The organism is Hyphococcus luteus (assembly GCF_002943565.1).
Lineage (GTDB): Bacteria > Pseudomonadota > Alphaproteobacteria > Caulobacterales > Parvularculaceae > Hyphococcus > Hyphococcus luteus.
The window spans coordinates 115,344-173,014 of sequence record NZ_PJCH01000001.1; the positions used below are offsets into that span (position 1 = coordinate 115,344).

Here is a 57,671-nt window from a genome sequence, read left to right on the forward strand (position 1 = left end):
GAGGCGATAGCGCCTGAAGATCTGAACGCTGCACACGCCGGCAAAAGCAAAAAGTCCGATCCCCGCAGCCCAGAAAAGCGGCGCATGCGCGGCTGCGGCCGATGGGTCAGGCGACGCGTAAGGCGCCGCCGTCAGTTCAAAGGCGATCAGCGGCGCGAGGCCGAACAGGACGCCGGCGTACAGAAAATCGGCCTGCGTCCAGAGCCGGGAAGCGCCCGCGCCCTGCGCGCGCCGCACAAGCGCGACGGCCGCCCCATAAAGCGCAGCCGCCGCCGCGAAGGAGATAATGAAGACGGTCAACAAGATTTTAAACGTCCGCTTTCGAAATTTTCATTTGCAATCGCGCTTTTATGATTCTACGGAACGTATGTATAAAGACTAAAGCCATTTCAATCGCTCTTATCCTGAGCAAAATCTTAACAAAATCCGGAAAATTGCATTAATCCTTACCCTCATCTGGGGGTTCAGAATTTAAATATAAATGTCGATGCTTCTCGGCCAATCAGCATTACGACCTTCCTTAGACGGAAGTTTTGCTGAGGTGCGAAGAGGAGCGTGACATGCCTTCCATTGGTGATGCCAAAGGCGTTCCGGCCGATTTTTTTTCCGCCGAAGATGCGGCTCTCGAAGAAGCGTCCGCGTCTTCGCGCCTGAGGGCCGAGGAATTTCGCGCAGAGGACCTGGACGGCATTCTTGAAGGCGTGTCCGGATCGGGAAATCTCAACTTCGCCGTTCTTCAGGCCGGGCTGACCGGCGGCGGCGCGCCCGCCGGCGAGGGAACCCATATAGGCTTTGACGGCGTCAGCGTCGACTCGGCCAATGCTGACGCGCTCGGCCGCGGACCGATTGGCGATACGGCGCAGAGTTACGGCGCCGCCCTGCCTGAAGCGCCGTCTTTCAACACGGTCAACGCGCTCGACGGCGCCCAGGCCGGACCGCTTTATATCGACGACGCCGGGCCGAAATCGTTTCAAGGCGGGGCCGGGGCCGCCAGCGGCTCCTCTTTCAGCGCGCAGTTTTCCATTGCCCCGCTTGGCGCCGCAATTAACGAGATTGACGCGCCCGCCGCGCCGCCAATCGCAAAAGGTCCGGCCGTAACGCCGGGCGGCGATGACGGTGGCGGCCTCGCGGACACGCCGCCGGCGACGCAACCCCCGCCCGCGTCCGACGGCGGCGATCCGCCCCCTCCCGGCGGCGATGACGGGGACGGCGGCGGCGACCCTGGCGGGCCGCCCGACAGTCCCGGAGACGACGGACCCGGCATTGACGACGTGATTGACGTCGCCACCGACGTCGTCGTCCCCGTCGTTGAACCAGTGCTGGACCTTGTAGACGGCGTCGCCGGAACCGTGGACGGCGTTGTGGGCGCGCTTCCCCTTGATCCCGTTACCGACATCGTCGGCGATGTGGTAGACGGCGCGGCGCAAGCTCTCGATCCGGTTACGGATATTGTCGACGGCGTGCAGGATGCGCTCCTCGGAAACGCCGAAGAAATCCTCAACGGCGTTCTCACCGAAGTCGACAATCTCGGCGACGCGCTCTTGGGGGACACGCCGCTCGGCGGCCTTGTCGGACTGACGGACTTGACCGACTCTCTGTCGGGCGCAACCGACCTTCTGACTGTTCCTTCCGCAGGCGAGCTTGTCGATGACGCCGTTTCGGGCGTCGGCGATCTTTTCAACACGATTGCGACCGGCGGATTTGGCGAGACTGTCGACGGCGTCACCGATGTCGTCGGCGATCTTGTCGACGGCGGCGGCGCCGACCTGATCGCCGGGGTTTTCACCGATCCGGGCGGAACGCTCGATGCGGTCGGCAATTTGGCGGACACCATCGCAGCGCCAGTCGGCGGGCTTCCCGGCGGCGGCGGCGTCGACGACATTCTCGGCGGCGTCGGCGGCCTTGTCGACGGCGCGGCCGGCGGCCTCATCGACACAATCGGCGAAGACGTCACCAGCCCTCTCGACGGGTTCGGCGGCGAGACCGGCATGGACCTTGTGGACGACGGCCCCATCGGCGATCTCGTCGACGGCCTTGACGGCGGCGGCGAGGATGCAGGCGGCGTTGTCGGCAATATCGCCGATACGGTGAATGACGGCCTCGACCATGCGGCGGGCGACGTCACCGATTCCGTCAGCGATATTCTTGACGGTGGTGACGGCGGCCTTGGCGACATCATCGACGAAGTCACCGACCCCGTCGACGACATTCTCGGCGGCGACAGCGGCGATGGCGGCGTTGTCGATGACATTCTCGGCGGCGTCGACGATGCCCTGGGCGGCGGCGACAGCGGAGACGATGACGGCGGCGGCCTTGGCGGCGTCGTTGACGATGTTTTATCAGGCGGCGGCGAAGGTGGAGACGGCGGCGATCCGCTGATCGAAATCGACTCCGCCCTCTCGCTTAACGGCGACGGCGCGACCGGCGACACCGCCGACGACGGCGAGGGCTCGCTCCTCGATCTCAATCTTGTCGGCCCCCTCGACACGGACGCCACAGCGGACGCTACACAGGACGGCGGCGCCGGCGACCTTCTCGACGACGGCGACGCAGAAGTCTCCGTTCTCGGCGGCGACCCGGTCGATCCTGTGGACGCCGTAGACGAGGTCCTTGACGGCGCGGACGAGACTCTCGACGGCGGCGGCCTGATCGACGATCTCGACGTCGATTCCCTGCTTTCGCCGCTGGATGAGACGGTCGACGGGGCCCAGGAGCTTCTCGGCGCCCAGGAAGGCGACGCCGACCTGTCGCTCGACGTCACGGACACAGGCGATGTGGACGGCGACCTGATCGGCGACCTCGTGATCGGCGACGGCGACGGCGGCGATCTCGCCGGTTTCGACGGCGGGCTTGATCTCCCCGACCCGGACTCGGTCGTTTCCGAAGGACTGACGCTGGTTGACGACGGCCTTTCCGGCCTCGGCGACGGCGGCGGGGGACTGTTTGGCTGATGTCCGGGGCGGCGGGGGCGGATAAAAAGTACGATTGGTTCTGGCGCTCCCGCACGCCCGAGCTGATCGTCGGCACGATCTTCATCAACATTCTCGCAATCGCCCTGCCGATCTTCTCCATGCAGGTTTACGACCGAGTCATGCCGTCGCGCGCCAGCCAGACGCTGATCATGCTGGTCATCGGCGTCATCGTTGCGATCGGGCTTGAAATCGCCCTGCGCATCGAGCGCGGGAAGATCATTTCCAAAAACGGCGCAACATTTGAGCGCAATCTCTCCAGAGCCGCCATCAGGCGCGTTCTGAATTCGAGCCTTGATGACCTCTCGGCGCAAACCGCCTCCCAGCGCCTGCAACAGCTTCAGGCCATCCGCGCTTTCCGCGATTTTCATTCCGGCTATGCGCTCACCGTGCTGATCGATTTTTCCTTCGTCTTTCTTTATCTGGCGCTGATTTTCCAGATCGGCGGGCTTCTGGTTCTGGCCCCTCTCGCCATCGTGGTTTTCATTCTCGCCAACGGCCTCGCCGGCAGCCTTTATCTGCGCGATGCGATCGCCGAACGCCGGGCGGCGGATGAAGCGCGTTACGGTTTCCTGGTCTCGACGCTGCAAAGCATGAACGCGCTCAAATGTTTTTCCCTCGAAAAACTGTTCGAGCGCCGCTACGAACCGCTGCAATACGCCACCAGCGCCGCCAATTTCCGGGTTTCGAAAGCCTCCGCCAACATGCTGAACACCTCCATGGTGCTCGGCAATCTGATGACCGCCTCGGTGGTCTCCATCGGGGTTTTCATCGCAACCTCGGGCTCTTTCACCATCGGCGCGATCATCGCCTGCATCATGCTTTCGGGCCGGCTCATTTCCCCCCTGCAACGCGGCATGATCTTGTGGATGAAATACCAGGAATATGACGCAAGCCGCGAACAATTCTTCTCGCTGATCGGCGGCGGACAGGACGCCGCGCGCGTCATCGACGAAGCAAAGAACGAAAACGCCAGACGCGTTCTCACCCTGCGGCGTTTCAATGCGCCGATCGGCGACAGCGCGCCGCTCCATTTCCGCGAAGGCGATATCGTGCGCATCAGGGCCGAAGCGCCGCAAAAAGCTTCGCGTCTCTTGAAAATCATCGCCGGCCTCGCCCCGCAGGCGGGCGCGGAGATCATCATCGACGGGCGGCCGCTTTCCTCGATCCCGCTTGCGAAACGCGCCGCTTATGTCGGCTATCTCGCGCCCGGCGCCGAGCTTTTCAACGGCGCCATTCTCGACAACCTCACGAGCTTCGGCCTGCGCGAGCGCCATGACGCCCTGAAGGTCGCCCGCAGCCTCGGCATCGACAAGGAAGTCGCGCGCATGCCCAATGGTTGGAACACGGTGATCAGCGGCAAGCAGGGCGACGAAGCGCCCACCGGCCTCAAGCAAAGGATCGCCATCGCCCGCGCGCTTGCGGCCCGGCCGCGGGTCATTCTCGTGGACGAGGCCTGCGAGCTTCTCGACAACCGCAGCTACGACCTCACGGTGACGACGCTTCTGGAGATGAGCGCGCACAGCGTCATCCTCCTGAACACGGCGGATGAAAATTTTATCCGCTTCTGCAACCGCGACCTGCAGGCGGAAGGCGCGGGCGCCGCTCTCACCCGGCGTCGCTCCCCGCTGGGATTCGGGGAGGCGCAGGCGTTATGACCCGAATCGGCGATCAAACACCGGACGCATCGCGCGCGCCTGAAGACGGCGCCGTCGCGAAGGAAACCCATGCGCTTTACGAACGTTTGCACGACTTGCGCTGGGGCGACGGATTTTCCGGCCCTTATGCGGAAGCCTTCTGCGCCATTCTTTCCGTTCTCGGGCGCAACCGCTCGGTGCGCGAAGTGGTCGAGATCATGCCGCATTTCGGGCATGGCTTTCATCTGATCGATCTGATGAACGCCATGGTCAATCTCGGCCTTGACGTTGCGCGCGTGAAAACGCGCGACCAGGACAAGCTCGAAGCGCCGGCGCTTGTTCTTTCGCCGCGCGGGGTGCTGAAAGAACCGGTTCCCTACGTCATTCTGGATATTGACATTCAGGACGGCGACCGGATCGCCCGCGTTTTCGACAGCGAAACGCGCGAAACCCGGACGGTCAACCTCGATGATGACAAGACGCTGCGCGGCGCGAGCATTTACGCCTTTTCAAAATCGTCATCCGACAAAAAAGAAGCCGCCGCCGTCTTGCGCGCAGGCGCCGGGTTTGGCTGGTTCCGCGCCCTCGCCATTCGCTTTTACGGGCTCTTGGCGCAGATCCTGTGCCTCAGTTTTCTGATCAACATTCTGGGCCTGGCAACCCCGCTCTTCATCATGATCGTCTATAACCGCGTGATTTCGGCCCGCGTCAGCGAAGCCTTCCCCTATCTCGTGGCCGGCGTCACCATCGCCATCGCCTGCGACTGGTTCCTCAGGGGGCTGCGCTCGCGCCGCCTCGCCTGGATCGCCGCGCGCATCGACAACATCATCGGCAATCTTTCTTTCTCGAAACTGATGCGCCTGTCCTCGCAGACCAGCGACAGCGTCTCGGTGACGGCGCAGCTTTTGCGGTTGCGTTCTTTTGAATCGCTTCGCGATTTTTTCAATTCCGTCGCCTTCCTGTCGGTGATGGAGCTTCCTTTCGCGGCGATTTATCTCGTCGCCATTTTCCTTATTGGCGGGGTGCTTGTCGCCGTTCCCCTCACCTGTGTCGGCCTTTACATCGCGATCTTTGTGCTGATGCGCAAACGCATCGGCGTCGACATCCGCCGCACGGCGCGCACCGGCGCAGCGAGCCAGCGTTTCCTGCTGGAGACCTTCGCCAAGACCCAGGACATTCAGGCCTCGGGGCTCGGCGGCAAATGGGAAAGCAAATACGCCAGCCTTTCCAAAAAAGAATATGACGCGTTCGCGCGCCTCACCAACGCCGGCAATCTGGCGGAAACGCTCGCCCATGGCGTGACGCTGCTGGGCGGCCTCGCCACGCTCTCCTTCGGCGCCATGCTGAGTTTTTCCGGCCAGATCCAGGCGGGCGCGATGATCGCCTGCCTGATCCTCACCTGGCGCACGCTGACGCCGTTCCACAATTTCTGCGCGGTCATTCAGCGCTTTGAGCAAATCCGCAACAGCGTCCTGCAGATCGACTCGATGATGGACGTCGTCGAAGAAGAGGAAGCGCGCGCCGCCGGCGCGACGCTGAAATCCCTGCGCGGCGGCGTCACTTTCGAAAAAGCGGGGCTTCGTTTCGACACGCGCACGACGCCGATCTTCACCGATATCAGCTTTTCGGCCGCGCCCGGCGAAGCGATCGGCTTCACGGGCCGCAGCGGCGCCGGCAAATCGCTCATTCTCAAGCTGGTGCAGGGCATGTACGACCCTTCTTACGGGGCGGTGCGCATTGACGGTTTCGACATTCGCCAGCTCGACACGACGAGCCTGCGCTGCAAGATTTCCTATATCCCGCAACAGCCGCAGCTCTTTCAGGGAACCATCGAGGAAAACCTGCGCCTTGTGCGCCCCGATGCGAGCCATGAAGAAATCTGGCGCGCCCTCGATATGGCGGGCGCGACCGACGCGGTGAAAGCCCTCGCCGGCGGTCTCGCCACGCCGGTCGTCAAAAACCGGTCGCTTTCCTTCGACCTTCTCATGCAGATCTCCATGGCGCGGGCTTATCTTCTCGACGGCGGTCTCTTTCTCATCGACGAATTGCCGAGCCCCCTCGTCATGGGCGAATGCGGGCTGCGTCTCAAAATCTTCATTCGCGAAAACGCCGGCAAGCGCACCATTCTGGTCGCCTCGCAAAACGAAGAGCTCCTCAGCCTGTGCGACCGCGCCTATGAGGTGACCCCTTACGGCTTGCGCCAGGCCGGCGCCGCGCCGGCGGGGGCGAAAACCGAAACCGGAAACGCCATGGAGCGCGTCGCATGATCAAAGATTTGTTTGCTTCACGCCAGGACGGCGGCGCAGAGGACGAACGCGCCGCCGACGATCTGCGCTATCTCGCCGCCTCGGTGGAGCTCGCCGAGCCGACGGCGCCGAACGATTTCCGCAGCGTGACTTTCGCCATCGCAGCCGTGGTCACGGCGCTCCTCGTCTGGGCGGGCGTCGCCAATATTCACGCGGTGACGCGCACCAAAGGCGAAGTCGCGCCCTCAAGCTCCTTGCGCACCGTTCAACACCCCACCGGCGGCGTCATAAAGGATATTCTCGTCGAGGAAGGCCAGCTCGTGAATGAAGGCGACCCGCTCGTCGCGCTTGTCGGCGACGGCGTCGTCGAGGATTTGCGCCAGGCGCGGGAAAAGCAGCAGACCCTTTATGCGCGCGAAGAGCGCTTTCGCGCCTTTATCGAGGGGCGCGAGCCGGATTTCAGTCATCTCGCCAACGCCGACGCGCGCTATATCGAAGAGCAGAAAAAGACCTTCCGCAGCATGCGCGGCGCGCTCATCGAAGAACGGGAAGTCATCGCCGAACAACGCCGGCAGAAAAACCAGATGCTGCAGGCGCTGAAGGAGCAAGCCGAAACCATCGCCAGCAACCTCAAAATCGCCGAGGAAATTTACGAACGCCGAAAAAGCCTTCTCGCCGAGGGCTATTTGCCGCGCATTCAGTTTCTCGAAACCGAACGCAATCTCAACGATCTCAAAGGCGCTGCCAAACAGATAGACCGCGACATTGAGCTCGCGCACACGGCGCTCGCCGAATACGATCAGCGCCTTGACCTGCAGGAGGCGAAAGCGCGCGACAACGCCTATGTGGCGCTCGACAACATCACCGCCGAAATCGCGCAAAATAAAGAGACGATCGAAAAGCTCGAAGCGCGCGCCCGGAGTCTGACCCTCGAATCTCCCGTGCGCGGGCTCGTCAAGGGCCTCAGCGTCAACTCGCTCGGCGGCGTCATCGGCCCCGGCCAGATCATCGCCGAAATCGTGCCGCTCGACGACGAGCTGATCGTTGAAATCAAGATCTCGCCCAAAGACATCGGCAAAATACACGCCGGCCATGCCGTCGACGTGAAATTCAGCGCTTACGATTATTCCCGCTTCGGCTCGGTGCGCGGCGAACTCACCTACGTTTCCGCGACGACATTCTCCGGCGCGGGGGGCGAGCGCTATTACCGCGGCAAGGTCTCGCTCGATAAAAACTATGTGGGGAGCGATCCGAGCCGGAACATCATCATTCCCGGCATGACGGTGATGGCGGACATCATTCTCGGCGACCGCACGCTTCTCGCCCATATCCTCTCGCCCGCCCGCAAAGTCGCCGAAAGCGCCTTTAAGGAGTAACCTTATGAACGCCGAGACTTCCCTGAAACCCGATGCGGACGCAAAAAGCGCGCCCGTCCAGATCGTTGTCTTTTCGGCGGACGCCGGCCACGCCCGCGCCATCGCCAGGGAGCAGGACGGCGCCTGCGCCATCTTCGACGATCTTGCGAAAACCGCGCAGCATCTCATGGACATCGAGGACGAGCGCGCCGTCCTCGTCGTCGATCTCCTCGGGTTTTCCGGCGACGGCCTTGAAGAGCTCGCCGAGTCCGTCGCCGGCCATGTCCCGACCGTTCTCATCTGCGAAGCCGCGCAAGAGCCGCACCTTCCCGAGATTCTTCTCGACGCGGCGTTCTTTGTCATCCATGCGCCGAGTTCGAAAGGAACGGTGAAATGCATCATCGAGGCGGCGCGCAAAAAAGCCGCGCAGACCCGCGCCGCGGGCGCGCATTACCTCAAGCTTCTGGAAACGTTGAAAACTGCGGAAACGGGTAAATTCGTTTTCCGCACCATCCAGGAGGCGGAAACCCTGGCGCGCTTTTTGGCTTACGCTTTCCCCGACCGCGCGGCGGCCGCCAAGGGCCTGACGGAGCTCATGCGCAATGCGGTCGAGCACGGCAATCTCGAAATCGGCTTTAAGGAAAAGGCGCGCCTCATCGAGGACGGCATGCTGGAAGCCGAAATCGACCGGCGTCTCGCCGATGACGCCTATCAGGGACGCGCCGCCGAGGCGGTGCTCGCGAAAAAACCCGAAGGCGTTTACGTCGTCATCACAGACAAAGGACCGGGTTTCGCCTGGAGCGATTTCACCAAATTTTCGCCCGACCGCGCCGCTTATAAAAACGGGCGCGGCATTCAGCTCGCCCGCCTCACCTGCTTCGACAAGCTCGCCTATAACGAAGCCGGCAATCAGGTGACGGTGTTTGCAGCAACGAATCACGGCCCCAAAGACCTGACCTGAATGCCGGCGATATGATTTGCGGCGGCGCTCTTCTCGGGGGCTTTACAGGGAAATTTCGCGCTTCAGGCGCGGCGTGATTTGGAGAAACAGCGCTGAAACCAGCCGGCGGCGAGATCCGCCGCACGCTCGAGCGTTCCCGCTTCTTCGAAGAGATGGCTCGCGCCCGAAACCACCTCAAGCTTCTTTTCGCAGCGCAATTCCGCCAGCGCCTGCCGGTTCAGCTCCAGAACCTGCACGTCTTTGGAGCCCACGATCAATAATGTCGGCGCGCGGACAGCGTTGAGGGCGGCGGCGCCGGCGAGATCCGGCCGCCCGCCGCGGCTGACGACCGCCGCAACCTCAGCATGTTCGTCCGCGGCGGCCATGAGCGCCGCGCCAGCGCCGGTGCTCGCCCCGAAATAGCCGATCGGCAGCGCCTCGAAGCCAGCCTCGTTGCGCGCCCACGCCGTTGCTTCCAGCAAACGCCCGGCGAGGAGGCCGATGTCGAAAACGTTCCCGCGGTCGGCGCTTTCCCCCTCAGTGAGAAGGTCGAAAAGCAAGGTTGCGACGCCCGCTTCGTTAAGGCGTTTAGCGACCATCGTATTGCGCGGGCTCAATCGGCTCGATCCGCTTCCGTGAGCAAACAAGACCAAACCCGGCGCCTTTTCCGGCGTCGAGAGAAATCCGGCGAGACGCCGGGGCGTCATGACGACTTCCCGCGTTGAAAAACCAGAACTATTCATCTTTAAGCGCCTAAAGCATCGCGCCGGTTATTTTGCTTTCTTACTTAGCGCAAATATTCCACAATCGGCGCGTTATTGTCCCATCAAAGCTGCTGTAATATTCTCAATGAAGAGCTTGCCGCGCATATTGATCCACGTCAAACTACGGCGCTCCATCCGCTGCTAGCGAAATAAAGGCTAACCGTAGCGAGAGGTTTCCCTGATGGAAACAGATCCTCACATCACTTTTGAAGACATGGCGCCCCCGGACGCGGTGCGCGCGCGGATTGAGCAGGAAATCCAAAAACTTGAGCGTTTTTTCGGGCGGATCACGGCCTGCCGCGTTGCGGTCGGCAAGCCGCAAAAACACCATCGCCATGGTGATTTATTCTCGGTGACTGTTCATTTGACCCTGCCCGGCGGCAAGGAAATCCACGCCGACCGCAACCCGCCGCTCGATCACGCCCATGAAGACATCTATGTGGCGATCCGCGACGTCTTCGCGGCTGCGCGCCGCAAATTGCAGGATGAAGCGCGCAAACTGCGCGGCGACGTGAAACATCATGATGCGCCGCTCGAAGCCGTTATCGCAACATTGGTTGCGGAAGAAGACTACGGTTTTCTTGAAACGGAAGACGGCCGTGAAGTGTATTTTCATCGCAATAGCGTCGCTAATGATGGTTTCGACAAGCTGCAGACAGGCGCTCGCGTCGCCTTTGCCGAGGAGAGCGGCGACAAAGGTCCGCAGGCCACTTTCGTCAAACCGCTGTGATGCTTTTAAAATAGGAGGCAAGAATGGGCGATAATGCAGCCTCGAAAACGGTCGATCTGACAATCAATCTGGAAAAGGCGTTTTACATCCTGATGAAAGCGCGCGAATTCGACGAAAAAACCGAAGCGTCCGGAATGGAGGAAGGATCCAATCCGTCCGACGACAAGGATGTCGCCATTCTTGAAGACAGCCCCGGGGATGCGACGCAGGAAGAGCTGACCTCCGCCCTTGAAGCGCTGAACGAAGACGAAAAGCTCGATATTATCGCCTTGACCTGGATCGGGCGCGGCGATTTTACGATTGGCGAATGGGCGACGGTCCGCAAACGGGCGGCGGAGATGACCGACAAGCATATCCCGCTCTACCTCCTCGAAACGCCTCTATTCAGCGACTATCTTGAAGAGGGCTTGTCTCAAGCCGGATTTGATCTCGACGAATTTGAACGGGAGCATTTTTGAATTCCGCCTGGGGCGTATCATGTGGATTTCATACGGACGGATTAAATGTTGACGGTTGCAACGAAAAGCCGAACGCAAAAAAGACCTAGCGAAAAGCGCTGCTGTTTCGGGGGTCCCGCAGTAAGCGGTTGAATGTGCTGTGATGCGGTCCCTTTGATGCACGTTACTATCAGGCTTCAGATGCGGCTAGGTTGTGTCATAGTTTGAGTGCAGCATCTCCTTTTGAAAAAAGATACGGAGGTTTTCATGGCAGCCGCCCAAAGAAAACGCACAAGACTGCTCATCTTCTTCTTGCTTCTGGCCGCCTTGCTTTTCGCGACGGGGGCCCTGTTTGCACAGATCACAACCAAATCCGGCGAACAGATCGACGCTGGCGATGTCTCGACTGACATGGTGTTTCTGGCGGCCGGCGAGCTCTCCATATCGGCAAAATCGTCGGACGATATATTCGCGGCCGGCGGAGATATTTCAATCAATGGCGCCCAAGCCGATCACATGATCGTCGCGGGCGGCGACATCACTGTCACGAAAGCCGGCTTTCACGATTTCATCGTGGCGGGCGGCGATGTCGATCTGATCGACGCAACAATAACCGACGATCTCGTCGCCGCCGCCGGCGATCTCAATGTAAGAACCGATTTCCGGGTCGACGGGTCTGCGGTTCTTTCAGGCGGCGACATCTCGATCGATGCGCCGATCGGCGGAGAGCTTCGCGCCGCCGGGGCCAGCGTGCGCCTTAACAGCGAGGTGGGACAGGACGCCCATATCGTGGGCGAAGAAATCTTTATCGGACCAAACGCCCGGATCGGAGGCGATTTGCGCCACCGGTCCGGCAAAATCCACATCGATCCGGCCGCTGTGGTGTCGGGGCAAATCATAGAGCTTGAGAGTCCGGCAAGGCCCGACCTTGAGGCATGGGGCGTGAAAGCGGCGGCGGCCGCCGCCGCGTTCGCCCTCGCCTTTTTGATCGGCGTCGCCTTGCTGATCATTGTGATTGCGCTCGCCTTGCCGGCCCTTATGAACAGCGCAAGCGACACGATCCGGGAGAAACCGTTCTCCATGCTCGGGATCGGCTTTCTCATCTCCGTCGCCGCGCCGATCGTGGTCATATTTCTTTTCGCCACCATTTTCGGCATTCCGCTGGCGCTTTTGATCGCTGTCCTTTACGCCGCCGCGTGGCCCCTCGCCATCGCCGCTTTCGCGTATTTTCTGGGCATGCAGGCGCGCCGGGCGATGAACAAAAATGCGGCGCCGCCAGGCGCTCCCGCCCGCGCCATATGGTCTGCGCTCGCCGCCATCACGCTCGCGCTTGTCTCGCTCATTCCCATATTGGGAGGGCTGGTCTGGATCATCGCCTTTGTCATAGGGCTGGGCGCGGTCATGACGCGGGGCGGCAAGGCGCTGGCGCTCAAGGCATGATGCGGCGAACGGCGCCGCCGCATCATGGGCCTTGCTTGCGCGCCCGGAGTGAGACGCGAAGGGCCGCCGCAATTCGCCGCTGGCCTTGATTTAACAACAAAAAGAGAGTGCGCTATGGACCGGCTTCAGGAAACGAGAGGCGCTGATGGACGAACCGATCATTCGAAAATCCGGAGCGGCCGCCGGCGTTCAGCCCAATCTCACTGATTATGAAAAGGCATGCGCGGAATTCTCATGGGAGGCTGCGCGCGCCGAGCTTGACGGGCTGCCGGACGGCGGCCTCAATATCGCTTATGAAGCGCTCGACCGCCATGTCGCCAATGGCCGCGGCGGCAAGCTCGCCCTGCGCTGGCTCGGCAAAAAGGGCGAGGTCAGGGATTTCACCTATGCCGAACTCAACGCCGCCGCCAACCGCTTCGCCAATGTCCTGGCGAAGACGGGAATCGAAAAGGGCGACCGGGTCTACACCCTGGCGGGACGCGTTCCCGAGCTTTACATCGCCGCGCTCGGCGCGCTGAAACGCGGCGCGGTTTTTTCTCCGCTGTTCTCGGTTTTCGGTCCCGAGCCAATCCGCACGCGCATCAATCGCGGCGAAGGCCGCGCGCTCGTCACGACGGAACGCCTTTATAAGAAAAAGATCGCGCCCTGGCGCAGCGAAATCCCAAGTCTCGATCATGTTTTCCTGATCGATGGCCGGGAAGCAGACAAGCATGAAGAGGTGATCGACCTGCAGGGAGAAATGGACGCGGCGTCCGAGCAATTCGAGATCGCCCAAACCGGCCCTGAGGACATGGCGCTCCTGCATTTCACCAGCGGGACCACGGGAAGGCCGAAAGGCGCGATCCATGTTCATGAAGCCGTCGTCGCCCACCACATCACCGGCAAATACGCGCTCGATCTCCACAAAGACGATGTTTACTGGTGCACGGCCGACCCCGGCTGGGTGACCGGCACGTCTTACGGCATCATTTCGCCGCTCACCAATGGCGTGACCATGATCGTCGATGAAGCCGATTTCGACGCCGAACGCTGGTATTCGATTCTGCGCGACCAGAACGTCACCGTCTGGTACACCGCGCCAACCGCGATCCGCATGCTGATGCGCGCCGGCGCGGACATGATCGAGCCGGGAAGGTTTGACAAGGTGCGCTTCATGGCGAGCGTCGGCGAACCGCTGAACCCTGAGGCCGTCGTCTGGAGCAATGAGAAACTGGGCCGCCCGTTTCACGACAATTGGTGGCAGACCGAGACCGGCGGCATCATGATCGCCAATTTCGCCAGCGAAGACATCAAGCCCGGCTCCATGGGCCGCCCCCTGCCCGGCGTCGAAGCGGGTCTTGTCCAGCGCGGCGACGACGGGAGCGTGCGCGAGGTCGCCGAACCGATGAAAGAAGGCGAACTCGCGCTGAAAAGCGGCTGGCCGTCGATGTTTCGCGGCTATCTTCACGAAGAAGAACGCTACCGGAAAAATTTCGCCGGCGAGTGGTATCTCACCGGCGATCTCGCCATGCGCGACAAGGACGGCTATTTCTGGTTTGTGGGCCGCGCCGACGACGTCATCAAATCGGCGGGGCATCTCATCGGGCCTTTCGAAGTGGAAAGCGCGCTTGTGGAGCATCCGGCCGTTTCCGAAGCCGCCGTCATCGGCGTTCCCGATCCCGTCGCCGGCGAAACCGTAAAAGCCTTTGTCGCGCTCAATCCGGATTACGAAGAAAGCGATGCGCTGCTCAAAGACATTCTTGGCCATGCGCGCAAGCGCCTTGGCCCGGCCGTCGCGCCGAAGGAAATCGTTTTCCGCAAGAGCCTGCCGCGCACGCGCAGCGGCAAGATCATGCGCCGCCTGTTGAAAGCCCGCGAGCTCGGCCTGCCCGAAGGCGACATCTCCACACTCGAAAGCGATGAAACATGACCGAGGCTGACAAGCTGCATTTAAACCGGGAAAGCCTGCTCGATCTCCTGACCCAGATGATACGCGTGCGCCGCTTCGAAGAAAAATGCGCCGAACTTTATCAGGCGGAGAAAATCCGCGGGTTTTTGCACCTCGCCGTCGGAGAGGAAGCGGTCTGTACCGGCGTCATGGCGGCGCTTGCGCCCGAAGACGCCATTGTCGGCACTTATCGCGAACATGGGCATGCGCTGCTGCGCGGCGTGCCGGCGAAAGACATCATGGCGGAAATGTTCGGCAAGTTCGAAGGCTGCTCCAAGGGCCGCGGAGGCTCCATGCATCTTTTCTGCGCAGAACATCGGTTTTTCGGCGGCTACGCCATTGTCGGCGGCGGTCTGCCGCTTGCAGCCGGGATGGCGCTCGCCGACAAGATGCAAGGCAAACCCCATGTCACGGTCTGCTTTTTCGGCGAAGGCGCGGCGGCGGAGGGCGTTTTTCACGAAACCATGAACATGGCGGCGCTTTGGAAACTGCCGGTTCTCTTTATTTGCGAAAATAATCTCTACGCCATGGGCACGCGCCTCGACCTTTCCGAATCCGAGACGGACATCCACGAAAAGGCGCAAAGCTACAACATGCGCTCTGAAAAGGTGGACGGCATGGACGTCGTCGCTGTCGAAGCCGCCGCCGCGCGCCTCGCCGCCATGGTGCGAAAGGGCGACGGGCCGGCTTTTCTCGAATGCCGCACCTATCGCTTCCGCGCCCACTCCATGTTCGATCCGCAGCTTTACCGCAGCAAGGAGGAGGTCGAAGAATGGAAGGAGCGCGATCCCATCAAACGCCTCACGGACTGGATGGCCTCGGCGAACCTGCTCCATGACGACGACGTTTCGAAAATCGAGGCCGAAGCCGACAAGGAAATCGCAGACGCTGTCGCCTTTGCGGAAGCCGGCCAATGGGAGCCGGTCGAGCACATGACCGCCGATGTTTACGCCGGAGCAACGTCATGAACGCTGCAAAGAACAACGAAGCGACAGAACTCACCTATCGCGACGCCTGCCGCGAAGCGCTCCGCGACGCCATGAGCCGCGACGAGCGCGTCTTCCTGATGGGCGAGGATGTCGGCCATTACGGCGGCTGTTACGGCGTCAGCAAAGGCCTCTTGGAGGAATTCGGGCCCGAGCGCATTCGCGACACGCCGCTTTCGGAAAACGGCTTTACCGGGCTTGGCGTCGGCGCAGCCTTGAACGGCATGCGGCCGATCGTCGAAATCATGACGGTGAATTTCTCGCTGCTCGCCCTCGACCAGATCGTCAACAATGCCGCCCTTCTCCGCCATATGTCGGGCGGCCAGTTCGGCGTTCCGCTAGTCATCCGCATGGCGACCGGGGCGGGCCGCCAGCTCGCCGCCCAGCATTCGCACAGTTTCGAAGGGCTCTATGCGCATATTCCGGGGCTGAAAGTGCTGACGCCGGCGACCCTGGAAGACGCCCGCGGCATGTTGTGGACGGCGCTCGAGGACCCCGACCCGGTGATCATTTTCGAGCACGTCATGCTCTATAATATGATGGGAACGCTCTCTGCTGACGCCGGCGCCCTTCCCATCGACAAGGCCGCTGTCCGGCGCGAAGGAAAAGATGTGAGCCTCATCACCTATGGCGGCTCCCTGCCCAAGGCGCTCGCGGCCGCGGAAGAACTTTCCAAAAATGGGGTCGAGGCGGAAGTCGTCGACCTGCGCACGCTGCGCCCGCTTGACGACGAAACCATCCTCGCCTCGGTGCGCAAGACGCGCCGGGCGGTGATCGTCGACGAAGGCTGGCGCACAGGCAGCCTCTCGGCGGAAATCAGCGCGCGCATCATGGAAAACGCTCTGTGGGACCTCGACGCCCCGGTGGCGCGGGTGTGTTCGGCGGAAATCCCGATCCCCTATTCCCATCATCTCGAAGAGGCCGCGCTGCCGCAAACACCTGACATCGTCGCGGCGGCGCGCGGCGTCACAGGTTAGGCGATGTATATCTTCCGCATGCCCTCTCTCGGCGCCGACATGGAAGCGGGCGCGCTCGTCGAATGGGAAAAACATCCGGGCGATCCGGTGAAGCGCGGCGACATCGTCGCCGTCGTCGAAACCGACAAGGGCGCCATTGAGGTCGAAATCTTCGTTGACGGCGTCATGGGCAAACAGCTTGTCGAGACCGGCGCCAAGGTTCCCGTCGGAACGCCGCTCGCGGAAATTGAAGGCGCCGAAGAAGACGCTGCAACGGCCCCCCCTGAGGCGACGGCGCCGTCCGCCGTCCCCAAAGCCGAACCGGCGCCGCCAAGCACGCAACGGCGCGCTTCGCCCGCAGCGCGCAAGCTTGCGGCCGAAAAGGAGATTTCCCTCGACGCGCTCAAAGGCACAGGTCCCGGCGGCGTCATCGTCCTGAAAGACGTCGAACAGGCGGAAGGCGAAACCGCGCCCCGCGCCGGGCTCGACCTCTCCAAAATGCGCGAGGCGATCGCCGCCGCCATGGCGCGCTCGAAGCGGGACATTCCCCATTATTATCTTTCCACCGAGATCGATATGGCCGCGGCGAGCGACTGGCTTTCAAAAACAAACGCGCCGCGCACGCCGGACAAAAGGCTGCTTCCCGCCGCGCTGACTTTGAAAGCCGCAGCGCTTGCAGCACGCAAATATCCGGCGATGAACGGCTTTTACGACCCGGCCACAGGCTTTGCGCCCAGCGAAGACATTCATATCGGCGTCGCCGTCGCCATCCGCGGCGGCGGGCTTGTATCGCCCGCAATCCATAACTGCGACAAGCTCGGCCTTGACGACCTCATGGACAAGCTGCGCGACCTCGCCGCCCGCGCGCGGGAGGGACGGCTTCGAAGCTCGGAACTTTCCGACGGCACGATTACGGTTTCGAGCCTTGGCGAGCGCGGCGTCGAAAGCCTTTACGGGATTATCTATCCGCCGCAGGTGGCGATTGTCGGTTTCGGGACGGTCACGCAGCGCCCGGTCGCGGTTGACGACAAGGTCGCCATTCGCCCTATCATGACCGCAACCCTCGCGGCCGACCATCGCGTCAGCGACGGCCATCTGGGCGCGCGTTTCCTGAAACATGTCAACGCCCTCCTGCAGGAGCCCGAAAAACTATGAACAAGGATGACGCGCGCAAACTGATCGTCGAAGAGCTTGGCAATATCGCGCCCGAGGCCGATTTCGATACAATCGACGCCGGCGCCGACTTGATGGAGGAGCTCGACATCGATTCGCTCGACTTCCTTAATTTCATTACGGCGCTCCATAAAAAGACGGGCGTGAACGTGCCCGAGAGCGACTATCGCAAGCTTGCAACGCTTGACGGCGCGGCCGCCTATCTCGCCGAAAAGACAGACTAGAGCGCAGCGCAAGTCTTGTGAAAGAAGGACATGGCGAAAACCGAAGAAGCCGGTGAACTTCCAACCCTCGCCCTACGCCTACGCAAAAAGAAAGAGAGCAGCCTTCGATAGGAAGGCTGCTCCTGGAAATGCCGCCGAGCCGTCCGCCCCGGATGGGACCTCCGCGGAAAGACCGTCCGGAAGGCTCAAAAATTCACGCCGACCTTCACGCCATATTGCCGCGGCGGTCCCGGATACCAGATGCTTCCAAGATCCTGGATGCCCGCCACATATCGTTCATCGGTCAGATTGGTGCCCCATACATCGACATAGACATTATTCATGGAGAACCGCACGCCCGCATTCAACAAGGTGCGTTTGGGCAAGCGCGTTTGCGGCGCATCAAACAGCGCGCCAAGCTGTTTCGCCTGGTGCGAAAGATCAACACGCGGCGTGACAGTGAATGAACCAAAGTCAATGTTGTAGGAAGCGCCGATATTGACGGCAATTTTCGGCGAGAAGGGAGTTTTCGCGCCGGAAATTGAAATCACATTATCCGGCGCCATAAGAAACGGACTAACGACATCGGGAAAGTCGCCCAGCTCGCTTTCAATGAATGACAGCGCCGCGTCAATGTTAAGATTCCCGAAATTCGCCTGACCGCTCGCCTCAAAGCCGTAAATCTTGCTCTTGCCGTCAGCGTTTTGAAGAATGTTCTGGCCGCCCAAAGTGGGGCTGGCGAATTGGGCCTGATATTGTGAAAGAGTCTGATAATAAGCGGCCAATTGCGTGCGCACATGGTCGTCCATCCAAGAAGACTTCAGACCGGCCTCATAGCTGTAGACAATCGATTTATCGAACTCCGCGCCGCCGACAATGTTGAAGCCTCCGGTAATGTGCGCACGAGCGACGCTGGCAAAAAAATTGTGAGCGCTGGTCGGCGAATAAGTCAGCGTGAATTTTCCATCTACGTCGGATTCATTTAATTTCTGCATCCCGACGAAAAACGGAATTGTCGGGTTGGAAAGCCCGTCCCCTAAAACGATATTTGTGTCGTTGCTCGTTATATAGTTTGTGTACCGAATCCCAAGTTCAGCTGAAAACTGTTCACTGAACCTGTATTTTGCATCGGCGAAAACAGACCATTCATCTTCTTTTTTCTTATAGGGCGTTTCCAGACCAAGGTAAGGAAAGCCGTCTTGGGCAAGATAAAAGTTGAATCCTTCGTGCCGATAGTCCTCAATGATCGTGTCTGTGCGCTGGTAGAAAACGCCCAGCACATAGGACAACGGATGATCGGCGTCATCCGGCGAAATGAGATTGAACTCTTGCGAGTAAAGCGTAAACGTGCCGGCGCTTCTGAATTCATCGTAAGCGGGCGTGGCGCCGTTCCGGTCGAAATTATTTACGGTTTCCGTGGTTTGGTAGCCCGAGACCGACGTGACCTGCAGCCCGTTTTCGAATTCATAGCCCATTTTGCCGACAACGCGCGCCGAGCGATCACGATAGATAAACCGGGCGTTCTGGACATAATCGTAAAGCGGATAATTATAGCTGCTCGTCAGGTTGCCGCCGAAATCCAGATCACTAAGGTCAAGCCTCAGTTCGCTTGTGAACTGATCTGTAGGCTCCCATAAAACGCCCAGGCGAATACTGTCCAGATTGGGCCGGCCCGGCTCTCCGGTAAAGTCGCCGGTAAGCGAATTTCCGAGAATATCGTTTCGTTCAAAATGGCGATAAGCGACGCGCACCCCGAGCGTGTCGCTCAACGGCGCATTGACGACAGCGGTAGCGCCAAATTGATTGTAATTGCCGTATTCGCCTTCGATCTTTCCGCTAAACCCATCGAGGTCCGGCGAAGCCGTCCGGATGAATATCGCGCCGCCGGCCGCGCTCTTGCCCACAAAAGTGCCTTGCGGCCCGCGCAACACCTCGATCGCCTCGATGTCATAGTAGGGCTCGTTCTGAAAATAACCGGGAAATGTCGGCACGCCGTCCCTGTAAAGAACAACGCCGGAAGGAAGCTCGATATCGACCGCGCTGCGGCCGACGCCGCGTATATTGAGCACGTTTGCCGAACCATAATCCGCCATCGTCAAGGCAGGCGCAGCATATTGTAAAGCGTAGATGCCTTGCACGCCCTTCTCAGCGAGCTTGTCGCCCGAAAGAACCGATGCCGAGATCGCCACCTCCTGCAGGCTTTCGGTGCGGCGCTGCGCGGTGACGACAATCTCGTCTTCCGCCTCACCCGCATCCGCAAAAGCCGCCCCGGAATAGGCGACAAGCGCCGCCAAAGACGTTGAATACAATGCCCGCGACAATACTGAACGTGTGCTCATTTTTGAGCTTCCTCCCTATTCTGCATTTCCCGCTCTAACATGTCAGTATAAAGTTGACAAGCCCTTTTTGGCTTCCGTAACTAGGGACGCCTCAAGAGGAGCGCCAAGCCTTAAGCAAGGGGCGACAGGCCCCACAGGACAGGCGCGATTAATCTGAGAGAAGTTAGTGCATTGTTTTTATGTATTTATTTTAATTGCAAATCTTCCGGCCCCGGGCTGACGAACGAATTTCCACCGGCCCGTTCCATTTCTCCCCGGCGCGCGCCATGGTCTTGCCGTTCCAATCTAACATGTTATTCTGATGCAGCTCAGCGCGCTTACCGGAAAGCGGGGGTCGTGACGAGCCGACTACGCTGTTTCAAAATAGGGCCCGCGCGGGGCTTTTGCATGCCGATTGCCCGAGGACTGAAAACCAGACTCGCAAAAACCGGACAACCGGCGGCGCTAGTCATCGCCAAGGGCTTGCTTCACAAGTTGCAAACATGAAAATCACGTCATTTAAAACGACCTCTCTGGCCGCCGGCATGTCGCGCCTTTGCATCGAAGCGGACGACGGCGCGGCGGGAAATTGGATCATCGCAAGCGCGCTGCAATCCGTCGCTGAAAAACTCGCCGACGCGGCGCTCATCGGTCAGGAACCGCGCAGCACAACCTCGCTCTGGCATGACATGCTCGACCGCGCCGGAAACGATTTGCAAGCGCGCGCCGCCGCAGCAGCCCTTGACGTCGCCTTATGGGATCTGAATTCAACTCGCGACAACGAACCACTCTGGAAAAAAATCGGGGGATCCCAAAAACCTGCGAACGCGCATCTCAGCATCACCGAGCGCGCCTCCGGCGCCACCCAAAGCGACGACGTATTTTTTCAGCAAGCAGCGCCTTTTGGGTTTCGCGAGGGTAAAGTAAGCGCTTGTCTGACTTCAAAAAGCCTTCCCGATCGTATCGGAAAATTGTTTTCGGCGCTCGACGCCAGCGCCCAACCGCCATCGCTTTATATAGGCGCGCAAGGCCGCTGCGCGCCTAAAGACGCGATCGCCGCCATCAGTAAACTCGAACAGCTTTTCGACATTACAGCCATCGAGGCGCCCTGCCCGACGTGGGACATCTCCGGTACAAAGAAGGTAAGCGAGAATATAAAAGCGGCTGTGTTCAATGACCTTTCCATATTCGGACGCGAAGGATTGCTTTCCCATTTCCGGCGGCGCAGCCTGGATATTGTCCAGCTTAGCGTTCTAAAAGACGGCGTTACGGGCGTGCTGGAGCTGGCGGATGCGGCATTCGGATACGAGCTGCCCATCCTCATAGCATCCTCGCCAGGCAATATCGGCGCACATTTCGCCGGGGCTCTTCCCTATTTCATGAGCCTTGAAATCAGAGACCTTCCCTCGAAACAAACAGCCCCATCAGCCGTGACCATCTCCAATGGCTGGGCGCAGCCCGGAGACGCTCCCGGTTTAGGCATTAACTGGGCGCAACCGTCTGCGTGACGCCCGCCCCTGACAACAGACCACTGGATTGAACGCTCATGAAAATAACCGGCTTCCGTTCTGAAACCTACTTTATGAAAATGGACCGGGAAGTCGCGGATGCGAACTTGCCCAGCGGCGTCGAGATCATGCCTGCATCCATCCTCTTTCTTGAAACGGATGAGGATATAACCGGCGTATCGCTGGGGTATGGCGGCGGCGTCGAGCATCTTTTCCATTTGATAGAAGGCGAAGATCCGAGAGACGTTCTTGGATTGTGGATCAAGATCAACGACTACCTGCACAAGGCCGGCAACGAGGGGGCGGCGACTCTCGTCTTCAGCGCCATCGATATGGCGTTATGGGATTTGAAGGCCAAGATAGCCGATGAGCCTCTATGGCGCACGCTTGGCGCGCGCGAGGGCCGGGTCAAGGCTTATGCGAGCGGACTTGACTACAGCCTTTCCGATGACGAGCTGTTTTGCTTTTACCGCCGCATGGCGGAAATGGGCGTCGACAGCGGCAAGCTGAAAGTCGGCCTGGATATCGACGCGGACATTCGCCGGCTCGGCATCATGCGCGAGGCGCTGAGCATCGCGTCGGACAGGCCGGGCCTGATGATCGATTCCAACGAATATTGGTCGCCGAAACAGGCTGTTCGCTACATCTCGAAAATCGAGGAGCGGTTCGACCTGATCTGGGCTGAAGAACCGGCTCGCCGGTGGGACTATGACGGTCTCCGCCTTGTGTCGCAGCAGGTGCGCACAGCGGTGGCGACCGCCGAAAACCTGAAAAGCATAGCGGACATATATCCCCTGATCGCCAACGAAGCGGCGGATGTGCTCAATCTCTCAAGCGGGCATTCCGGCGTCACCGGCTGCCGGCAGATTGCGAACATGGCCTATGCGCACAACGTCCCCGTATCGATGATGAACTGCCAGGCAAATTTCATGGCCCAGGTCGCCGCGGCGCTTCCCGGCCACACAATGATGGAAGTCGTGGACCCCGGGCGCGAGCACTGTCTGAAATATGACAACTATGTGCAAGACGGCTTCATTCATCTTTCCGACGCCCCGGGTTTTGGAATAGATGTCGATGAAGCCATCCTCAAAGATTTGCAGGAAAACCCGCCAAAAGGAAAAGGCGCGTTCCCTTTTCCGAGGCGCGAAGGCGCGGGACGTTATCTTGTGCCCCCGTCGCCTAGCGAAACGCCCTGGTCATCCTGACCCGGCGGCGGAGCCTCGCCTTAACTGACGCGAAATCGCGCAAAGGCCTCTTTGGTGAAGTCAGTGGAAGCGCCCGGCACTTCCGGCGACAGGCAGTAGCCGTCCTTTAGCTGTATCTGATGTTCAAATGGCCCAGCCTCCCAAAGCGGGATCACTTCAAGCAACCAGTTGTTCGGGATCGCTTTCACGAGGTGCTGGTGAACCTGCATGAGATCGCCGGCGTGCGGACAAACCGGCAGGCCGAACGATTCCGCTAAAGACGCCACCTGAAGCCACGGCGTTACGCCGCCGATCCGGCATACATCCACCTGCACCACATCGACGCCATTCCTTTCGATGAAATCGCGGAACATGTGCGTTGAATAGACATGCTCGCCCAGGGCGATTGGCGACGTTGACTGTTCGCGAAGCTTCGCATGCGCGCGGACATCGTCCGGATGAAGCGGCTCTTCAATCCATTTCACATCGAAATCGGCAAGCCTTCGCGCCGCCTCCTGCGCTTTTCTCAAATCCCATTTCTGATTGGCGTCGACCATAAGATCGATTCCGTCGCCGATTTCGGACCGCACCGCCGCCACGCGCCGCAAATCTTCCGACAGATCGTCAAGCCCGACCTTCATTTTCAATGTCCGGTAGCCCTGATCGATCAGCATGCCGGCTTCCCGGCGCAATTGCTCAACCGAATAGTTCAACCATCCGGCATGGGTGTTGTAAATCGGCATCTTGCCGGCATGGGCGCCGCCAAGCAGCCGCCAGAGCGGTTCCCCGGCGGCTTTGGCCAGAATATCCCACAAGGCGATATCGACAGCAGCCTGCGCCATTGTCGTCGCGCCGGCCCGCCCGATCCAGTGCGCCTTGCCGTGATATAATTTCGACCAGATCTGCCGGACATTGCGCGGATCTTCGCCAATGAGCTCGTCAATATAGAGCGAATCCAGGACGGCCTGCAGCACCTTGCCGCCTGCGCCGACCGTCACAGTGTACCCGCATCCGGCAACGCCGGCGTCGGTATCGACGCGCAGGCCGACAAATTCGAGCCGCTCTACGGACTGCATGCTGTCGGCGATCGCGCCGCCGACAGGCACTTCAAGAACAAAGCTCTCCGCAGCTGTTACTTTCATAAACCGCTCTTAAGAAACTCCATCGGACTTGACCGTGCCGTCGTTTCAGACTTTTACGATAAAATCTCGGTTCAAACATCGCGCGCGATTTCGGGCGGATCCATCGGATAACCAAGACCCTTATAGTCGTAATCGCCAATCATGTGGTTCTGGACGGGTTCCTGGATGGCGGGGCACGCATAATAGGCGCGGATTTCCTTGATCAGGCCGCGTTCGGAAAAAATGTACCACTCATCCCCGCGCAGATACACGCCGGCCTTCGGTTTGAAATGGGTCCATTCAATAACGGCCTCGCGCTTTTTTTCATCGACGATGACGCGATCGATTGTCCAAATCGAGCCGAACGTTTTCACCGCGTTGACCCAGCCCTCTGCGATAGCCTTGGCGCCGAAGAAAGTGCCCTGCGGGGCGCCGCTCGGAAAATAGTGATTAGCATCCGGTTCAAAGCAGCGGATCATCTTCTCTGCATCCGCTTCGTTGCAGCCGTCGAAATATTCCCGGATCGTCGCTTCCAATCCAGCCGCCGACACATCCCTCATCTCTCTCTCCTAACTTGCTTGTTTTTTTGACGCCACACAGGGCTCGCCGACGATCGTCACGCTGACGGCGCCGAGTCGATCGATGTCGCCGCGCGCCTGTGAATGTCCGGCCAGCCGGTAGGACCTAGTGCATGTGCCCGGCAGCACAATGTCGCCGGCGGCCAGACCGCCCCCGAACGGCGCAAGCGCATTTGCAAGCCACGCAACGCCGCTTCCCGGATGTCCCAGGATAGCTTTCGTGTTGCCCGTTTCCACGACCTCGCCGTCTATCTCGAGCGTCGTTTCAAGATCGTCCAGCGGGAGATCGCGCGGAGAAATCCTGTCTTCGCCAAGCACCACCAGCGCCGAGGAACCATTATCGGCCACCGTATCCTGCAACCTGATGCGCCAGTTCGCGATTCTGGAATCGATAATCTCGAAACAAGTGGCCACATAGGCGGTGGCGTCGAGAACGTCTTGCAGCGTCACGCCAGGCCCTTTCAGGTCCGACGCAAGAATGAACGCAGGCTCGACCTCGATCTGCGGATCGATCAGGGAAGACAAGTCGAGCGGCTGCTTCGGATCGTGCATCATCGTATTCATCAAATGGCCATAGTCCGGTTCGTCAACGCCGAACATTTCCTGCATTGCTTTGGCGGTCAGACCGATTTTATGGCCCACCACGCGCTCGCCAGCGGCCGTCCTGGCGTCAATATTCAGCTTTTGCACCTCATATGCTTCCTGCAACGTCATATCGGGAGCAATATCCGTTAACGGCGCAATGGGCATGCGCGATGTTTCAGCATCGCGAAGCCGTCTTGCTAGACTTGAGACCTTTTCCGTATCTTCGCCTTTGTTCATTTTTGATCTTCCACATTTCCAGATGTTGAACCCCGGGCGGCCGACACGACATGCTTTGCACCATGGACAAGCATGCGGCTGTCAAAGCTTGCGCATTGCAGGGCAAAGCCTTTCGCCCGCCAGAGGGCGGACTCTTCAGGGTTGTCGATGTAAATGCCGGCGGCGACGCCGTTCGCGAGATTCAAGGAGTAATCGCCGATGGCGGCGTAAATATCCTTGCCGCCCGGCGGCAGGCTCAGGGACAAGGCAAGATCGTAGGGCCCGATAAAGACAGCATCCACGCCCTCCACCGCAGCGATCTCATCCGCATTGTCCAATGCGGCCTTTCCTTCGAGCTGCACCACAACAAACGCCGCTTCGGACAATTGCCGCAACGGATCGTCGAGACCGTTGAATTTCTGGAGAGGGGAAAATCCGCGCGCGCCAGAGGGCGGAAATCGTGCTGCATCGACTATCGCTTTTGCCTGCGCGGGACTTTCAACATGCGGCGCCATAACGCCGCTCGCGCCGATATCGAGCACTTTTCCGATGAGCCCGGGCGTCGGCTCCCAGACGCGAACCAGCATCGGCAGGCGACAAACGCGCCCCGCCAGAATCAGATTCTCCAACTGTGAAAAGTCAGTGGAGGAATGCTCAAGATCGAGCACGACGAAATCAAAACCGGCGAGCGCCATAGCCTCTACGACGCCAGCCGAGGAAAGTTCAATCAGGAAAGTCCCGAGCGCGAATCCCTGCTTCGCTTTGCGGCGAAGCGTGTTTCCCAACAATAAGGTTTCTGCAAAAACGCCCGCGCTTTCGCCGCCACGCTCCCCTCGCGACGGCCCGTCGGTGATGTTGTCAGCAACCATGTCCGCTCCCTGCAGTCCGGAACCGCGAAATGCAGCCTGCGGAAAGGCGATTGCCGGCCATCGCCGCCGACAAGCCAATCTCATTGGCGCAATCACTCAAACGCGCGCGCGGCCATGTTTTCCTGACATGACCAAACGCTTGATTTCGCTTAGCACCCCTCAAACTAACATGTCAATGATGTAATTGGATCCCGCCGCCCCTATTCCTGCCGCCTTCGCCGCCGGATGCACGCGCCGCCGCCGGCGGCGCGGCGGCGCCTCCGCTACGGACAGGCCGGCCGGAAGGAAATACGCCGTTTTGCAACAAGAAAATCTCTATTTTCTGTTTTTACCGTGACCGGCAGGTCCATATAGAGGTGGAAAGAAATCGCCCCAAGGCCCTTGGCCGGCGCCTTGTTGGAATAGCGCGCTTGCCTCTTGCAACTTTGTTCCGCCCCGATCTAGAATGTTAGCTAGTTGAATTGCGACGCTGGCTGCGTCGCCTCCATTTATGTCAGGAAGGCCGATGACAACGCCAGGACAGCAGACACTCCACAATCGTCGCTTCAATACGCCCAAAAGGCGCAGCATCAGCATGAGCGAGTTTGGTTTCGGGGCGGCGCCGCTTGGAAACTTTCGCCGGACCCTAAGCGAAGAAGAGTGCGACGCCACGCTCGCCCGCGCCTGGGAGCTTGGCGTACGCTATTTCGATACGGCGCCGCTCTACGGTTTCGGACTTTCTGAGCTTCGCGTCGGGCGCCTGCTGCAAACCAAAAGCAGCGACGAGTATACCCTGTCATCGAAAGTCGGCAGGCTGCTCGAGCCCTGCCCGCCGGAAGAAGCCGACGGCATCATCTTTGAAAACATACCGCCCTTCAAATTCGTCTATGATTACTCATATGACGGCGTCATGCGCTCCTATGAAGAGAGCCTGCAACGCCTTGGCGTCGACCGCATCAACATTCTTTATGTTCACGATATCGATGCATTCAACCATGGCGGCCGGAACGAAGCCATCGCGCGCGCGCGCGAACTGATGGACGATGGCGGCTGGCGCGCGCTGAGCGAACTGCGTGACAGCGGCGCGATCGACGCTGTTGGAATCGGCGTGAATGAATGGGAGCCCTGCTCTCTTATGCTTGAGCTTGCCGACCCGGATCTTTTTCTCCTCGCAGGCAGATATACGTTGCTGGAGCAGGAGCCGGTCGACACGCTGTTTCCGGAATGCGAAAGGCGCGGCGTCAAGATCGTCATCGGCGGCCCGTACAATTCAGGAATCCTGGTGGGACGGTCTACCTACAACTATTTCCAGGATATTCCTGACAACATCCGTCACAAAGTCAGGGCGCTTGACGATATTTGCCGCGAACACGGCGTCGCCATGGGCGCCGCCGCTCTGCAATTCGTGCTCGCGCACCCGCTCGTCGTAAGCGTCATCCCGGGCTCCCAGACTTTGCAGGAGCTGGAAACCAATCTCTCCTTTGTCGGCGCCGACATCCCCGACGCTTTCTGGCGGGATTTGCGTGCGGCGAATCTGATCGCCGAGAACGCTCCGACGCCAGCAAACTAACGGCAGGCATCCGGACAATGGTGAACGGACTGGCGCCCGAGTTGTCAGCAAATACGATACTGCCTGTCGATCGATCCGACGCCGCGCTTGTCGGCCGCGTATGGATCGATGGCCCGACGCCGGGCCCGCGCATCACGGCGGTGCGCGACGACATGCTGATCGATCTTTCCGAAATTACGCCGACCATGGCCGATCTGCTCGACAGAAGCGACGCCGTTGAATGCGTAAAAACGTACAAAGGCGCGATTTTAGGCTCCATCCAATGCTTCCTTGACAAGGGCGCGCTTCTGGCGCCGTGCGACCTACAGGCTATTAAAGCGGCAGGCGTCACATTCGTAAGCAGCGCCATAGAACGGGTCATCGAAGAACAATGCCAGGGGCGAAGCGAACGCGCCGGCGAAATCCGAAACACGCTTAGAACAGCGCTCGGGAACGCATTGCAGGAAGTTGTCCCGGGATCTCTGCAAGCGCGCGACCTCAAGAAATTTCTCACCGAAAAGCAGCTCTGGTCGCAATATCTTGAAGTTGCAATCGGCCCGGATCCGGAAATATTTACAAAGGCCCAACCGATGTCAGCTGTCGGTTGCGGCGCCGATGTCGGCGTTCACCGGCAATCACAATGGAACAACCCTGAAGCCGAGATCGTCCTGGCCATTTCGTCCGCCGGCTCAATTGTCGGAGCGAGCCTCGGCAATGACGTGAATTTGCGCGACATCGAAAGCCGCAGCGCGCTTCTTCTCGGAAAGGCTAAAGACAATAACGCTTCATGCGCGATCGGACCTTTCATTCGACTTTTCGACAATCGCTTTCGCCTTGATGATGTCCGCTCTGCGGAAGTCCAGGTCACCATCACCGGCGCAGATGGATTTAAGGAAACAGGCGTCAGCTCGATGGGAGATATGAGCCGCGATCCGGTCGCGTTGACGGAAGCGACGATCGGACCGTCACATCAATATCCAGACGGGCTAATGCTGTTTCTTGGCACAACCTACACGCCTGCCAGCGATAGGATCAAAAAGGGCGGCGGCTTCACGCATAAAATCGGCGACGCGGTTCGCATCGAAAGTCCGAAACTTGGCGCGCTGGAAAACCGGGTCACCACCAGCGATCTTGCGCCGCCATGGCGTTACGGCGTGCGCGAACTAATGCGTTCTCTCGCGGCAAGACGCCTTCTTTAGGGACGCTGAGGGCAGCGGCGAGCCCTCGCAGTCCAAAGAAAAATGGTCCATACGAATCCGAGACGTGCAACTAAAGGAATAAAACATGACCGAGCTTACCGGCGAACATTTTATCGGCGCGAAGCGGCGAAAATCTGCAGACAAGTTTTACGCCGCCAATCCCGCGCTGAATGAAGCAATAGAACCGGCCATTTCTCAAGCTACGGCGGACGATGTTGAATGCGCCGCCATGGCCGCTGCGGACGCGGCGGAAGCTTATGAACGTATTGGCGCAGACCGGCGCGCGCAGTTTCTAGATGCGATCAGCGAACATATTCTCGGTCTGGGCGAAACGTTGTTGCAGCGCGCTCATGAAGAAACGGGCCTGCCGCTTGCGCGGCTCGAGGGCGAACGCGGCCGCACTGTCGGCCAGTTGAAACTCATGGCCGCCGAAGCGCGTGACGGCGTCTGGATGTCGCTTCGCGTCGATCCGGCACTGCCTGACCGCAAGCCGGCGCCGCGCTCTGATCTGCGCATGCGAAAAAAGGCGCTCGGGCCCGTCGCCATTTTCGGCGCGAGCAACTTTCCGCTGGCGTTTTCCGTCGCCGGCGGCGACGCGGCGTCTGCGCTCGCCGCAGGCTGTCCGATTGTCGTGAAAGCGCACCCCGCCCATCCGGGCGTATCGGAACTTATTGCAACGGCAATCATTCGGGCGGCGGAAGAAACCGGCATGCCGGAGGGCGTCTTTTCACTACTGCAAGGAAACACCCATGAAGCCGGCCAGGCTCTCGTCGCCGATCCGCGGATCAAGGCCGTCGGCTTCACCGGATCGCGGCAAGGCGGTCTGGCGCTCATGAAAATCGCCGCCGCCCGCGAAACGCCGATCCCGGTTTATGCAGAAATGAGCGCCATCAACCCGGTGATATTGCTCCCCGGGGCGCTCAAGGAGCGTGCGCCTGACCTGGGACAAGCATTCGTTGCGTCCCTCACCCTTGGCGCCGGCCAGTTCTGCACCAATCCGGGCCTAGTCATTGCGCTCGCCGGGCCAGAACTCGATGCGTTCGCCGCCGCCGCCGAAGCCGCCATTGACGAAACAGCGCAGCAGGTCATGCTGACATCGAGCATTTGCGAAAGCTACAAGAGCGGCGTTGAGGCGCTGACGAGTCAAGACGGGATCGCCGCACACCTGCCTGCGCCCGCGTCTGCGCGAAATTGCTGCGCGCCGGCGCTGTTCAGGACCACCGCCGCGCGCTTCGCCGGCAATCACGCGTTGCAAAAGGAGGTATTCGGCCCCGCCTCTGTTATCGTAGCGTGCGAAACGCATGAGGAAATAGCGGCGCTCCTGACGAAACTCGAAGGGCAGCTCACGATCAGCATTCATTGCACGGAGGATGACGCCTCCCGCGCGGCCGCTCTGTTGCCGCTCATGGAAGAAAAGGCGGGGCGGATCGTCGCCAATGGCTGGCCGACCGGCGTCGAAGTCTGCCACGCCATGGTGCATGGCGGGCCCTTTCCAGCGACATCCGACGGCCGGACAACGTCGGTCGGCACGCTTTCAATAGAACGCTTCGTGCGCCCCATTTGCTATCAGGATTTTCCCGCCCAGCTTCTTCCGCCGGTTTTGCGCGACGACATGTTGCCCGCCGCGCCGCACCGGCATGACGGGAAGTGGCGCTTCTGACCGAAAGTTGAAGGAGACGGCGGCGCATTGTCTCCCGTGCGCCGCCGGCAAAGTCTAGGATGCGGGCGCCGTCCGATTTGTCACAATCGTCTTTGCATTTGTGTATTCGGCGAGCCCGTGAAGTGAATTTTCGATCCCGATTCCTGACTGTTTGTGGCCGCCAAACGCGACATGCGGCGAAAATGTGTGGATCTCATTGATCCAAACGGTGCCGGCTTCAATTTGGTCAGCGATCTTTCTCGCGCCGTCGGCGTCGGCGCTCCAGACGGATGCGGCGAGCCCGTATTCCGTATCATTCGCCCGCCGCACGACATCGTCGAGGTCGGAGAATTTCAGCAGCGGCAGGACGGGGCCGAAGGCTTCTTCCGTTACGACCCGGCTGTCCTCGGGAGGATTGTCGACGATCGTCACCGGAACGAAATATCCCGTTCCTTCTTCGATTTCGCCGCCGAGCAAAAAGCGATGATTGTTCTTCTTACTGTCGGCGAGAAGGTCTTTGAGTTTTTCGAACTGCATCGCATTCTGGATCGGCCCGAGATCGGTGCCTTGCTGAAGGCCGTCCCCGACCTTGACCGTCCTGGCGTACTCCACCAGCGCCTTGGCGAGATCGTCGTAAATCGCTTCATGGATGTAGAGGCGCTTGGCCGCCACGCAAAACTGCGCGCTGTTCTGAAACGCGGCCCAGAAGAGTTCTTTGGCGGTCGCCTCCACATCCACATCCGGCATGACGATCGCCGGATCGTTGCCGCCGAGCTCTAAAGTGATCCGCTTCAGATTGCCCGACGCAGACGCCATGATTTTCCGTCCCGTCGCCGTCGACCCGGTAAAACTTATCTTCCGGATGTCGGGACTGTGCGTCATCCATTCGCCGACTTCATTGCCGCCGGAAATGACATTCAGCACGCCTTTCGGCAGAACGCCGCGCGTCAGCTCGCCGAATTTAAGCGTGCAGAGCGGCGTAAAGGGCGACGGTTTCAGGACAATCGCGTTGCCGGCGACGAGCGCCGGCGCTGCCTTCCACACGGCGAGCAGCAGCGGAAAATTCCACGGCGTGATGCCGCCCACGACGCCGAGCGGCGTGCGTGTCGTTTCAACGGTCCGGTTCTCGCTTTCTTCAGCGACTTCCGTTTCCAAGGCCTGCTTGGCGATTTCGCGGCACCAGGCGATCGAACCGCCGATTTCCCATTCCGCGCCGGCGCGCGCCTTGCCTTGCTCCATGGTCAGCAGGCGCATGAAGTCTTCGGCGTTTTCCTCAATCAAGTCGCCGAGTTTCGAAACGAGCGCTTGACGCTCGCGCCACGGCCTTGCGCGCCATGCGGGATAGGCGCGTTTTGCGCTGGCGACAGCGTCTTCGAATATCGCCTTGTCTGCACTTGGCACGGCGGCGATCGCCGTTTCAGTTGCAGGGTTTATGGCGTTGAACGTATTTTCAGCCGTTACGCCCTCTCCATCGATGGTCATCGTATAATCTGCAAAAAAATCCATGCCGTCTTCCTCCGCTTCCAAAGCCTTGTGACGCGATCTTATGATCGCCGCCGAATTCGCGCCTTTTTTTCAGGCGTCATTCAAACACCCGCCGCGCAACGCCGTATCTGAGCCATACGAAAAGGGACAAAGCCCCTACGGCCGCCGAACTGACGAAACCCGCCGAATAGCTTCCGGTCAGATCGATGCTCCATCCGATAAGCGGGATGGCGACAATGCCCGGAAAATTGCCAAGCGCATTTGCAAAGCCGCCAATGACCCCGCGGCGGCGCAACGCCATGTCGAGCATCGCAGCATCGGCGCCGGAAAAACAAAATGCGAGAAAGCCTGTCGCGGCGCAGGTGCACAACGCCGCCTGCAAGGGCGACGCCGCCAATGGCGCCAGAAGAAGGAAAACAATTCCGCCGCCGATGCCGACCGCCTGCATCGCCTTGCGCACAAAAGTCGGATCCATTCCGGATGTCAGCATCCTGTCCGCGCGCATGGCGCTTATATGAAGCATCAACGTCATGGATAGCCATGGCAACGCCGACAACATGGCTGATGCTGCAATTTCCGTATTTTGCACCGCGCTGTAATAGCTGGGCAGCCAGGCGATGAAGACATAGACAATCCAGTTGAGCCCGAACTTCGCCGCCGCAGCCGCCCAAAGCGCCGGATGAGACAGCATGCGGAGGACCGGCAAGGTCGCCCCGTCCCCCGCCGGCTTCGCACCCGCACGGTCCGCGACTGCGCCCTCTCCGCTTTTGCCCGCAATGCAAATCCAGAAAAAGACCCAGACAAGACCGATGGCGCCGAACGCATGGAAAACCGCCGGCCAGCCAAACTGGTCGTCCAGCACGCCGCTAAGAGCGAGACCTCCCGGCGCGCCGAGCGTCGCGCCGCTTGCAACAATTGCGATCAGGCGCGCTCTTTCATTCGGAGCCGCCCATGCGCCGACAAGGCTATATGTGGCGGGAATAACAAGTCCTTCAAATGCGCCGAGCGTTATGCGCAGCGCGACCAGCGTCCCTAACGAATGAGTCGCCGCCGCGGGCGTCGCCAAAGTTGCAAAAGAAAAACCCAGTACGCCGAGACCGACGGCGCGCACTGCCCCGATCCGCAGCGCAATAACGCCGCCCGCCAATTGGGAGGCGATATAGCCGACAAAAACCGAGGCCATGACCCAGCCTTTCGTGGCCTCTGCCCATCCGAATTGCGCCTGCATGGAGACAGCGGCGACGGAAAGATTGACCCGGTCGCAATAGCTGAGGAACCAGGCGGCCGCGAGCATCAGCACCAGTATTTTTCCCGGCGCCGCAACTGCCGGCGCCGATGCGACGCCGGCCGAATAACGGGCGGCGCCTTCAGGACGGCTGCACGGTGTTGATTTGGCTGCAGGGCCGATCATAGGCATGTTAATGAGCCGAAAAATGGGCTGTTTTCCCAATCTTGTTTCAGATTTCGCTTTATTAACATGTTAGTTAATGGGGCGCAATTCACATTCCGATCCCGGCGGCCGTCTAATGGGCCCGCTCAGCCGGAAACAACCCTGTCGGCCCGTTCCTCGCGCACGCGCAGCAGCAACGCCGCGCCCGCCAGCAAAAGAACGATGACGGATGAAAACCCGGCCTGCTGGTTGTGAGAAACGCCGGTCGCAAGCGTGACAAGCCCATGACCCAAAAATGCGGTCGCTGTGCCCGAAAGCGCATATAAGCCAAAAAACTGGCTCATCATGCTCACCGGCGAAAGCTTCACCATCATCGTCCGGCTGGCGCAAAACGCTATCGTCACGGTCACGGCCAGCGCCATATAGTTTGCAATAAACAACAGTTCCGGAAGCGTTTGGAAATAGGGGAACCGCCACAGCGGGCGGAAGGGCTCGACACTGAAGAAGAAAAAGACGTGTTCGGGCGTCATGGATACGGCGCCCAGCATGAACAGGCAGCTCAACAAGATGGAAATAAGAATCGCACACTTCGAGCCTATCGCTTTATCAAGCCAGCCGCCAATGAATCCGCCGCCAATGGAAAACGGGGAAAGAATAATGGAAAAGAAGATGAGCGCTGTCAGATCCCATTTGAAAACACCGGCGGCAATGATGCCGCTATAGGCCAGGATCGCGACTTGTCCGTCATTATACAGCATCCGGGCGATAAGATAGAGACCGACATTGGAAAGCTTTTTCGCCGCTCTGATCGTCGCCGCGAGCTGCGCGAGCCCCTCTTTAATCGCCTGGCGGGGGCCGGCGCCCGTTGCTGGAACGTCATAGGTCCACAACAATATCGGCAGGGTGAAAAGCGCAATCCATATTCCGGAAACGGGCCCGACGATCCTGCTATGCTCGAAGGTCAAAGGGTCTATGCCCAAAACCGGCTTGTCGGGCAGGAAGGGAAGGTCCATCCCGCCGCTGGCCGGAAGCGCAACGCCGAACAACACCAGAACCATCGCGAGAAAATTGCCGATATTGCCGGCCGCAACGCCATATCCCGAAAGCCAGCCGACATCTCGCGTTCGCGCGATCGCAGGCAGCATCGAATTGTGAAACACTTGCGAATATTCGAATGAAATCGTCAGAATAGCCGCAATGACCGCAATCGCCGCTATGGATAGGCCGCCTTTCGCGCCCGGCATGGCGAACCAAAGCGAACAACAGCCGGCGGTCATGATCGCGACAATTGCAATGAGCCAGAGCTTTCGCCGCCCCATCCTGTCGGCGATAGCGCCCAACACCGGCGCGGAAACCCCAATGCAAAGGCCGGCGACCGTGTTTGCAAGGCCCCATATCTCCTGCCCGCGCACCGGGTCGCCAACGACGGTATTGGCGAAGTAAGGCGCAAAGACAAATACGACGACAAGGCCGATATAAGGCGTGCGGGCAAACTCGAACATGCCCCAGGCATATTGGCCGCGCCGGTCATCATGAGGGTTCACATTTGCTGACGAATGCCGCACAGCGGCGCCATCGGGCGCGTCAGCCAGATCGGGCGCGTTCATTTGGCGCGCCGCCGCTCGATCCGCTTAGGCACATTGATACTCCTCGCAGATCGCGTCACGCATCAGGAATAAAGAGGCAATCCGCCGGCCGGCGCGTCAAGAAGCTGCACCGTCCCCGTCTCCACCTCTGTGACAAACCATTTTTTCCGCCCAGGACCATATGCAAGGTTGGTCGGCATGCTGCCCTGCACCTTCAATCTGGATGCAACCGCGCCGCTCTTGTCCACGACCGCGACAACGCCTTCTCCAAAAACGCAGGCATAGAGCGAGCCGTCAGCGGCGAATTTCATTCCGTCCGGACCTTTGAATTCTTCCGGGTTGAAATGCTCAATGACATTGGCGAATGTTTCGCGCTCGCCGACAACCCGGCCGTTCTCGCATTTATATCGATAGACGGCGCCTGTCAGCGTTTCGTTGACATAGAGGTCTCCGGCGGCGTCTATTGCGACGCCGTTGGTGAACTGAATGCCTTTATCGACAAGTTCGACCGCGCCGGTTTTTACATCAACACGGTATACGCGGCCGTCATAATCGAGATTGCGGTACTCCGGATTGAGCTCTCCATTCGGCGCCGCCTCCTCAATCTCGATGCCGGAATCTGTAAGATACAGATCGCCATGCGGACCGAAAGCGAGATCGTTCAGAAATGTAAATCGCTTTCCGTCGCACGCTGTGGCGACGACCTCGCATTCGCCGGCAAGCGTGATCCTGAGCAGCGCCTTTTGATGCGTTTCAGCGACCCAGATATTGCCTTCGCGGTCCATCGCAAGGCCGTTGGGACGTCCGGTTTTCGCAATGACGCGCCTGGATGTTCCGTCAGCGGATATATGCGTGATGCAGCCGGTGTCGGGAGACATCTCCACGATAAGAAGGCTGCCGTCCCCAAGGACGACAGGACCTTCGGGAAACTCAACCTTGTCAGCAAAAATGGCCATTTGCGCCCATCCGTCTCCATCCCAAGCCGAGCTCGGCGCTCGCCGTTTTTTGCGCGATGCGCTGTTCTTTATGCGTTGAAAACAGGCTGTTGACGTCTTCAACACAAATCCACACTAACATTTTAGATTGACCGCATCAAGCCCGCATTGGCTGAAAATAAGCTAATGACAGGGTCATGCTGCAGCTCTGTTAAAATGTTAGATTGCCGCACAAACCGAGACGTGGCAGATTAGGCGACCGCGCCCAAATCGCCCCCGAAATTCCGCCGCCGCTCCCGCAAGCTTTCAGGCCGGCCCGCACCATTTTGATCAAATTGGTTTTTGACGGCCCTTGCTAACATGCTAACGTCTCCGGAATCTAAAAAACAGCAGCAGCAAGAGACAAAAATGGTCGCTTCGCCACGGCGGATTCAACCCGGCAATTCCGAACTGTCCAAAACGGAGCGTGTCTATCAAAACCTACGCCGCAGAATACGCGAATTGGAGCTTCCTCCCGGATCGCGCCTTCAAAAAAATGAAATTGCGGACGAACTCGGCGTTTCGCGGGCGCCGGTGAATGAAGCCATTGCGAAATTATCGGAAGAAGGCCTCATCGATGTTTTTCCGCAAAGCGGCAGTTTCGTGGCCCCGATTCGTCCTGAGGACATCCGGGAGAGCATGCTCATCCGCACCGGGCTGGAAGTGGAGGCCGTTCGCAGAATCACCATGATGCCGGACACGTCGGATCTGCTGAACAGGCTTGATGCGAACCTCGCCCAACAAACCCAGGCGCTGGAAAAAAACGACATCGCCTGGCTCGACACCCTCGATGAAGAATTCCACAACACGCTGTATTCCGTGCTGAACGCGCCCAAAGTGCACCGCCTTTTGGACACATGCCGCGCGCTGCTGGACAGGCCCCGTTTCAAAACGCTTTGGGAAGCCGGACGGCCTTTTGCAACGCTGAAGGAACACCAGCGCATCGTAGACGCCATCAGAACCGGAGACCCGGAATACGCAGGACAAGCCATGCGGCTTCACCTGCGCATGGTGGCCAAATCGGTTGAGGGCGACCTGCCGAATTTGAGCGAAGCCGGCTAGCCTGCTCCTCTTAACAGCCTCATGACAGGGAGACGATGGAGCTAGCGCAAAAGCGCCTACTCCCCGTCCGCTTTCAGACCTTCACGGGCGGCGCGCGCCTGCTCGCCGACATAGGCCCTGATCGCCTCGACCTCGCCCAAGCCCAGCTTGTCGTGGAAGCCGACCATGCCCTTCGAACTCAAGGCGCCATCCAGCACAATCGCTTTCCATGCGTCGGGCTCTGTCAACGCCGCAGACCTGCGCAGATCCGGGATGACGCCGGCTGACCAGGCCGAACCTCCATGGCAACGCATGCAATGGCCCGCATATAAGCCCATCCCCTGCATGAGCTGAGACTCCGGCGCCTCTTCCGCAGGCGGATTAAGCGGTAAAACTGGCGGCGTGTAATCCGGAAGCGCGGCCGATCCGCCGAGTTTGAACACCAACAGGCGTCCATTGGGACGAACATGAGGATTTTGCACATAAGGAGAGAAAATGCCGACTACTCCGCCAAATCCTGCGAGCACGGCGACATATTGCTGTCCGTCTATCTCATAGCTCGCCGCTGCTGCAACCGGGCCGCTCTGCGCGTCAAAACTCCAGATTTTTTCGCCATCACTCGCCTTATAAGCTGAAAATTGACCGCTTGGCTCGCCTTGGAAGAGCAGATTTCCCCCGGTCGCAAGAATCCCGCCATAGCCGACGCCCTCATGCTGCACGCGCCACACGGCCTTCTGTTTGACAGGGTCGAAAGCGGTGATCGCCGCGCTGACCGTTTTTATAGATTGTCGATACTCGTCAATGCTGGCCGGGCCGGCATTCGTCGGTGACGCATTCCCCAAATTCCACTCGCCTGCATGGAACCGAAAATTCACTTCATCTTGATAGCCGAACATGTGGTCCTGCGTTGGGATATAAACCAACTCAGTATCCGGACTATACGCCATTGGATGCCAGCTATGCGCCCCATAAGCTCCCGGACGCGCGACAAAATTCTTGTCGTTATTGGCTGACCATCGCGCCCCTTTAATCACGACAGGACGACCGGTTTCGTTATCGACGCCTTCAGCCCAGTTCACAGAAACAAATGGCTGCGGCAGCGTCGCTAGCTCGCCATTCGTCCGGTCAAGCACATAGAAAAACCCGTTTTTGGGCGCCTGCATCGCAACCTTGCGGGTCTTGCCGTCGATCACAAGCTCCGCAAGAATGATCGGCTGGGTCGCCGTAAAATCCCATGACTCCGCGGGTGTTTCCTGGTAGTGCCATTTGTAGGCGCCGGTATCCGCATCCAATGCGACGATGGACGACAAAAACAGATTGTCGCCTTTACCGTCAGAACGAACGCGATAATTCCAGGGGCTTCCATTTCCGACGCCGATCAACACCTGGTCGAAATCTTTGTCATAGACAATGGCGTCCCACACCGTGCCGCCGCCGCCATACTCATACCACTTGCCGAACCATGTCGCAGACGCCACATCCTTCATGACTGCGTCTGACGCCTCGCCGTCGGGCCCTGCAGAAGGATCGCCGGGCACGGTATAAAAACGCCACTCCTTTTCACCTGTCTTGATGTTATAGGCCGTCACATACCCGCGGACGCCGTATTCAGCGCCGCCATTGCCGATAATGACCTTGTCTTTGACAATCCGGGGGGCGCCCGTAATCGTGTATGGGGTTTCGGGATCGAATGTCGCCGTCGTCCAGACCACTGCGCCGGTCCTCGCATCAAGCGCGATAAGCCGTCCATCTAAAGCGCCGACAAACACCTTGCCGTCAGCAACCGCAACCCCGCGATTTCCGACGTCACAGCAGGCGTCGTAGCCTTTCTCTCCAGCAACTTCCGGGTCAAAAAACCATAATTGATCTCCTGTTTTTCCGTCGAACGCATACACTTTCGACCACGCGGTCGAGACGTAAATGACGCCGTCAACAACAACAGGATTCGCCTCCTGCCCGCGGAACGTGTCGAGATCGGCGTACCAGGCAAGACCAAGCTGACCGATATTGTCTTCGCTGATCTGATCCAAAGGACTGTAGAAGGCTTCACGATATGAACCGCCCACGACGGACCATTCTCCCGAAGCGGCGGTTTCCTTGGCCGCACGCCCACAGGAAGCAACGCCAGCCGACGCTGCGAGCAAAACGCCCGCCAACATTAACCTTGCCGCCCTATGAAACGTTTTCACGCCCGGCTCGCCTTGCTTTCTAAACAAAATGCTTGTCGCCATTGTCTAACGCCCTCTTCCTTCATGATTGTCGCGCGCGTGTTCGCGGAGACGCACAGATTCAACGCAAAGAAGGGAGGCTCTCCCTTCGCGCGATCACGCCGTCTTGGATACATTTAAATTCAGCTCCCGGACCATCGCGTTGCGAATTTCAAACTTCTGCACTTTCCCGGTGACCGTCGTCGGGAATTCCTCAACAAACCGGATATAACGCGGCACTTTATGCCGTGTGATTCTGCCATCGCAGAATTCGCGCACGTCTTCCTCGCTGAGCGCGGAGCCAGCCTTCACCCTGATCCAGGCGCAAAGTTCTTCCCCGTATTTTTCGTCAGGCACGCCGACCACCTGCACATCTGCGACATTCGGGTGCTGGAAAAGAAACTCTTCGATTTCCCGCGGATACAAATTCTCGCCGCCCCGAATCACCATGTCTTTCAGGCGGCCGACGACATTTCCGTAACCGTCTGCATCGATGACGCCGAGGTCGCCGGTATGCATCCAGCCGCCGGCGTCAATCGCTTCCGCTGTGCGCTCGTCGTCCCCCCAATAACCAAGCATCACGGAATATCCGCGCGTGCAGATTTCTCCTGGCGTTCCGCGCGGCGCAGTTTCTCCATTTTCCTCGACAATTTTGACTTCGAGATGCGGGTGAACCGTTCCGATCGTCGAAACGCGACGCTCGATGGGATCGTCGGGCATGCTTTGAAAGCTGACGGGACTGGTTTCCGTCATGCCATAGGCAATCGTAATGTCCTTGATGTTCATCTGTTCGATGACTTGTTTCATCACCTCGATCGGACATGGCGAACCGGCCATGCAGCCGGTGCGCAAGGACGCCAGGTCGTGATTCGAAAAGGCGGGGTGCTCCAGCATGGCGATGAACATCGTCGGAACCCCAAAAAGGCCGGTGCACTGTTCGGCCTCAACCGTTTCCAGAGCGGCTTGCGGATTAAAAATCTCGCTCGGATAAACCATCGTCGCGCCATGCGTAAGACAACCGAGATTGCCCATCACCATGCCGAAGCAATGGTAAAGCGGCACCGGAAGACACAGCCGGTCGCCTTGGCGAAGACCCAGGCGCCGCCCCACAAAGTAGCCGTTGTTCAAAATATTGCGGTGCGACAGCGTCGCGCCTTTGGGATGACCGGTCGTACCGCTTGTGAACTGAATGTTTATTGGGTCTTCCGGCTTCAACGAAGATCCAGCGCTTTTCACTTTGGCGATGAGAGAATCGTTGTCCAGACGCAGCAGCGTGTCGAACTGGATCCAGCCTTTCCTGTTTTCACCGCCGATTTTTAAAAGATATTGGAGGGCGGGAAAGGTTTCACTGCGCAGGCCGCCGGGCTCGCTTTCCGCAATCTGGGGCTCTAGCGCCTCCATCATCGCCACATAGTTGCTGGAGCGAAAACGCTCCGCAGCGACAAGCGCCTTTATCCCGACCTTGTTGAGGGTATAGGCGAGTTCGGAAGACCTGTAGGCTGGATTTATCGTAACGAGGATAAGCCCCAGCTTCGCCGCGGCGAACTGCGTGAGCGCCCATTCCGCACAATTGGGCGACCAGATTCCGATCCGGTCCCCGGCGCGCAAACCAAGCCCATAAAACCCGGCGGCGAGCGCCTCTGCGCGATCGTTGAGCTCCTTGTACCGCCACCGCAAATTCTGATGAGCGCTGATAATGGCGTATTCGTCCGGCCATTTGCGCGCCGCTTCGTCCAGCGCGTCGCCTATTGTCATTTCCAGCAGCGGAGGCTCCTTGGCCCCGACGACATGGCTTTTTTCCTGCACGACCATAACTGCTCTCAATTCCGGCGCTTTCGCCGCTCTCCAGGCGCGCCGGCATAAGGGCTTCCGGCGCGCGCCTGCTTTGATCCATCAGGACTCCTGCGGGACGCTGATTTCGGCGCCCGCAAAAGCCGCACGCCGCAAGCTTAGTTCGCCTCAATACGCGTGCGGAACAGCACCGTGTGATAGGGAATCCAGGTTGAGACGTTCCAGATCAGGTCCACATCGTCGCCGACCTCGTCAATCCACGGCTCAATGATGTTCGGACCGTAGAGCAAACCGTAATCGACATTCTCGTTGAGATTTGGATGATCATAGCCCCGCGCACAGCTTCCCGAACAATCAGGGTGATAGAGAATGCCGCCGGATGCATATTCGCCGGTCGGCGGGCTGGCCTCGGGATCGCCCGGATAAAAGACGTCTTCCGGCGGCGACCACGGCCCCCAGGGATCGTCGGCGGTTCTCATCCGGATCGCGCCATTTCCAATATCGACGTCACCGCACTGGCTTGCGCCGATAAACAGCTCCACCACGCCGCATGTCTGAAAGACCTGCACCGGGAAGGTGGACAGACTGCCGCCATAAAACATCACCCACTTGTTCAGATGTTCGACCCACACGACGCTCATTTGACCGACAATATCGTGCTGCTCGTCCTGAAACCCGGACGTGGTCGAATCGAGATCAAGCGGAACCGCATCCGCCTCCGACGTGCTGAATGTCGGCACGCCGCCGGAAAAGCCGGTGAAATAATGCACCGTCCAGCTGAAATTCGCGCCTGTCGGCATGTCTGCATAGGCGAAGTAGAGGCTCGCCGGCCGGCCGTTTGCGGCAACGCCGGCGAAATTCGTTCTGCCGAACAAGAACACGCGCCGATAGGAACCGGAAGAGCCGGCGACATTATAGTCCTGATTTGCCCCCCCGGCGCCGTTGGACGGCCGGAAATCCTGCACGGTCGCCGCCGTGACGTTCATGAACTTGTTGGTGACCCACTTTTTGCTGTTCGTGTAAAAACGGTCGTCTGTCGTGCTTCGAACGCCCACGCGCAGCGTAAAGCCGCTGGAGAGGATGCGGCCGGCGTCGGCCGTGCTGTACATCGTGCTTGTCTGATCCGAACAGAATCCGGAACCGGCAATCGGCCAGCCGAAGGCGTTTCTCATCGTGTCGTTCAGGCAACCGAACGTGCCGTCCACGCAAATGCCGGTAAATCCCTGCTCATCATCGTATTCTTCTCCCCAGAAAGCGAGACCGCCGTCGCACGTCATGTCGGCGCCGTTGCTCGTGCAGTTCGAGTTGGTCAAACAACCCTGAGGCTTGGAATGCAGAAAAATCGCGTATTCGTCGGTCCCGTTGCTCCACCCGGTCGACGGCGTTTTGAAGGCGTCGAGCCAGTGATTGTCGATATTCAACGCCTTCGCCTTGGCCGAGCTTGAATGTTGCGCCAACAAGACAGTAGGCAGATTGGTCGGCGAGATCAGAGAAGAATCGCTCCATGAGCTGAGATCGATCGAACCGAACGCATCGTCATAGGTGTAAGCCGTCTGCCCGGAAAGCGGATGATAGTCGGGGTCGATCGGATCTCCGCTTTCGGTTTCATGAGTGTCGCCCAAAAGCACCTTCAACTCGCCGTCATGCACATATGTCCAGCCGAGATCCGTGCCCGAAAAAGCGATTGTAATCGGCGATATGTTGGCCGGATCGAGATTATCCGGGCTGGCGAACGGGCCGAGAATCGTCGTGCTCCCGGCGCTGGGGTCTGCGGCCGCCGGCGCGCTGGCGGCCATGATCGCCGACAGGCCCGCAACGCATAAATGACTAAGCTTGTTCATCCGATTTCCTCCTCCTTGCGTGCTCGTTAGGGGAGGCTGCGCGCTGACTATGCGCGCTGCGCCTATGAGACATTGCCGCCCGCGAGCATCCTATTGGGTGCCTACCGGAAGGCTATCTAACATGTTAGTAAGTGGTTTTCTAGGGATTTTTGTTATCTTTATGCTTTTTTGTTCCATTTCTAACATGTCAAAAATGTCCAACACAGCGAGAACCCCGCGGCGCGGCCGCTCTTGAGCCAATCAGAAGGCATATCGCTAAGGCAGAAGAACTCATCGATCCTATCTACAAGGACGGCCGGCGATCCGCTTGAGGACTAAGTCAGCCGGGCGAGCGGATCGACACTGTTGATGTTTGTGGTTTCGATGAGCATACAAGCAAAGACCGCGGCGCGGCGGTCGTTCTCGGCGTCCATGAGGAGGTCGTTTGCGGCCGAGCGCGATAGCCCACATGGTTCGCTCAGCGACATTACTATCGATCTCAAGAAAGTTGTGCTCGTGATACGGGCCCAGTCGTTTGATGCCAGCGAGCGACTGTAGGCCGAAAGCAAGATGGGATAGTTGACGGCGTTGTCTGTAAGGGATGATTTTCAGCTCATCGTGGCCTAGTGAGGCGGCAAAGATGAGGCGGCGCTCCGGCAGCGGGGGCGGGTGAACAGCATATCATAACTATTCGCCGGGCGGCACGAACGCGCATTCGGACAGTTCACAGTCAGCACCGCGCCGACCAGGCGCAATTGGACGACGGACCGCCCGCCCTTTATTCAAGATGCAGCAGCCCCCTTCAATAGCCCCGGCCGATCTGGCGGCTGCAAAGTGAAAATCCGCTTTTGAATTTAAGGGGGCTAGATTTTGCGGCTTCCCTCACGGCATGCCGAACAAACGGTGCTGAATAAGTCGTCCGAATTCGCGTTCAGGGACTTTTTACAGAATTCCGATTTTCATTCGTCTACAGATAAACAATTTTAGCACAATCGAAGACGTTTGCCATGAGACCGGCGGGGCACTGGCCTTCGCGACAGAAGTTCAATATGCCGGCTCTTTTCCGTGACTGACTGGTGGGCGGTGACGGGTTCGAACCGCCGACCCTCTCGGTGTAAACGAGATGCTCTACCAGCTGAGCTAACCGCCCTTTTCGCGCCGCAGCGCAAGGCCCCGCATCGGGGCCGCATCTCCTAGCGCGGGGGCCGTCCGGGATCAATGCAGAAAGACCGCCGAAAAAGCCCCCCAAAAAGAAAACGCCGGCGGAAAGCCCCGCCGGCGTTTTCTTGAAGGCTGTTTTCCCGCCCTAGTTAAGAGCGTCTTTCAGGCCCTTGCCGGCGGAGAATTTCGGCTGCGTCGAGGCCGGGATCTGGATCGTCTCGCCGGTGCGCGGATTGCGGCCCTCGCGGGCCTTGCGCTTGGCTGCGGAGAAGGTGCCGAAGCCTACAAGGCGCACATCGTCGCCGGCTTTCAGCGCGTTGGTGATGGCGTCGAAGACGGCGTCCACGGCCTTCGCCGCTTCTGATTTGCTCATGTCGGACATGTCGGCGACACGATCGATAAATTCGTTTTTGTTCATTCCTCCGGCCTTTCATTGTTTCGGGAAGTGAAAAAGCGACCTGACGCGGATTTTACGGCGGGGCCGGAGGCCAAAGCCAAGGAAAAATGGCGTAAAATAAGGGTTTCCTTTCCCCATACCATCTAAGCCGCTGTTTCTTTTGAGCTATTTTTTGAAGAAATTTTCTTTCGCAAATGCGGAAAACGGCGGAATTTCGGGGTTTTTCACGAAAAAGCCGCCCCCTTTCGGGGGCGGCCGATTCGTTTTGGACCTGCAAGAAGGGCCTAGTGCGTGACCACGGAGGCGCTGTCGCCGCCCGTTTCGCCCGTCGGCGCAGGCTCCACCGGCTCGCTCCACTCGATGGGCGTCAGCTTTTGCGTCAGCGCATGCGCCAGCACCTCGTCCACCGTGGAGACCGGAATGATCTTCAGGTCCTCTTTCACATTGTCCGGAATGTCGGCGAGATCCTTCTCGTTTTCTTCCGGAATGAGCACGGTTTTGACGCCGGCGCGGAGCGCGGCCAGGAGCTTCTCTTTAAGGCCGCCGATGGCGAGGACGCGCCCGCGCAGCGAGATCTCGCCGGTCATGGCGATGTCCTTGTGCACCGGCACGCCGGTGAGGACCGAGACGATCGCCGTCGCCATGGCGACGCCGGCGGACGGCCCGTCTTTCGGGGTCGCGCCTTCGGGCACGTGAATGTGGATGTCGGTCTTTTCAAAGACCGGCGGCTCGATGCCGAACTCCACGGCGCGGCTCTTGACGTAAGACGAGGCCGCGGAGACGGACTCTTTCATCACGTCTTTGAGATTGCCGGTCGGGGTCATCTTGCCCTTGCCCGGCATTTTCACCGCTTCGATGGTGAGAATGTCGCCGCCGACGGATGTCCAGGCGAGGCCCGTCACAACGCCGATCTGGTCTTCACGATCGATTTCGCCATACCGGTATTTCGGCACGCCGGCGTAATCGTTGAGATTATCCGCCGTCACGACGACGCTTGTCGCCGCGCCGGTTTCGAGGTCGCGCACCGCCTTGCGGGCGAGTTTCGCCAGTTCGCGTTCAAGCGAGCGCACGCCCGCTTCTTGCGTATAGCGGCGGATCAGCATGGCGAGGCCGTCATCCTCGATCTTCCACTCTTCTTCCTTCAGCCCGTGGTTTTCCAGGAGCTTGGGGATCAGGTGGCGTTTGGCGATCTGGATCTTCTCATCTTCCGTGTACCCCGGAATACGGATGATCTCCATCCGGTCAAGCAAGGGCTGCGGCATGTTGAGCGAGTTCGCCGTGGTGATGAACATCACGTCCGAAAGATCGTAATCGACTTCGAGATAATGATCCGCGAAGGTCGAATTCTGTTCCGGATCGAGCACTTCCAAGAGCGCCGAAGCCGGATCGCCGCGGAAATCCTGGCCCATCTTGTCGATCTCATCCAGGAGGAAGAGCGGATTGGATTTCTTCGCCTTCTTCATGGACTGGATGATCTTGCCCGGCATGGAGCCGATATAGGTCCGCCGGTGGCCGCGGATTTCCGCTTCGTCGCGCACGCCGCCGAGCGACACGCGCACGAATTCGCGGCCCGTCGCCTCGGCGATGGATTTGCCGAGCGAGGTTTTGCCGACGCCCGGCGGGCCGACGAGGCAAAGGATCGGGCCTTTCAGCTTGCCCATCCGCTTTTGCACGGCGAGATATTCGACGATGCGCTCCTTGACCTTCTCAAGGCCGTAATGATCCGCATCGAGAACTTCCTCGGCCTTGCCGAGATCGCTCTTCACTTTCGACCGGTTGTTCCATGGGATGGAAGTCAGCCAGTCGAGATAGTTCCGGACCACCGTCGATTCCGCCGACATCGGGCTCATCTGGCGCAGCTTTTTCAGCTCGCCTTCCGCCTTCGTCCGGGCTTCCTTCGACAGCTTAGTCTTTTTGATCTTCTCTTCGAGTTCGGAAAGCTCGTCGCGGCCGTCATCGCCCTCGCCGAGCTCTTTCTGGATCGCCTTCATCTGTTCGTTGAGATAATATTCGCGCTGCGTCTTCTCCATCTGGCGTTTGACGCGGTTGCGGATCTTTTTCTCAACCTGAAGGACGCTCATCTCGCCTTCCATCAGCGCATAGACGCGCTCCAGGCGTTCGGCGACATTGGCGATCTCGAGGAGATCCTGCTTTTCCTGAATCTTGATGTTCAGATGCGAGGCCACCGTGTCGGCGAGTTTCGCGTACTCCTCGATCTGGCTGATCGAGACGATCACTTCCGGCGGCACGCGCTTGTTGAGCTTCACATAGGATTCAAACTGCGTGACGACGGAACGCGCCAGCGCTTCAAGCTCGGATTCGTCGCTTTCGCCTTCCTCGATATAAGTGGCCTCGGCTTCGAAATAGTCGTCGGTGCGCACATAGTTTTCGATGTGCGCGCGCGATTCGCCCTCGACCAGCACTTTCACGGTGCCGTCAGGCAGTTTCAAAAGCTGCATCACCGAGGCGATGACGCCGACGTCATAAATGTCTTCGGCCTGCGGATCGTCGTCGCTGGCGTCTTTTTGCGCGACGAGAAGGATTTTCTTGTCGTTCTGCATGACGTTTTCGAGCGCCGTGACGGATTTCTCACGACCCACGAACAACGGCACGATCATGCCCGGAAACACGACGATGTCGCGCAAGGGCAGCACTGGATAGGTTACGGTCTCGCTCATCAATTACTCCTGTCAGCACGCCCAAATCGCCCTTTAAAGGACTGCGGCGCGCGCCCGCTTCTCGCCCTCGCCTCTATTAGGGCGGCGGTTCGCCGGAATGCGCAACGCTTTGTGAAAGCCGCTGCGCGCAAGGCCGAACAGATGGGGCCGGCTAAAGCTCCCGCGGGCCTTGAATGGCGGACCGCCGTTATAAGACGACGGGGCGAATTCCCGGTTAATGTGGCGCTAAAATGCGTGATTTCAAGCATTGGCGGCAAACGCCGCGGCAAATGGGGAAAACGCCGCCCCGAGACTGGCCGGCGCGGCGTTTCCTGTTCGCATGAAGCAGCTTTCGCTGATCGGTCAGGCGCTGGCGTCGGCTTCCACCGCGCCCTTTTCCCGATCGGAATAAATGTAAAGCGGCGTGGCGTTGCCGTCGACGACCTCGCCGTTAACCACCACTTCGACGACCCCTTCGAGCGTCGGCAGTTCGAACATGGAATCGAGCAGAATGCCTTCCATGATCGAGCGCAGGCCGCGCGCGCCGGTCTTGCGCGCAATCGCCCTGCGCGCGATCGCCATTTTCGCGTCGTCGGTGAAGGTGAGTTTCACATCCTCCATTTCGAACAGACGCTGATATTGTTTGACGAGCGCGTTTTTCGGCGACGTCAAAATCTCGATGAGCGCTTCTTCGTCGAGATCCTCGAGCGTTGCGATCACCGGCAGACGGCCGACAAATTCCGGGATGAGGCCGAATTTCAGAAGGTCTTCCGGCTCGACTTCCTGAAGGATGTCGCCGATGCGCCGGTCGTCGGCGCTCTTCACTTCGGCGGAGAAGCCGATGGACGAGCCTTCGCCGCGCCCGGCGATGACTTTTTCAAGACCGGCGAACGCGCCGCCGACGATGAACAGGATGTTCGTCGTGTCCACTTGCAGGAATTCCTGCTGCGGATGCTTCCTGCCGCCCTGCGGCGGAACGGAGGCGACCGTGCCTTCCATGATTTTCAAAAGCGCCTGCTGCACGCCCTCGCCCGACACGTCGCGGGTGATCGAGGGGTTGTCCGATTTGCGCGAAATCTTGTCGACCTCGTCGATATAAACGATGCCGCGCTGCGCGCGTTCGACATTGTAGTCCGCCGACTGCAGCAGCTTGAGGATGATGTTCTCGACATCCTCGCCCACATAGCCCGCTTCGGTGAGCGTCGTCGCATCGGCCATGGTGAAAGGCACGTCGAGAATGCGCGCCAGCGTCTGCGCCAGCAGCGTCTTGCCCGAGCCCGTGGGACCGATCAGGAGAATATTCGACTTCGCCAGTTCGACGTCGTTGTTCTTGGCCGCATGATTGAGGCGCTTGTAGTGGTTGTGCACCGCGACCGAGAGCACGCGTTTCGCCTGCGCCTGGCCGATGACGTAATCGTCGAGAACCTTGTGAATTTGCTGCGGGCTCGGAACGCCGTCGCTCGCCTTGACCAGCGACGATTTCGATTCCTCGCGGATGATGTCCATGCACAGCTCGACGCATTCATCGCAGATGAACACCGTCGGGCCCGCAATCAACTTGCGCACCTCGTGCTGGCTCTTGCCGCAGAATGAGCAGTAAAGGGTGTTTTTCCCGTCACCGCCGCTTTTGCCGCCGATCTTGCTCACTATACCTGCACTCCTTCGTCAGCGCCGCTTGTTATCCCCGCAAAAATGGGGCCGCGCCGGTTTTTTCCGCCTCTTGCCCGGCCCCGCCGGTCCGGCGGCGCCGCGTGATGGCAAAACTGCACGAATGGCGCCAAGGCCAATTCCGCCTCCCGCCATAGGACCATATTCCGCCGTGGCCAATCAAGGAACCATTTCCTCATTGCCTTAACGGATATGGTGAATTTCCTCCTCAGCCCTCTGCGCCCTCGGTCCCGGCGCTGCGTTCGGAGAGAACCTTGTCGATCAGTCCGAAGGAAACCGCCTCTTCCGGGTCCATGAAATGGTCGCGATCGAGGGTTTTCTCAATGGTTTCATAGGATTGGCCGGTGTGTTCCACATAAATCTCATTCAGCCGGCGCTTCAGCTTGATGATGTCCTGGGCGTGGCGCTCAATATCGGAGGCCTGGCCCTGGAAGCCGCCTGAGGGCTGGTGGACCATGATCCGGGAGTTCGGCAGCGAGAAGCGCATGTCCTTGTCGCCGGCCGTGAGCAACAGCGAGCCCATGGAGGCGGCCATCCCGACGCACATGGTGGAGACCGCCGGGCGGATGAATTTCATGGTGTCGTACATCGCGAGGCCCGCCGAGACCGAGCCGCCCGGAGAGTTGATATAAAAGGAAATTTCCTTTTTGGGGTTCTCCGCCTCGAGAAACAGCAGCTGGGCGACGATCAGGGTCGAAATGCCGTCATGGACCGGCCCGGAGAGGAAGATGATCCGCTCTTTCAAAAGCCGGGAATAGATGTCGTAGGAGCGCTCGCCGCGGCTCGTCTGCTCGACCACGATCGGCACGAGCGTGTTCATGTAAACATCGTTGGGGTCTTTCATCGACATCCTCTTTCCAAATTCGGCCGCAGGCGGTCCTGCGGCGTCTTGTGACCTCTTACAGCCGGCGGCAAGGCGGGTCCGGCTTACGTTAATTCCAATCCTTAAGATGGGGTCTTATCGCGGCTGCGCCAGCCCCCTTTTTCACCACCTTAGCGTCTCCCGCTTAAGCGAGGGTTATTCTTTTGAAAATGCAAGATTTTCCTCGGAAATGGGTTAACAGCCATAAGGCAATTTCGATGCTGGCCCGAAACGGGCCGGAAGAGCCCGCGCGGCGGTCCGCCATCCGTTTAAGATCGGCACGGGGGGCGGCCGGGGCCGTCCCGGGAAAGAAAAGGAAGCCGGAACGGAAAACGGGCCGCATCCGCTGCGGCCCGCCTCGAAGTCCTGACGCTCTTTCGCCCCTCGCGCCTTAAAGGCCGGCCTCGAGCAGGGCGTCTTCGCCTTCCGGCTCTTCCATCAGCTTGTCCTTGGAGACGGTTTTGTCCGTCACCTCGGCGCGCTCGATGACATAGTCGACGACTTTTTCCTCGAACAGCGGGGCGCGGATCTGCTGAATGGCGCCCGGATTTTCCTGATAGAATTTGAGGACGTCCTGCGGGCTGATCTGCTGGCCCTGCATGGAGAGATACTGGGCTTCCTGCATCGCCTGGCGCTGGATCGCCTGTTGCAGCTCTTCGTTCGGGACCTGCACGTCGGCGCGCTTGCCGATCTCGGCGAGAACCAGCCCCAAGCGCACGCGGCGCTCGGCGATCTTCTTATATTCCTCTTTCAGCTCGTCTTCGGTCTTGTCCTTGTCTTCCTCGTCGCGCTCGGCGCTTTCGACCTGGCGCCAGATCTGCTCGAATTCGGCGTCGACCATGCCTTTCGGCAGTTCGAAATTGTGGCCTTCGTCGAGCTTGTCGAGGAGCGCGCGTTTCAGATGGCTGCGCGACAGGTTCTTGTAGTCGCTTTCGATGCGCTCTTTGACGCGCGATTTCAGATCGTCGAGGCTTTCAAGCCCGACCTGCTTGGCGAGCTCGTCATTGATCTCGACTTTCTCCGGCGCGCGCACTTCCTGCACCGTCACGTCGAAGGTCGCTTCTTTCCCGGCGAGCTCCTTGGCGTGATATTCTTCCGGGAAGGTCACCTTCACCTCGACCTCGTCGCCGGTCTTGGCGCCGGTCAGCTGGTCCTCGAAGCCGGCGATGAACTGACCCGAGCCGAGCACGAGCTCGAAGCCTTCGCCCTTGCCGCCTTCGAATTCCTCGCCGTCGATCTTGCCGACGAAATCGATGAGGAGCTGGTCTTTTTCCTGGGCCTTGGCGGTCTTGCCGCGCGCCTTGTAGCTGACCTGCTGTTCGGCGATGTTCTGAAGCGCTTCATCGACATCGCTTTCGGGCACTTCGGCGACCGGACGGGTCAGCTTCAGGCCGGCGACGTCCATGGGCTCGAAGCTCGGCAGAATTTCCGCATGCAGATCATATTCGAGATCGGCCTTGCCTTCGATCACATCCTCGATCTTGGAGATGAGATGGGGATGCGGCTGGGTCGCGGGCTGCAACTCGCGCTCGGAAAACGCCTTTTGCGACGTCTCGCTGACGACTTCCTGGATGATCTCGCTCATCATCCCCTTGCCGTACATTTTCTTTAGGAAAGAAACCGGCGCCTTCCCCTTGCGGAAGCCCTTGAGGTTGACCTTGCCTTTGACCTCGTTGAGGCGCGCGACAAGCTTTTCGTCGAGCTCCTCGGCGCTCACCTTCACCAGGAATTTGCGGTCGAGCCCTTCGGCGCTTTTTTCAATGACTTCCATCTTCCGTCTCGTCTCTTATCTGGCCGGCTGGCCGGTAAATCGTTTCGTTCCCGTTGCGTCCGCCTTCGCCAAGGCTTCGGCATGGCAGCCTTCGCCTGAGATCACTCAGGCATGGCGGGGAGGCTGTCAGCTCCCCCGAACCGGCTTGCCGAGCCGAAGCCTTGCGAAGCAGGCGAAGGCTGGTGCGGATGAGAGGACTCGAACCTCCACGCCTTGCGGCGCCAGAACCTAAATCTGGTGCGTCTACCAGTTCCGCCACATCCGCTAAGGCCGTCGCCTGACGCGAAAATCCATGTTTCCCATATGCAAAACGGGCCGCAGCCAAAGCGGCGACCCCCGATGCGAGCGGGCTTCTATAACAGAGAAAACCGGCCTGTCGAGGCGTCGCGGGGCGTCCGGCAGCCAAATTCTCCGAATTTGTCCGCCGGTTTTCAGTTTACGCGTTTTCTACGGCCAACCGGCCTCCACTGAGTGCTCGGGGGGCCGGAAAACGCTAGGGGAGCCCTTTTTCGAACCAGGTCACGTCGTGATAGCGGCCGAATTTGCGCCCCACCTCCCGATAGGTCCCGATCTCCTTGAAGCCGAAGCGCTGATGGAAGCGGATCGAGGCGTCATTGGGCAGAGCGATCCCGGCATAGGCGCGGTGCACGTCCTCGCCCGCAAGAGCCGAAAACAGCCGCTCATAGAGGGCCCGCCCGACCCCGCGCCCGCCGATCTCCGGCGGGACATAGACGGTCGTTTCGACCGAGGTCGAATAGGCCTTCTTGGGTTTGAAGGCCATGGAGCCGGCGTAACCGGCGAAGGCCCCGTCCATCTCGGCGACGAAAAGCTGGTGCGGGCCGGCCTTAGCGAACTGGGCGAACCAGGGTTCGCGCTCCGCCGCCGTGAAGGCGCCCACATCGAAGGTGACCGCCGTCGTCTCCACGAAATGATTGTAGAGCGCGGTGATCGCCTCGAGATCGCGGCGCTCGGCATGGCGGACGGCAACGCTCATTGCTGGGCGGCGCCGCCGTGCGGTCCGGGCTGAGGGCCCGCCTCGCCCGTCTGTTGTTGTGGGGGCGCGAAAAGCTGGCGCAACACGGAAGGGACGGCGCGCGGCAGGTCTTCGGCGATGAGCCCCGGCCCCGCCGCCTGGCCGCAGGCGCCGTGGAGCCAGACGCCCGCAGCGGCGCCGGCGAAGCCGTCCATCCCTTGCGCCTTCAACCCCGCGATGAAACCGGCGAGGACGTCGCCGGCGCCGGCGGTCGCAAGATCGGGCGGCGCATTGGCGTTGATGAGCGCGCGTCCATCCGGCGCGGCGATCGCCGTGTCGGGGCCTTTCAGGACAACGACGCATCCGGCTTTGGCGGCGGCGGCGCGCGCCATGGCGAGCTTGCCCTCGCGTTTCGCCTCTTCGGGAAAGAGCCGCGCAAACTCGCCCGTATGCGGCGTCAACACGTCGTCGGGCCGCAAGGCGGCGAACAAAGCCTGCCGGTCGTCGGCGAAGCTCGTCAGCGCATCGGCGTCGAGGACGGCGCCTGCCTTACTCGCCAGGACCGTAAGAATCTTTTCCTTCGTCTCAGGCCCGACGCCCATGGCCGGCCCGGCGACGGCGACCATGCGGATGCGTTCGGCGTCGGCGAGATGCGCGCTGACCTCTTCGCTCGTATCGCACGCCCGCAGCATGATCGCCGTTAAGTGCGCCGCATGCACGGGCGCGGCGTCCGACGGCGACAGGACGGTGACGAGCCCCGCCCCGGCGCGCAGGGCGCCCTCCGCCGAGAGCCTGATGGCGCCGGTGTTCAAAGGCCCGCCCGACAGCGCCATCACCGAGCCGCGCGCATATTTATGGCCCGCCCAGCGCGGACGCGGATACAAGCCGCCCCACAAGGCCGGCACGTTTTCATAAGTCTTGGCCCCGGTCGCCGCCGTCATCGCATCGTCGATGCCGATATCGGCGACATCGACGGCGCCGCAGAGCGCCCGTCCCGGAAACAGAAGATGGCCGAGCTTGCGGGCGTGAAAAGTGACCGAGCGCGTCGCCTCCACCGCGACGCCCATCACGGCGCCGGTGTCCGTATGCACGCCGGAGGGAAGATCGACGGCGAGCACCGGCGCGGGATGCGCGTTCATCGCCTCGATCGCTTCTTTGGCGGAGCCTTCGACATCGCGCGCCAGCCCCGTGCCGAAAATCGCATCGATAATGAGCCCCGCCCCGCCCAGAAAATCGGATGAAAAATCGGCAATCTCGCCTTCATAGAGATCGGCCATCAGCTTGGCGTCGCCTTTGAGCGCTGCTTTGTCGCCGATCAGCGCCAGCGTCACCGGCCAGCCCGCCCCGGCGAGGACCCGCGCCGCGACGAACCCGTCGCCGCCATTATTGCCGGGCCCGCAGACCACGGCGACCGGCCGCCTGGTCCAGCCGCGCATGGCGATTTCAGCGGTCTTGGTCCCCGCACTCTCCATCAGCGCCGCGGAGGCCGTGCCCGATGCAATCGCGGCGGCTTCGGCCGCACGCATTTCGTCTCCGGACAGGACAATTAACGGGTTCACGCCTTGAGACCTTTCTTAACACGCTGACTGTAGTAGAAAGGCTTATCAAATTCCGGCCCGAATCGAAACTTGGGTTGAAACTTGGATTGAAACTGGGGCCGAAACGCAAACCACGCGAGACGACATGAAGAAAATCGAAGCGATTATCAAACCGTTCAAACTCGACGATGTGAAGGAGGCGCTTCAGGAAGAAGGCCTTCAGGGCATGACCGTCACCGACGTGCGCGGCTTCGGCCGGCAAAAGGGGCACACGGAGCTTTATCGCGGCGCTGAATATGTCGTCGATTTCCTGCCCAAGGTGAAAATCGAGCTGGTGCTCGACGACGGACAGGTCGAACGCGCGGTCGAGGCGATCAAAAACGCCGCCCATTCGGGCCGTATCGGCGACGGCAAGATTTTCGTCTCGCCGATTGAGGACGCCGTCAGAATCCGCACCGGGGAAACCGGGCGGGACGCCATTTAATGGCGGCCAGCGCGACCGTTCCCGTCCCGGCGGAAGACCGCATCTTCGAAAGCTTCACCGCCGCGCTCGCCCGCGCCGAGCGTTTTGAAGAGCCCTATCGTCACTGGCTGATCCGCGACGTCCTGCCTTCGGATATTCTCGAGGACCTCGCCGCGCTCGACTTTCCTCTGGCCGATGTCAGCGACAAATCCGGCAAGCGCGAATATCACAACGAGACGCGCCATTATATCGACCGGGAGAACATCGCCGCCCACCCTCAGGCGGCCGCCCTCGCCCACGCTTTTCAGGCGCCCCGCATGGCGGGCGCCGTTGAGGCGTTTTTCGAAACCGACATTGAGGGAACCTTTCTGCGCATCGAATATGCGCAGGACATGACCGGCTTCTGGCTCGAACCGCACACCGATCTCGGCGTCAAGCGCCTCACCGTGCTGCTTTACCTGCCGAACGGCGAAGGCCAGGACGATCTGGGCACGGACATTTACAACAGCGACAAGAGCTGGGCGAAGCGCTCGCCCTTCACGCCGAACTCGGCGATGGCGTTCGTGCCCGGCGGCGACACCTATCACGGCTTCGAACCCCGGGAGATCAAGGGCGTCAGGAAGTCCCTCATTCTCAATTACGTCACCACCGACTGGCGCGACCGCGAACAGCTTTGCTTTCCGGACAAGACGGTGACGCGATAACAACCCTCCCCTCTCCTCTCTGAGGAGAGGGCTTTTCTTCTCGCTTGTTAAGCCCGCCCCAATAACGCGAACCGGATCCCCGGCGTTCATCATTTCCCATGAATTCTTACCGGAATCCCGCTTTCGGTGCGTAGTTATCCACGGGATGCGCGGCGGCTTTATAGTGCCCTGTTTGTCGTTTTCGCGCGCTTTGAGGCATACGCGCCGCAAACGCATCCATGTCATGCCCGGCGGTCACCTTGGCCAAAGGAACGCGCGGGCAGTCGAAGAAAGAAAGAGGCGCCCCCCCCCCCCGTGACGCATCGTGTGAAACATCCCGTGGAACATTTTACGCAAATGGCGCCAAACTCGGCTGAAAGCCAGGAAAGACGGGGTTTAAAAGAAAAGGAGATTCCGTTTTACGCAATATGTTTCACGCGAAAGAACGCGCGCCGCGCTTCACGCCGCAAGCGGCTCGATGAGATGCGGCCCGTCATGGCGCGGCGAGTTGACCTCGGTGGAGACCGGCCAGGCGCGCCAGAAGCCGGCGGGCGCGGCGCCGAGCAACCCCTGAAGCGCCGCCGCATCCCGCTCGTCCGCCTCGAGCCAGAGCTTGTAGGATTCCGGCGCGATGACCACCGGCTCGCGGCTGTGCAGCGGGGCCATGTCGGGCCCGGCGGGCGCGGTGAGGATCGCCAGCGTGTCGATCTCGCCGCCATCGGGGTCGATCGCCGTCTCCCATATCCCGGCCAGGCCGATGAGCCCGCCCTTGCGCTTGCCAATCGCAAAGGGCTGTTTCGATTTCGCCGGGCGCGCCTGCCATTCGTAAAAACCGTCGGCGGGCACGAGACAGCGCCGGCGCCGGTACGCGTTTTTAAAGCTCGCCTTTTCAAGCACGGTTTCGCTGCGCGCATTGATCAACGGGCGCTTGGCGAGATTTGCGAGAAACTCACCCTTCGCCCAGGACGGGACGAAGCCCCAGCGCATCAGGGCGTATTCGCGCCGGCGCCGCTCGCCGATGCGGATTGCGCCCACAGGCTGGGTCGGACAGATATTATAACGCGGCGGAAAGTTGTCGCGCACATCGACGCCGAACGCCGCCGCCACTTCCGACGGCGCCGATTTGAGGTAAAACCGTCCGCACATCCCGCGCCTGCTCCTTTGTCTCGCCGCCTTTCAGAAATGATGATGATCAGATGTTCCTTGCTCCATCACGATACGCCGCCGGCGCGATTCTTTAAGAGCAGGAGCCTTTGCGGCATGAAGCGCTGGGCGGCATGAAGCGCTGACTGGCGAACGTCTGTCCATCTTTTTCCCAAGGCGTTGCTGGCCTATGACCAAGGCTCCTGGAGTATACGGAGAAAGATGAGCGACAGGGAGAAAAACTTCACCGGTCCCGTGATCGCTGCCGTCGGCGCGGTGGTGTTTCGCGGAGACGAGGTCCTCGTCATCCGGCGGGGCCGCGCGCCCTTGAAAGGCCAGTGGTCGATCCCCGGCGGCAAGGTGGAATATGGCGAGCGCCTCCACGACGCGCTCGCCCGCGAAGTGCGCGAGGAGACCGGCGTCGAAATCCGGGTTCTCGGGCTTCTCGACGTCTTCGAAAGCCTGCCCTCTTCGTCCCAAGACCGCGGCCCGGCCGATGAGGCCGCCCCCGCGGAGGACGCCGCGACGCGGCTGTCCGCGAGCGAAAACAAAACCGCGCCCCATTACGTCATGATCGACTACGCCGCCGAGTGGGTCTCCGGCGAGCCAAGGCCCGGCGACGACGCCGAAACGGCGGAATTCGTCAGTATGGAAGAGGCCAAGCGCCGGATTGCGTGGGATACGACCCGGCGCGCCGTCGCCCGGGCCGCCGAGTGGCGGCGCCAAAACCCCGGCAAGGGTCGCGCCCAAGGTCCCACATTGTCATAATCCGGCTATATTTCGATTGAAAAGAGGCTCCATGATCGTTCGCATTCTTATCGCCGGGTGTCTTGCCTGCCTGCCGCTCGCCGCCGCGGCGCAGGATCTCGAAACCTATCAGCAGCGCCAGAAGGACCTGACGGCCCTTTCCGGCCTCTTCGGCGAGCTGCATCATATCCGGCGCACCTGCGAGCCGCGCTACGAAGGCGATGTCTGGCGCGAGCGGATGAAAAAACTGATCGAGCTCGAAGAACCGCAAAACAGCGAACGCGAAGCCATGGTGCAAGAGTTCAACAAGGGTTATCGCGGCGCCCGCCGGCGCTTTCCTTCCTGCGACCGGCGCGCGCGCCATTATGCGGCGGGACGCGCGGCGCAAGGCGACGCCATTATCGCGCGCCTCAGCGAGGCCTTGCGCGAGACCGGGGAAGAGACGTTCGAACCGTCGCCTTATGTGATTGCGCCACCGCCCGGCCAGCCGCAGGATTAATAATCCGTAGACGGAGCATTACGCTTCGCCGCCGAAAAATTTCCAGCCGAGCGTTTGCCCGGCCAGAAACGGCGTCAGACGCGCATCGGCAGGACCCAGATGATCCGGCACGACGACCTCTTCTTTTTTCAGCGTCACTTTTGCGCTGTTCAGCGGCAGGCCGTAAAAGCGGGGTCCGTGTTCAGAGGCAAAGGCTTCCAGTTTGTCGAGGGCGCCTTCCTCTTCGAAGGTCGCCGCATAGCTTTCCAGCGCGAACGGCGCATTGAAAATGCCGGCGCAGCCGCAGGCGGACTCTTTCGCGGCCTCC

The 57,671-nt window shown here is 60.0% G+C and carries 46 protein-coding genes and 2 tRNA genes (2 of these 48 cut by a window edge); 23 read left to right on the plus strand and 25 right to left on the minus strand.

Annotated features, from left to right (window positions below; translation table 11 throughout):
• Window positions 1–303 carry the 5' end (the start) of a PAS domain-containing sensor histidine kinase gene (locus CW354_RS00450; RefSeq protein ID WP_104828084.1) on the minus strand. Its footprint begins 1,908 nt before the window's first position, so the window shows 303 of its 2,211 coding nt (coding positions 1–303); the start codon lies at window positions 301–303; the stop codon falls past the left edge of the window.
• 257 nt (window positions 304–560) lie between these two features.
• Between CW354_RS00450 and CW354_RS00455 the strand changes: the two genes are divergently transcribed.
• From CW354_RS00455 to CW354_RS00475, 5 genes are read left to right on the plus strand one after another with little or no spacing between them, the layout of a single operon-like run.
• Window positions 561–2,951: a hypothetical protein gene (locus CW354_RS00455; protein WP_104828085.1), complete on the plus strand. Its 2,391-nt coding sequence runs from the start codon at window positions 561–563 to the stop codon at window positions 2,949–2,951.
• Window positions 2,951–4,627, plus strand: a complete 1,677-nt coding sequence (locus tag CW354_RS00460; RefSeq protein WP_104828086.1) for an ABC transporter transmembrane domain-containing protein — start codon at window positions 2,951–2,953, stop codon at window positions 4,625–4,627. Before CW354_RS00455 ends, CW354_RS00460 begins: the two co-directional genes overlap by 1 nt.
• A complete protein-coding gene (locus CW354_RS00465; RefSeq protein WP_104828087.1) occupies window positions 4,624–6,873 on the plus strand; it encodes a peptidase domain-containing ABC transporter in 2,250 nt (749 codons plus the stop codon). The genes CW354_RS00460 and CW354_RS00465 overlap by 4 nt, the downstream gene beginning before the upstream one ends.
• Window positions 6,870–8,228 carry an HlyD family type I secretion periplasmic adaptor subunit gene (locus tag CW354_RS00470; RefSeq protein ID WP_104828088.1) on the plus strand — a complete coding sequence of 453 codons (1,359 nt, stop codon included), beginning with the start codon at window positions 6,870–6,872 and terminating at the stop codon, window positions 8,226–8,228. Before CW354_RS00465 ends, CW354_RS00470 begins: the two co-directional genes overlap by 4 nt.
• Window positions 8,229–8,232: 4 nt before the next feature.
• A complete protein-coding gene (locus CW354_RS00475) occupies window positions 8,233–9,168 on the plus strand; it encodes an ATP-binding protein (RefSeq protein ID WP_104828089.1) in 936 nt (311 codons plus the stop codon).
• Between the two features lie 62 nt (window positions 9,169–9,230).
• Here CW354_RS00475 and CW354_RS00480 read toward each other — a convergent pair whose 3' ends face one another.
• On the minus strand, window positions 9,231–9,890 hold the full coding sequence (locus CW354_RS00480; protein ID WP_207764592.1) for a dienelactone hydrolase family protein: 660 nt from the start codon (window positions 9,888–9,890) through the stop codon (window positions 9,231–9,233).
• Between the two features lie 202 nt (window positions 9,891–10,092).
• Here CW354_RS00480 and CW354_RS00485 point away from each other — a divergent pair, with 202 nt between their 5' ends.
• The 8 genes from CW354_RS00485 to CW354_RS00520 all read left to right on the plus strand — a co-directional run bounded on the left by CW354_RS00485 (window position 10,093) and on the right by CW354_RS00520 (window position 17,784).
• Window positions 10,093–10,641, plus strand: a complete 549-nt coding sequence (locus CW354_RS00485) for an HPF/RaiA family ribosome-associated protein (RefSeq protein ID WP_104828090.1) — start codon at window positions 10,093–10,095, stop codon at window positions 10,639–10,641.
• Window positions 10,642–10,664: 23 nt separating this feature from the next.
• Complete coding sequence (locus CW354_RS00490) at window positions 10,665–11,099, plus strand: DUF3775 domain-containing protein (RefSeq protein ID WP_104828091.1); 435 nt, start codon at window positions 10,665–10,667, stop codon at window positions 11,097–11,099.
• A 246-nt stretch (window positions 11,100–11,345) separates the two neighbouring features.
• Window positions 11,346–12,518 carry a DUF8173 domain-containing protein gene (locus CW354_RS00495; RefSeq protein ID WP_133162104.1) on the plus strand — a complete coding sequence of 391 codons (1,173 nt, stop codon included), beginning with the start codon at window positions 11,346–11,348 and terminating at the stop codon, window positions 12,516–12,518.
• Between the two features lie 145 nt (window positions 12,519–12,663).
• Entirely contained in the window at window positions 12,664–14,427 is a 1,764-nt protein-coding gene (gene acsA, locus CW354_RS00500; RefSeq protein WP_104828093.1) for an acetate--CoA ligase, read from the plus strand.
• Complete coding sequence (gene pdhA, locus CW354_RS00505) at window positions 14,424–15,413, plus strand: pyruvate dehydrogenase (acetyl-transferring) E1 component subunit alpha (RefSeq protein WP_104828094.1); 990 nt, start codon at window positions 14,424–14,426, stop codon at window positions 15,411–15,413. The genes acsA and pdhA overlap by 4 nt, the downstream gene beginning before the upstream one ends.
• A complete protein-coding gene (locus CW354_RS00510; RefSeq protein ID WP_104828095.1) occupies window positions 15,410–16,408 on the plus strand; it encodes an alpha-ketoacid dehydrogenase subunit beta in 999 nt (332 codons plus the stop codon). The genes pdhA and CW354_RS00510 overlap by 4 nt, the downstream gene beginning before the upstream one ends.
• Window positions 16,409–16,411: 3 nt before the next feature.
• Window positions 16,412–17,542, plus strand: a complete 1,131-nt coding sequence (locus CW354_RS00515) for a dihydrolipoamide acetyltransferase family protein (protein WP_104828096.1) — start codon at window positions 16,412–16,414, stop codon at window positions 17,540–17,542.
• On the plus strand, window positions 17,539–17,784 hold the full coding sequence (locus tag CW354_RS00520; protein ID WP_104828097.1) for an acyl carrier protein: 246 nt from the start codon (window positions 17,539–17,541) through the stop codon (window positions 17,782–17,784). The genes CW354_RS00515 and CW354_RS00520 overlap by 4 nt, the downstream gene beginning before the upstream one ends.
• Window positions 17,785–17,969: 185 nt before the next feature.
• On the opposite strand, the gene CW354_RS00525 is transcribed toward CW354_RS00520, so the two are convergent.
• Window positions 17,970–20,102, minus strand: coding sequence for a TonB-dependent receptor (locus CW354_RS00525; protein ID WP_104828098.1), 2,133 nt, complete (start codon window positions 20,100–20,102; stop codon window positions 17,970–17,972).
• A 524-nt stretch (window positions 20,103–20,626) separates the two neighbouring features.
• On the opposite strand from CW354_RS00525, the gene CW354_RS00530 reads away from it, so the two are divergent.
• Together CW354_RS00530 and CW354_RS00535 are read left to right on the plus strand one after the other, a co-directional pair.
• Entirely contained in the window at window positions 20,627–21,589 is a 963-nt protein-coding gene (locus CW354_RS00530; protein ID WP_243396258.1) for a mandelate racemase/muconate lactonizing enzyme family protein, read from the plus strand.
• A 38-nt stretch (window positions 21,590–21,627) separates the two neighbouring features.
• Complete coding sequence (locus CW354_RS00535; RefSeq protein ID WP_104828100.1) at window positions 21,628–22,794, plus strand: mandelate racemase/muconate lactonizing enzyme family protein; 1,167 nt, start codon at window positions 21,628–21,630, stop codon at window positions 22,792–22,794.
• Between the two features lie 20 nt (window positions 22,795–22,814).
• On the opposite strand, the gene CW354_RS00540 is transcribed toward CW354_RS00535, so the two are convergent.
• From CW354_RS00540 to CW354_RS00555, 4 genes are all read right to left on the minus strand, one after another.
• Window positions 22,815–23,915, minus strand: a complete 1,101-nt coding sequence (locus CW354_RS00540; RefSeq protein ID WP_104828101.1) for a mandelate racemase/muconate lactonizing enzyme family protein — start codon at window positions 23,913–23,915, stop codon at window positions 22,815–22,817.
• A 71-nt stretch (window positions 23,916–23,986) separates the two neighbouring features.
• Window positions 23,987–24,454: a nuclear transport factor 2 family protein gene (locus tag CW354_RS00545; protein WP_104828102.1), complete on the minus strand. Its 468-nt coding sequence runs from the start codon at window positions 24,452–24,454 to the stop codon at window positions 23,987–23,989.
• Between the two features lie 9 nt (window positions 24,455–24,463).
• Window positions 24,464–25,294 carry a 2-keto-4-pentenoate hydratase gene (locus tag CW354_RS00550; RefSeq protein ID WP_104828103.1) on the minus strand — a complete coding sequence of 277 codons (831 nt, stop codon included), beginning with the start codon at window positions 25,292–25,294 and terminating at the stop codon, window positions 24,464–24,466.
• Window positions 25,291–26,142 (minus strand): HpcH/HpaI aldolase family protein, encoded by an 852-nt coding sequence (locus CW354_RS00555; RefSeq protein ID WP_165793455.1) that lies wholly within the window; start codon window positions 26,140–26,142, stop codon window positions 25,291–25,293. Before CW354_RS00555 ends, CW354_RS00550 begins: the two co-directional genes overlap by 4 nt.
• Before the next feature lie 574 nt (window positions 26,143–26,716).
• Here CW354_RS00555 and CW354_RS00560 point away from each other — a divergent pair.
• From CW354_RS00560 to CW354_RS00570, 3 genes are all read left to right on the plus strand, one after another.
• Entirely contained in the window at window positions 26,717–27,691 is a 975-nt protein-coding gene (locus tag CW354_RS00560; protein ID WP_207764593.1) for an aldo/keto reductase, read from the plus strand.
• Window positions 27,692–27,708: 17 nt separating this feature from the next.
• Window positions 27,709–28,869, plus strand: coding sequence for a fumarylacetoacetate hydrolase family protein (locus tag CW354_RS00565; RefSeq protein ID WP_104828106.1), 1,161 nt, complete (start codon window positions 27,709–27,711; stop codon window positions 28,867–28,869).
• An 85-nt stretch (window positions 28,870–28,954) separates the two neighbouring features.
• Window positions 28,955–30,529 (plus strand): aldehyde dehydrogenase (NADP(+)), encoded by a 1,575-nt coding sequence (locus CW354_RS00570; protein WP_104828107.1) that lies wholly within the window; start codon window positions 28,955–28,957, stop codon window positions 30,527–30,529.
• Window positions 30,530–30,583: 54 nt separating this feature from the next.
• On the opposite strand, the gene CW354_RS00575 is transcribed toward CW354_RS00570, so the two are convergent.
• The 4 genes from CW354_RS00575 to CW354_RS00590 all read right to left on the minus strand — a co-directional run bounded on the left by CW354_RS00575 (window position 30,584) and on the right by CW354_RS00590 (window position 35,925).
• Window positions 30,584–32,014, minus strand: coding sequence for an aldehyde dehydrogenase family protein (locus tag CW354_RS00575; RefSeq protein WP_104828463.1), 1,431 nt, complete (start codon window positions 32,012–32,014; stop codon window positions 30,584–30,586).
• Window positions 32,015–32,090: 76 nt separating this feature from the next.
• Entirely contained in the window at window positions 32,091–33,287 is a 1,197-nt protein-coding gene (locus CW354_RS00580; RefSeq protein ID WP_243396261.1) for an MFS transporter, read from the minus strand.
• Between the two features lie 242 nt (window positions 33,288–33,529).
• On the minus strand, window positions 33,530–34,990 hold the full coding sequence (locus CW354_RS00585) for an MFS transporter (protein ID WP_104828109.1): 1,461 nt from the start codon (window positions 34,988–34,990) through the stop codon (window positions 33,530–33,532).
• A gap of 62 nt (window positions 34,991–35,052) precedes the next feature.
• Window positions 35,053–35,925, minus strand: a complete 873-nt coding sequence (locus tag CW354_RS00590) for an SMP-30/gluconolactonase/LRE family protein (protein WP_104828110.1) — start codon at window positions 35,923–35,925, stop codon at window positions 35,053–35,055.
• Between the two features lie 339 nt (window positions 35,926–36,264).
• On the opposite strand from CW354_RS00590, the gene CW354_RS00595 reads away from it, so the two are divergent.
• Window positions 36,265–37,005, plus strand: coding sequence for a GntR family transcriptional regulator (locus CW354_RS00595; RefSeq protein WP_104828111.1), 741 nt, complete (start codon window positions 36,265–36,267; stop codon window positions 37,003–37,005).
• A gap of 56 nt (window positions 37,006–37,061) precedes the next feature.
• On the opposite strand, the gene CW354_RS00600 is transcribed toward CW354_RS00595, so the two are convergent.
• The 12 genes from CW354_RS00600 to CW354_RS00660 form a co-directional block, all read right to left on the minus strand.
• Window positions 37,062–39,215, minus strand: a complete 2,154-nt coding sequence (locus CW354_RS00600) for a PQQ-dependent dehydrogenase, methanol/ethanol family (protein WP_104828112.1) — start codon at window positions 39,213–39,215, stop codon at window positions 37,062–37,064.
• Window positions 39,216–39,308: 93 nt separating this feature from the next.
• Window positions 39,309–41,003 (minus strand): AMP-binding protein, encoded by a 1,695-nt coding sequence (locus CW354_RS00605; protein ID WP_104828113.1) that lies wholly within the window; start codon window positions 41,001–41,003, stop codon window positions 39,309–39,311.
• Window positions 41,004–41,140: 137 nt separating this feature from the next.
• On the minus strand, window positions 41,141–42,823 hold the full coding sequence (locus tag CW354_RS00610; RefSeq protein ID WP_104828114.1) for a glycoside hydrolase family 183 protein: 1,683 nt from the start codon (window positions 42,821–42,823) through the stop codon (window positions 41,141–41,143).
• A gap of 1,053 nt (window positions 42,824–43,876) precedes the next feature.
• Window positions 43,877–43,952: transfer RNA gene (locus tag CW354_RS00615), tRNA-Val, on the minus strand.
• 156 nt (window positions 43,953–44,108) lie between these two features.
• The gene (locus tag CW354_RS00620; RefSeq protein ID WP_104828115.1) at window positions 44,109–44,381 is read right to left on the minus strand and encodes an HU family DNA-binding protein; all 273 of its coding nucleotides are present in this window, start codon (window positions 44,379–44,381) and stop codon (window positions 44,109–44,111) included.
• Between the two features lie 263 nt (window positions 44,382–44,644).
• Entirely contained in the window at window positions 44,645–47,038 is a 2,394-nt protein-coding gene (gene lon, locus CW354_RS00625) for an endopeptidase La (RefSeq protein WP_104828116.1), read from the minus strand.
• A gap of 342 nt (window positions 47,039–47,380) precedes the next feature.
• On the minus strand, window positions 47,381–48,664 hold the full coding sequence (clpX, locus tag CW354_RS00630; RefSeq protein WP_104828117.1) for an ATP-dependent Clp protease ATP-binding subunit ClpX: 1,284 nt from the start codon (window positions 48,662–48,664) through the stop codon (window positions 47,381–47,383).
• 229 nt (window positions 48,665–48,893) lie between these two features.
• A complete protein-coding gene (locus CW354_RS00635; protein ID WP_104828464.1) occupies window positions 48,894–49,529 on the minus strand; it encodes an ATP-dependent Clp protease proteolytic subunit in 636 nt (211 codons plus the stop codon).
• Between the two features lie 409 nt (window positions 49,530–49,938).
• Window positions 49,939–51,318 (minus strand): trigger factor, encoded by a 1,380-nt coding sequence (gene tig, locus CW354_RS00645; RefSeq protein WP_104828119.1) that lies wholly within the window; start codon window positions 51,316–51,318, stop codon window positions 49,939–49,941.
• Window positions 51,319–51,498: 180 nt separating this feature from the next.
• Window positions 51,499–51,583, minus strand: a tRNA-Leu gene (locus CW354_RS00650).
• Between the two features lie 228 nt (window positions 51,584–51,811).
• Complete coding sequence (locus CW354_RS00655) at window positions 51,812–52,312, minus strand: GNAT family N-acetyltransferase (protein ID WP_104828120.1); 501 nt, start codon at window positions 52,310–52,312, stop codon at window positions 51,812–51,814.
• Window positions 52,309–53,850 carry an NAD(P)H-hydrate dehydratase gene (locus CW354_RS00660; protein WP_104828121.1) on the minus strand — a complete coding sequence of 514 codons (1,542 nt, stop codon included), beginning with the start codon at window positions 53,848–53,850 and terminating at the stop codon, window positions 52,309–52,311. The genes CW354_RS00655 and CW354_RS00660 overlap by 4 nt, the downstream gene beginning before the upstream one ends.
• A 124-nt stretch (window positions 53,851–53,974) precedes the next feature.
• Here CW354_RS00660 and CW354_RS00665 point away from each other — a divergent pair, with 124 nt between their 5' ends.
• Both CW354_RS00665 and CW354_RS00670 read left to right on the plus strand, forming a co-directional pair.
• On the plus strand, window positions 53,975–54,313 hold the full coding sequence (locus tag CW354_RS00665; protein ID WP_104828122.1) for a P-II family nitrogen regulator: 339 nt from the start codon (window positions 53,975–53,977) through the stop codon (window positions 54,311–54,313).
• The gene (locus CW354_RS00670) at window positions 54,313–54,996 is read left to right on the plus strand and encodes a 2OG-Fe(II) oxygenase (protein ID WP_104828123.1); all 684 of its coding nucleotides are present in this window, start codon (window positions 54,313–54,315) and stop codon (window positions 54,994–54,996) included. The genes CW354_RS00665 and CW354_RS00670 overlap by 1 nt, the downstream gene beginning before the upstream one ends.
• 438 nt (window positions 54,997–55,434) lie before the next feature.
• On the opposite strand, the gene CW354_RS00675 is transcribed toward CW354_RS00670, so the two are convergent.
• Window positions 55,435–56,121 (minus strand): SOS response-associated peptidase, encoded by a 687-nt coding sequence (locus CW354_RS00675; protein WP_104828124.1) that lies wholly within the window; start codon window positions 56,119–56,121, stop codon window positions 55,435–55,437.
• Between the two features lie 219 nt (window positions 56,122–56,340).
• Here CW354_RS00675 and CW354_RS00680 point away from each other — a divergent pair, with 219 nt between their 5' ends.
• Together CW354_RS00680 and CW354_RS00685 are read left to right on the plus strand one after the other, a co-directional pair.
• Window positions 56,341–56,886, plus strand: coding sequence for an NUDIX hydrolase (locus CW354_RS00680; protein ID WP_104828125.1), 546 nt, complete (start codon window positions 56,341–56,343; stop codon window positions 56,884–56,886).
• A 31-nt stretch (window positions 56,887–56,917) separates the two neighbouring features.
• Window positions 56,918–57,364 carry a TIGR02301 family protein gene (locus tag CW354_RS00685; protein ID WP_104828126.1) on the plus strand — a complete coding sequence of 149 codons (447 nt, stop codon included), beginning with the start codon at window positions 56,918–56,920 and terminating at the stop codon, window positions 57,362–57,364.
• 18 nt (window positions 57,365–57,382) lie between these two features.
• Here CW354_RS00685 and pyrC read toward each other — a convergent pair whose 3' ends face one another.
• Window positions 57,383–57,671 carry the end of a dihydroorotase gene (gene pyrC, locus CW354_RS00690; RefSeq protein WP_104828127.1) on the minus strand. It continues 788 nt past the right edge of the window, so the window shows 289 of its 1,077 coding nt (coding positions 789–1,077); its start codon lies beyond the right edge, outside the window — the gene reads right to left on this strand; it ends in the stop codon at window positions 57,383–57,385.

What these genes read in the sequence shown, in the direction of transcription:
- CW354_RS00580 (WP_243396261.1), bottom strand. Translation starts at nt 33,287, where the DNA reads ATGCTCGCGGCCGCCTGGTTCCTCAGCTATTGCGACCGGGTCAATCTT.
- CW354_RS00550 (WP_104828103.1), bottom strand. Translation starts at nt 25,294, where the DNA reads ATGAACAAAGGCGAAGATACGGAAAAGGTCTCAAGTCTAGCAAGACGG.
- CW354_RS00600 (WP_104828112.1), bottom strand. Translation starts at nt 39,215, where the DNA reads ATGGCGACAAGCATTTTGTTTAGAAAGCAAGGCGAGCCGGGCGTGAAA.
- CW354_RS00590 (WP_104828110.1), bottom strand. Translation starts at nt 35,925, where the DNA reads ATGGCCATTTTTGCTGACAAGGTTGAGTTTCCCGAAGGTCCTGTCGTC.
- CW354_RS00485 (WP_104828090.1), top strand. Translation starts at nt 10,093, where the DNA reads ATGGAAACAGATCCTCACATCACTTTTGAAGACATGGCGCCCCCGGAC.
- CW354_RS00665 (WP_104828122.1), top strand. Translation starts at nt 53,975, where the DNA reads ATGAAGAAAATCGAAGCGATTATCAAACCGTTCAAACTCGACGATGTG.
- lon (WP_104828116.1), bottom strand. Translation starts at nt 47,038, where the DNA reads ATGAGCGAGACCGTAACCTATCCAGTGCTGCCCTTGCGCGACATCGTC.
- CW354_RS00495 (WP_133162104.1), top strand. Translation starts at nt 11,346, where the DNA reads ATGGCAGCCGCCCAAAGAAAACGCACAAGACTGCTCATCTTCTTCTTG.
- CW354_RS00635 (WP_104828464.1), bottom strand. Translation starts at nt 49,529, where the DNA reads ATGAAAGACCCCAACGATGTTTACATGAACACGCTCGTGCCGATCGTG.
- CW354_RS00475 (WP_104828089.1), top strand. Translation starts at nt 8,233, where the DNA reads ATGAACGCCGAGACTTCCCTGAAACCCGATGCGGACGCAAAAAGCGCG.
- CW354_RS00455 (WP_104828085.1), top strand. Translation starts at nt 561, where the DNA reads ATGCCTTCCATTGGTGATGCCAAAGGCGTTCCGGCCGATTTTTTTTCC.
- CW354_RS00490 (WP_104828091.1), top strand. Translation starts at nt 10,665, where the DNA reads ATGGGCGATAATGCAGCCTCGAAAACGGTCGATCTGACAATCAATCTG.
- acsA (WP_104828093.1), top strand. Translation starts at nt 12,664, where the DNA reads ATGGACGAACCGATCATTCGAAAATCCGGAGCGGCCGCCGGCGTTCAG.
- CW354_RS00565 (WP_104828106.1), top strand. Translation starts at nt 27,709, where the DNA reads ATGGTGAACGGACTGGCGCCCGAGTTGTCAGCAAATACGATACTGCCT.
- CW354_RS00520 (WP_104828097.1), top strand. Translation starts at nt 17,539, where the DNA reads ATGAACAAGGATGACGCGCGCAAACTGATCGTCGAAGAGCTTGGCAAT.
- CW354_RS00585 (WP_104828109.1), bottom strand. Translation starts at nt 34,990, where the DNA reads ATGAACGCGCCCGATCTGGCTGACGCGCCCGATGGCGCCGCTGTGCGG.
- CW354_RS00670 (WP_104828123.1), top strand. Translation starts at nt 54,313, where the DNA reads ATGGCGGCCAGCGCGACCGTTCCCGTCCCGGCGGAAGACCGCATCTTC.
- CW354_RS00570 (WP_104828107.1), top strand. Translation starts at nt 28,955, where the DNA reads ATGACCGAGCTTACCGGCGAACATTTTATCGGCGCGAAGCGGCGAAAA.
- CW354_RS00470 (WP_104828088.1), top strand. Translation starts at nt 6,870, where the DNA reads ATGATCAAAGATTTGTTTGCTTCACGCCAGGACGGCGGCGCAGAGGAC.
- CW354_RS00620 (WP_104828115.1), bottom strand. Translation starts at nt 44,381, where the DNA reads ATGAACAAAAACGAATTTATCGATCGTGTCGCCGACATGTCCGACATG.
- CW354_RS00655 (WP_104828120.1), bottom strand. Translation starts at nt 52,312, where the DNA reads ATGAGCGTTGCCGTCCGCCATGCCGAGCGCCGCGATCTCGAGGCGATC.
- CW354_RS00680 (WP_104828125.1), top strand. Translation starts at nt 56,341, where the DNA reads ATGAGCGACAGGGAGAAAAACTTCACCGGTCCCGTGATCGCTGCCGTC.
- CW354_RS00530 (WP_243396258.1), top strand. Translation starts at nt 20,627, where the DNA reads ATGTCGCGCCTTTGCATCGAAGCGGACGACGGCGCGGCGGGAAATTGG.
- CW354_RS00480 (WP_207764592.1), bottom strand. Translation starts at nt 9,890, where the DNA reads ATGAATAGTTCTGGTTTTTCAACGCGGGAAGTCGTCATGACGCCCCGG.
- CW354_RS00460 (WP_104828086.1), top strand. Translation starts at nt 2,951, where the DNA reads ATGTCCGGGGCGGCGGGGGCGGATAAAAAGTACGATTGGTTCTGGCGC.
- CW354_RS00525 (WP_104828098.1), bottom strand. Translation starts at nt 20,102, where the DNA reads ATGAGCACACGTTCAGTATTGTCGCGGGCATTGTATTCAACGTCTTTG.
- CW354_RS00540 (WP_104828101.1), bottom strand. Translation starts at nt 23,915, where the DNA reads ATGAAAGTAACAGCTGCGGAGAGCTTTGTTCTTGAAGTGCCTGTCGGC.
- CW354_RS00605 (WP_104828113.1), bottom strand. Translation starts at nt 41,003, where the DNA reads ATGGTCGTGCAGGAAAAAAGCCATGTCGTCGGGGCCAAGGAGCCTCCG.
- tig (WP_104828119.1), bottom strand. Translation starts at nt 51,318, where the DNA reads ATGGAAGTCATTGAAAAAAGCGCCGAAGGGCTCGACCGCAAATTCCTG.
- CW354_RS00610 (WP_104828114.1), bottom strand. Translation starts at nt 42,823, where the DNA reads ATGAACAAGCTTAGTCATTTATGCGTTGCGGGCCTGTCGGCGATCATG.
- CW354_RS00575 (WP_104828463.1), bottom strand. Translation starts at nt 32,014, where the DNA reads ATGGATTTTTTTGCAGATTATACGATGACCATCGATGGAGAGGGCGTA.
- CW354_RS00510 (WP_104828095.1), top strand. Translation starts at nt 15,410, where the DNA reads ATGAACGCTGCAAAGAACAACGAAGCGACAGAACTCACCTATCGCGAC.
- pdhA (WP_104828094.1), top strand. Translation starts at nt 14,424, where the DNA reads ATGACCGAGGCTGACAAGCTGCATTTAAACCGGGAAAGCCTGCTCGAT.
- CW354_RS00515 (WP_104828096.1), top strand. Translation starts at nt 16,412, where the DNA reads ATGTATATCTTCCGCATGCCCTCTCTCGGCGCCGACATGGAAGCGGGC.
- CW354_RS00685 (WP_104828126.1), top strand. Translation starts at nt 56,918, where the DNA reads ATGATCGTTCGCATTCTTATCGCCGGGTGTCTTGCCTGCCTGCCGCTC.
- CW354_RS00535 (WP_104828100.1), top strand. Translation starts at nt 21,628, where the DNA reads ATGAAAATAACCGGCTTCCGTTCTGAAACCTACTTTATGAAAATGGAC.
- CW354_RS00560 (WP_207764593.1), top strand. Translation starts at nt 26,717, where the DNA reads ATGAGCGAGTTTGGTTTCGGGGCGGCGCCGCTTGGAAACTTTCGCCGG.
- CW354_RS00465 (WP_104828087.1), top strand. Translation starts at nt 4,624, where the DNA reads ATGACCCGAATCGGCGATCAAACACCGGACGCATCGCGCGCGCCTGAA.
- CW354_RS00555 (WP_165793455.1), bottom strand. Translation starts at nt 26,142, where the DNA reads ATGGTTGCTGACAACATCACCGACGGGCCGTCGCGAGGGGAGCGTGGC.
- CW354_RS00545 (WP_104828102.1), bottom strand. Translation starts at nt 24,454, where the DNA reads ATGAGGGATGTGTCGGCGGCTGGATTGGAAGCGACGATCCGGGAATAT.
- CW354_RS00675 (WP_104828124.1), bottom strand. Translation starts at nt 56,121, where the DNA reads ATGTGCGGACGGTTTTACCTCAAATCGGCGCCGTCGGAAGTGGCGGCG.
- CW354_RS00595 (WP_104828111.1), top strand. Translation starts at nt 36,265, where the DNA reads ATGCTAACGTCTCCGGAATCTAAAAAACAGCAGCAGCAAGAGACAAAA.